Source organism: Rhizobium phaseoli (assembly GCF_003985125.1).
GTDB classification, from domain to species: Bacteria; Pseudomonadota; Alphaproteobacteria; order Rhizobiales; family Rhizobiaceae; genus Rhizobium; species Rhizobium phaseoli.
Genome location: NZ_ML133572.1, coordinates 227,075 through 270,414 on the forward strand (window position 1 = coordinate 227,075; position 43,340 = coordinate 270,414).

43 protein-coding genes (1 of these 43 cut by a window edge) are annotated in these 43,340 nt (G+C 61.2%); 12 read left to right on the forward strand and 31 right to left on the reverse strand.

The window, feature by feature from the left end; genetic code table 11:
• The 4 genes in view from EFD56_RS16295 to EFD56_RS16310 are tightly spaced (at most 8 nt apart) and all read right to left on the reverse strand, a layout consistent with a single transcriptional unit that may run on beyond the window.
• Positions 1-56, reverse strand: the 5' portion of a protein-coding gene (locus EFD56_RS16295; RefSeq protein ID WP_126905797.1) for a MaoC family dehydratase. 397 nt of this gene lie to the left of the window's left edge; only the first 56 of its 453 coding nucleotides appear in the window; it begins with the start codon at positions 54-56; its stop codon lies off the left edge, out of view.
• On the reverse strand, positions 56-1,921 hold the full coding sequence (locus EFD56_RS16300) for an acetyl/propionyl/methylcrotonyl-CoA carboxylase subunit alpha (protein WP_126905798.1): 1,866 nt from the start codon (positions 1,919-1,921) through the stop codon (positions 56-58). The genes EFD56_RS16295 and EFD56_RS16300 overlap by 1 nt, the downstream gene beginning before the upstream one ends.
• Before the next feature lie 8 nt (positions 1,922-1,929).
• Positions 1,930-3,540, reverse strand: a complete 1,611-nt coding sequence (locus tag EFD56_RS16305; RefSeq protein WP_126905799.1) for a carboxyl transferase domain-containing protein — start codon at positions 3,538-3,540, stop codon at positions 1,930-1,932.
• Positions 3,537-4,682 carry an isovaleryl-CoA dehydrogenase gene (locus tag EFD56_RS16310; protein ID WP_126905800.1) on the reverse strand — a complete coding sequence of 382 codons (1,146 nt, stop codon included), beginning with the start codon at positions 4,680-4,682 and terminating at the stop codon, positions 3,537-3,539. The genes EFD56_RS16305 and EFD56_RS16310 overlap by 4 nt, the downstream gene beginning before the upstream one ends.
• A 162-nt stretch (positions 4,683-4,844) precedes the next feature.
• Between EFD56_RS16310 and EFD56_RS16315 the strand changes: the two genes are divergently transcribed.
• A complete protein-coding gene (locus EFD56_RS16315) occupies positions 4,845-5,105 on the forward strand; it encodes a type II toxin-antitoxin system Phd/YefM family antitoxin (protein WP_126905801.1) in 261 nt (86 codons plus the stop codon).
• Positions 5,106-5,174: 69 nt separating this feature from the next.
• On the opposite strand, the gene EFD56_RS16320 is transcribed toward EFD56_RS16315, so the two are convergent.
• The 3 genes from EFD56_RS16320 to EFD56_RS16330 all read right to left on the reverse strand — a co-directional run bounded on the left by EFD56_RS16320 (position 5,175) and on the right by EFD56_RS16330 (position 7,177).
• Positions 5,175-5,471: a type II toxin-antitoxin system RelE/ParE family toxin gene (locus EFD56_RS16320; RefSeq protein ID WP_064829006.1), complete on the reverse strand. Its 297-nt coding sequence runs from the start codon at positions 5,469-5,471 to the stop codon at positions 5,175-5,177.
• Complete coding sequence (locus EFD56_RS16325; RefSeq protein WP_085743759.1) at positions 5,468-5,755, reverse strand: type II toxin-antitoxin system ParD family antitoxin; 288 nt, start codon at positions 5,753-5,755, stop codon at positions 5,468-5,470. The genes EFD56_RS16320 and EFD56_RS16325 overlap by 4 nt, the downstream gene beginning before the upstream one ends.
• 396 nt (positions 5,756-6,151) lie before the next feature.
• A complete protein-coding gene (locus tag EFD56_RS16330; RefSeq protein ID WP_126905802.1) occupies positions 6,152-7,177 on the reverse strand; it encodes an AraC family transcriptional regulator in 1,026 nt (341 codons plus the stop codon).
• A 136-nt stretch (positions 7,178-7,313) separates the two neighbouring features.
• Here EFD56_RS16330 and EFD56_RS16335 point away from each other — a divergent pair, with 136 nt between their 5' ends.
• The 7 genes from EFD56_RS16335 to lpdA all read left to right on the forward strand — a co-directional run bounded on the left by EFD56_RS16335 (position 7,314) and on the right by lpdA (position 15,386).
• Positions 7,314-8,081 carry a 3-hydroxyacyl-CoA dehydrogenase gene (locus tag EFD56_RS16335; RefSeq protein ID WP_126905803.1) on the forward strand — a complete coding sequence of 256 codons (768 nt, stop codon included), beginning with the start codon at positions 7,314-7,316 and terminating at the stop codon, positions 8,079-8,081.
• Positions 8,082-8,101: 20 nt separating this feature from the next.
• Entirely contained in the window at positions 8,102-9,289 is a 1,188-nt protein-coding gene (locus EFD56_RS16340) for an acetyl-CoA C-acyltransferase (protein ID WP_126905804.1), read from the forward strand.
• 16 nt (positions 9,290-9,305) lie between these two features.
• On the forward strand, positions 9,306-10,433 hold the full coding sequence (locus EFD56_RS16345) for an acyl-CoA dehydrogenase family protein (protein ID WP_126905805.1): 1,128 nt from the start codon (positions 9,306-9,308) through the stop codon (positions 10,431-10,433).
• A gap of 62 nt (positions 10,434-10,495) precedes the next feature.
• Positions 10,496-11,728, forward strand: coding sequence for a 3-methyl-2-oxobutanoate dehydrogenase (2-methylpropanoyl-transferring) subunit alpha (locus tag EFD56_RS16350; protein ID WP_037147361.1), 1,233 nt, complete (start codon positions 10,496-10,498; stop codon positions 11,726-11,728).
• Position 11,729: 1 nt separating this feature from the next.
• A complete protein-coding gene (locus EFD56_RS16355; protein ID WP_029532061.1) occupies positions 11,730-12,743 on the forward strand; it encodes an alpha-ketoacid dehydrogenase subunit beta in 1,014 nt (337 codons plus the stop codon).
• A 3-nt stretch (positions 12,744-12,746) separates the two neighbouring features.
• Positions 12,747-13,985: a dihydrolipoamide acetyltransferase family protein gene (locus tag EFD56_RS16360; RefSeq protein WP_126905806.1), complete on the forward strand. Its 1,239-nt coding sequence runs from the start codon at positions 12,747-12,749 to the stop codon at positions 13,983-13,985.
• A gap of 3 nt (positions 13,986-13,988) precedes the next feature.
• Positions 13,989-15,386 (forward strand): dihydrolipoyl dehydrogenase, encoded by a 1,398-nt coding sequence (gene lpdA / locus EFD56_RS16365; protein WP_126905807.1) that lies wholly within the window; start codon positions 13,989-13,991, stop codon positions 15,384-15,386.
• Between the two features lie 52 nt (positions 15,387-15,438).
• Here lpdA and EFD56_RS16370 read toward each other — a convergent pair whose 3' ends face one another.
• Together EFD56_RS16370 and EFD56_RS16375 are read right to left on the reverse strand one after the other, a co-directional pair.
• Positions 15,439-16,200, reverse strand: a complete 762-nt coding sequence (locus EFD56_RS16370; protein ID WP_037147349.1) for a slipin family protein — start codon at positions 16,198-16,200, stop codon at positions 15,439-15,441.
• 28 nt (positions 16,201-16,228) lie between these two features.
• Positions 16,229-17,632, reverse strand: coding sequence for an NfeD family protein (locus EFD56_RS16375; protein ID WP_126905808.1), 1,404 nt, complete (start codon positions 17,630-17,632; stop codon positions 16,229-16,231).
• 697 nt (positions 17,633-18,329) lie between these two features.
• Here EFD56_RS16375 and EFD56_RS16385 point away from each other — a divergent pair.
• Positions 18,330-18,851 (forward strand): tetratricopeptide repeat protein, encoded by a 522-nt coding sequence (locus EFD56_RS16385; RefSeq protein WP_004677566.1) that lies wholly within the window; start codon positions 18,330-18,332, stop codon positions 18,849-18,851.
• Positions 18,852-18,955: 104 nt separating this feature from the next.
• On the opposite strand, the gene EFD56_RS16390 is transcribed toward EFD56_RS16385, so the two are convergent.
• The 14 genes from EFD56_RS16390 to EFD56_RS16455 all read right to left on the reverse strand — a co-directional run bounded on the left by EFD56_RS16390 (position 18,956) and on the right by EFD56_RS16455 (position 31,838).
• On the reverse strand, positions 18,956-19,519 hold the full coding sequence (locus EFD56_RS16390; protein WP_126905809.1) for a hypothetical protein: 564 nt from the start codon (positions 19,517-19,519) through the stop codon (positions 18,956-18,958).
• 56 nt (positions 19,520-19,575) lie between these two features.
• Entirely contained in the window at positions 19,576-20,880 is a 1,305-nt protein-coding gene (locus EFD56_RS16395; RefSeq protein WP_126905810.1) for an ATP-binding protein, read from the reverse strand.
• A gap of 15 nt (positions 20,881-20,895) precedes the next feature.
• Entirely contained in the window at positions 20,896-21,840 is a 945-nt protein-coding gene (locus EFD56_RS16400) for a type II secretion system F family protein (protein ID WP_126905811.1), read from the reverse strand.
• A 7-nt stretch (positions 21,841-21,847) separates the two neighbouring features.
• Positions 21,848-22,801 carry a type II secretion system F family protein gene (locus EFD56_RS16405; protein WP_126905812.1) on the reverse strand — a complete coding sequence of 318 codons (954 nt, stop codon included), beginning with the start codon at positions 22,799-22,801 and terminating at the stop codon, positions 21,848-21,850.
• On the reverse strand, positions 22,798-24,246 hold the full coding sequence (locus EFD56_RS16410) for a TadA family conjugal transfer-associated ATPase (protein ID WP_126905813.1): 1,449 nt from the start codon (positions 24,244-24,246) through the stop codon (positions 22,798-22,800). Before EFD56_RS16410 ends, EFD56_RS16405 begins: the two co-directional genes overlap by 4 nt.
• A gap of 15 nt (positions 24,247-24,261) precedes the next feature.
• Complete coding sequence (locus EFD56_RS16415) at positions 24,262-24,834, reverse strand: L,D-transpeptidase (RefSeq protein WP_064829021.1); 573 nt, start codon at positions 24,832-24,834, stop codon at positions 24,262-24,264.
• Positions 24,831-25,973, reverse strand: a complete 1,143-nt coding sequence (locus EFD56_RS16420; RefSeq protein ID WP_126905814.1) for a pilus assembly protein — start codon at positions 25,971-25,973, stop codon at positions 24,831-24,833. Before EFD56_RS16420 ends, EFD56_RS16415 begins: the two co-directional genes overlap by 4 nt.
• Positions 25,974-26,001: 28 nt before the next feature.
• A complete protein-coding gene (locus EFD56_RS16425; protein WP_126905815.1) occupies positions 26,002-26,625 on the reverse strand; it encodes a TadE/TadG family type IV pilus assembly protein in 624 nt (207 codons plus the stop codon).
• Positions 26,619-27,098 carry a TadE/TadG family type IV pilus assembly protein gene (locus EFD56_RS16430; protein WP_064819587.1) on the reverse strand — a complete coding sequence of 160 codons (480 nt, stop codon included), beginning with the start codon at positions 27,096-27,098 and terminating at the stop codon, positions 26,619-26,621. The genes EFD56_RS16425 and EFD56_RS16430 overlap by 7 nt, the downstream gene beginning before the upstream one ends.
• On the reverse strand, positions 27,095-28,699 hold the full coding sequence (locus tag EFD56_RS16435; protein ID WP_126905816.1) for a TadE/TadG family type IV pilus assembly protein: 1,605 nt from the start codon (positions 28,697-28,699) through the stop codon (positions 27,095-27,097). The genes EFD56_RS16430 and EFD56_RS16435 overlap by 4 nt, the downstream gene beginning before the upstream one ends.
• Before the next feature lie 92 nt (positions 28,700-28,791).
• Positions 28,792-29,097: a hypothetical protein gene (locus tag EFD56_RS16440; RefSeq protein ID WP_064829026.1), complete on the reverse strand. Its 306-nt coding sequence runs from the start codon at positions 29,095-29,097 to the stop codon at positions 28,792-28,794.
• Positions 29,081-30,571, reverse strand: coding sequence for a type II and III secretion system protein family protein (locus EFD56_RS16445; protein ID WP_064825946.1), 1,491 nt, complete (start codon positions 30,569-30,571; stop codon positions 29,081-29,083). Before EFD56_RS16445 ends, EFD56_RS16440 begins: the two co-directional genes overlap by 17 nt.
• 55 nt (positions 30,572-30,626) lie before the next feature.
• Positions 30,627-31,544 carry a Flp pilus assembly protein CpaB gene (gene cpaB / locus EFD56_RS16450; protein WP_064819591.1) on the reverse strand — a complete coding sequence of 306 codons (918 nt, stop codon included), beginning with the start codon at positions 31,542-31,544 and terminating at the stop codon, positions 30,627-30,629.
• Positions 31,545-31,643: 99 nt separating this feature from the next.
• The gene (locus EFD56_RS16455) at positions 31,644-31,838 is read right to left on the reverse strand and encodes a Flp family type IVb pilin (RefSeq protein ID WP_064819592.1); all 195 of its coding nucleotides are present in this window, start codon (positions 31,836-31,838) and stop codon (positions 31,644-31,646) included.
• A gap of 258 nt (positions 31,839-32,096) precedes the next feature.
• On the opposite strand from EFD56_RS16455, the gene EFD56_RS16460 reads away from it, so the two are divergent.
• Positions 32,097-32,615: a prepilin peptidase gene (locus EFD56_RS16460; RefSeq protein WP_064825947.1), complete on the forward strand. Its 519-nt coding sequence runs from the start codon at positions 32,097-32,099 to the stop codon at positions 32,613-32,615.
• Between the two features lie 119 nt (positions 32,616-32,734).
• Here the strand turns inward: EFD56_RS16460 and EFD56_RS16465 are convergent, their stop codons facing one another.
• The 8 genes from EFD56_RS16465 to EFD56_RS16500 form a co-directional block, all read right to left on the reverse strand.
• Positions 32,735-34,456, reverse strand: a complete 1,722-nt coding sequence (locus EFD56_RS16465; protein ID WP_225881627.1) for a sensor domain-containing diguanylate cyclase — start codon at positions 34,454-34,456, stop codon at positions 32,735-32,737.
• 261 nt (positions 34,457-34,717) lie between these two features.
• Positions 34,718-35,575, reverse strand: a complete 858-nt coding sequence (locus EFD56_RS16470; protein WP_245440598.1) for an SMP-30/gluconolactonase/LRE family protein — start codon at positions 35,573-35,575, stop codon at positions 34,718-34,720.
• Positions 35,576-35,619: 44 nt separating this feature from the next.
• Entirely contained in the window at positions 35,620-35,976 is a 357-nt protein-coding gene (locus EFD56_RS16475) for a VOC family protein (protein ID WP_004677533.1), read from the reverse strand.
• Between the two features lie 106 nt (positions 35,977-36,082).
• Positions 36,083-37,069: an ABC transporter ATP-binding protein gene (locus EFD56_RS16480; protein ID WP_126905817.1), complete on the reverse strand. Its 987-nt coding sequence runs from the start codon at positions 37,067-37,069 to the stop codon at positions 36,083-36,085.
• Complete coding sequence (locus EFD56_RS16485; RefSeq protein WP_037147282.1) at positions 37,066-38,037, reverse strand: ABC transporter ATP-binding protein; 972 nt, start codon at positions 38,035-38,037, stop codon at positions 37,066-37,068. The genes EFD56_RS16480 and EFD56_RS16485 overlap by 4 nt, the downstream gene beginning before the upstream one ends.
• Positions 38,037-38,954: an ABC transporter permease gene (locus tag EFD56_RS16490; RefSeq protein ID WP_126905818.1), complete on the reverse strand. Its 918-nt coding sequence runs from the start codon at positions 38,952-38,954 to the stop codon at positions 38,037-38,039. Before EFD56_RS16490 ends, EFD56_RS16485 begins: the two co-directional genes overlap by 1 nt.
• Positions 38,951-39,871, reverse strand: a complete 921-nt coding sequence (locus EFD56_RS16495) for an ABC transporter permease (protein WP_126905819.1) — start codon at positions 39,869-39,871, stop codon at positions 38,951-38,953. The genes EFD56_RS16490 and EFD56_RS16495 overlap by 4 nt, the downstream gene beginning before the upstream one ends.
• A 36-nt stretch (positions 39,872-39,907) precedes the next feature.
• Positions 39,908-41,425 (reverse strand): ABC transporter substrate-binding protein, encoded by a 1,518-nt coding sequence (locus tag EFD56_RS16500; protein ID WP_126905820.1) that lies wholly within the window; start codon positions 41,423-41,425, stop codon positions 39,908-39,910.
• A gap of 167 nt (positions 41,426-41,592) precedes the next feature.
• Between EFD56_RS16500 and EFD56_RS16505 the strand changes: the two genes are divergently transcribed.
• Both EFD56_RS16505 and EFD56_RS16510 read left to right on the forward strand, forming a co-directional pair.
• On the forward strand, positions 41,593-42,378 hold the full coding sequence (locus tag EFD56_RS16505; RefSeq protein ID WP_126905821.1) for an IclR family transcriptional regulator: 786 nt from the start codon (positions 41,593-41,595) through the stop codon (positions 42,376-42,378).
• 72 nt (positions 42,379-42,450) lie between these two features.
• Complete coding sequence (locus tag EFD56_RS16510; RefSeq protein WP_126905822.1) at positions 42,451-43,173, forward strand: RraA family protein; 723 nt, start codon at positions 42,451-42,453, stop codon at positions 43,171-43,173.
• Positions 43,174-43,340 lie beyond the last annotated feature (167 nt).

The following is a 43,340-nucleotide window of genomic DNA, read 5'->3' on the forward strand; positions in this document are numbered from 1 at the left end:
ATCTCGTGGGTGATGCGGTCGCCGACCGCCCATTCGTCGAAAAAGCGGCCGGCCATCACTCCTCTCCCTTCATGACGGTGACGACCAGCTGGCTTTCTGAGACCCTGGCGCCGGGGGAAACCTGCAGTTTGCCGACGATGCCGTCGAAGGGCGCCCGCAGCGTATGCTCCATCTTCATCGCTTCGACCGTCAGCAGACGGTCCCCCTTGGCGACCGGATCGCCTTCGGCGATATCCACCGAAATGACAAGGCCCGGCATGGGTGAAAGAATGGCGCCGTCGCCCACGCCGTGATTTGCCTCGACCTCGCCCGCATGCGGCAGGCCGATCGACCAGGCATTGCCCGCATCGAAAAGCACCATCGTTTCGTCCATCCCGACGACATTCGCTTCGAGGTCGGCGCGGGCGCGTCCCCAATGGAGGTGACCGTCGATGCGCACGCGCACGCGGCCGTCGTTTGGCCCGGCGATGCGGAAGCCGGTCAGTGCGGACCAGGGATCGCCATCCATCTGCTTCGAAAGTGCCGTGGCCGCTTTGTCGATGACGGTCTCATCGGGCTCGCTCGCCACCAGGTTTTCGCCGTGCCGGTCGAGGAAGCCGGTATCGATCCGCGCGGCGCGAAAATCCGGATCATTGGCGATGCGGGCGAGGAGACCGGCATTGGATCTGACCGGCCAGACCTCGATGCCGGCACAGGCGACGGCGAGCTTCGAAAGGGCGGCCTGGCGGTTCGGCCCATGGGCGATGATCTTGGCAATCATCGGATCGTAAAAGGCAGTGATCTCATCGCCCTCAACGACGCCGCTGTCGACGCGGACCGTCGTCGGCAGTTTGAGATGGTCGAGCCGGCCGATCGAGGGCAGATATCCGGCGGCGGGGTTTTCGGCATAGAGCCGGGCCTCAAGCGCCCAGCCCTTCATGGTGATCTCATCCTGGCTTTTCGGCAGTGGCTCGCCGCTCGCGACCTTCAACTGCCAGAGGACCAGATCCTCGCCTGTAATTGCCTCGGTGACCGGATGTTCCACCTGCAGGCGCGTGTTCATCTCCATGAACCAGATACGGTCGGGATGGAGGCCTTGCGAGGCATCGGCGATGAATTCGATCGTGCCGGCGCCGACATAGGTGACCGCTCTTGCAGCCTTGACCGCCGCCTCGCAGATCGTCGTCCGGGCGGCGGCATCGAGGCTGGGGGCAGGAGCCTCTTCGATGACCTTCTGGTGACGGCGCTGCAGCGAGCAGTCGCGTTCGAAAAGGTGGACGCAATTTCCTGATTTGTCGGCAAAGACCTGAACCTCGATATGGCGCGGATTGGCGATATAGCGTTCGATCAAAACGCGGTCGTCGCCGAAGGCGGCAGCCGCTTCGCGCCGGCAGGAGGCGAGACCTTCGGCAAAATCCTGCGGCCGGTCGATGCGACGCATGCCCTTGCCGCCGCCGCCGGCGACGGCCTTGATCAGCACGGGGTAGCCGACGAGATCGGCTTCGGCCGCGAGCCTTGCTTCGCTCTGGTCCGAGCCGAGGTAGCCGGGGGTGACGGGTACACCCGCCGCCTGCATCAATTGCTTGGCGGCGTCCTTCAGCCCCATGGCGCGGATGGCGGCCGGCGGCGCGCCGACCCAGATCATGCCGGCCTTCTCGACAGCTTCGGCGAATTCGGCATTTTCCGACAGGAATCCGTAACCGGGATGGATGGCGGCAGCACCTGACTTGCGGGCAGCTTCCAGGATGCGCTCTTGTGAGAGGTAGCTCTCTCGAGCGGGCGGCGGGCCAATGGCGATCGCCTCGTCAGCTTCCCGCACGAAGGGCAGACCGGCATCGGCTTCGGAATAGACGGCGATGGTGCGGATGCCGAGCGACTTTGCCGTGCGGATGATGCGGCGGGCGATTTCGCCCCTGTTGGCGATGAGAAGACTTTCCATCATCGCGCGCCTCACATCCTGAACAGGCCGAAGCGCGGCCCTTTCGGGATCGGCGCATTCAGGCAGGCGGAAAAGGCAAGGCCCAGCACATCGCGCGTCTGGCGCGGGTCGATGATGCCGTCGTCCCAGAGGCGGGCGGTGGCAAAATAGGGATTGCCCTCCGCCTCGTAGCCGGCGCGGATCGGTGCCTTGAAGGCCTCTTCCTCGGCGGCCGGCCAATCCTCACCGCGCGCCTCCATCGCGTCGCGGCGGATGGTGGCGAGCACGGAGGCCGCCTGTTCGCCGCCCATGACGCTGATGCGGCTGTTCGGCCAGGTGAAGAGGAAGCGCGGGCGATAGGCGCGCCCGCACATGCCGTAATTGCCGGCGCCGAAGCTGCCGCCGATGATGACGGTGACTTTCGGCACGGTCGCGGTCGCCACCGCCGTCACCAGCTTCGCCCCATCCTTGGCGATGCCGCCGGCCTCGTAGCGGCCGCCGACCATGAAGCCGGAGATATTCTGCAGGAAAAGCAGCGGCACGCGGCGCTGGCAGGCAAGCTCGATGAAATGCGCGCCTTTCAGCGCGCTTTCGGAAAAGAGCACGCCGTTATTGGCGATGACGGCGACAGGCATGCCCCAGATGCGGGCGAAGCCGCAGACGAGGGTGGTGCCGTAGAGCGGCTTGAACTCATGCAGTTGCGAGCCGTCGACAATCCGGCCGATCGCTTCGCGCACATCATATGGCGAGCGCACGTCATCCGGAATGAGACCGCAGAGATCGCCAGGATCAAGCTTCGGCGGGCGTGGAGGCTGAATGTCTATATCGACCGATTTGACGCTATTGAGGCTGGCGACGATATCGCGCACCAGAAGCAGCGCATGTTCGTCGTTTTCGGCGACATGGTCGACGACGCCGGAGCGGCGCCCATGGGTCTCGGCGCCGCCGAGCTCTTCGGCCGAGATGATCTCGCCGGTCGCGGCTTTGACCAGCGGCGGGCCGGCCAAAAAGATCGTGCCCTGATTGCGCACGATCACCGTTTCGTCGGACATGGCGGGCACATAGGCGCCGCCGGCCGTGCAGCTCCCCATGACGCAGGCAATCTGCGGAATGCCTTCGGCCGACATTTGCGCCTGGTTGTAGAAGATCGCGCCGAAATGATCGCGGTCGGGAAAGACCTCGGCCTGATGCGGCAGATTGGCGCCGCCGCTATCGACCAGATAGAGGCAGGGCAGGCGGTTCTGCAGGGCGATTTCCTGTGCCCTGAGATGTTTCTTCACCGTCATCGGAAAATAGGCGCCGCCCTTTACCGTCGCGTCATTGGCAACAATCATCACCTCGCGACCGCAAACGCGGCCGATGCCCGATATGATGCCGGCACCCGGCGCCTCGCCGCCATACATGCCGTTGGCCGCCAGCGTGCCGATCTCCAGAAAGGGACTGCCGGCATCGATCAGCAGCTGGATGCGGTCGCGCGGCAGGAGCTTGCTCTTGGCCGTGTGGCGCTCACGCGCCGTTTGCGGCCCGCCCTCGCGTGCCTTCGCCGAGCGCTCATAGAGCTCGTCGATCAGGGCCTTGTTCTTGATGGCATTGGCTTCGAAGCTCTCGCTGTTGCGATCGATCGCGGTCGAAATCACCGTCATGACGCAATGAGCTCCCGGCCGATCAGATAGCGGCGGATCTCGTTGGTGCCGGCGCCGATGTCGTAGAGCTTGGCGTCGCGCAGGAAGCGCTCGACCGGCCAGTCCTTGGTATAGCCGGCGCCGCCGAGCGCCTGGATCGCCTCCAGCGACACCTTCACGGCGTTCTCGCTGGCAAAAAGGATCGCGGCGGCCGCGTCGGTGCGGGTCGCCCGCCCGGCGTCGCAGGCGCGGGCAACGGAATAGACATAGGCGCGCGCCGAATTCAGCGCGACATACATGTCGGCAATCTTGGCCTGCATTAGCTGGAAATCGCCGATCGGCTTGCCGAACTGCTTGCGATCGCGCACATAGGGCAGCACGACATCGAGGCAGGCCTGCATGATGCCGAGCGGGCCGGCGGCAAGCACGGCGCGTTCATAATCGAGGCCGGACATCAGGATCTTCACACCTTCGCCTTCCCGGCCCATCAGCGCCTCCGCCGGCACCTCGCAATCCTCAAAGACCAGCTCGGCCGTATCGCTGCCGCGCATGCCGAGCTTGGAGAGCTTCTTGGAAACGCTGAAGCCGGGCATGCCCTTCTCGATGATGAGCGCGGAAATGCCTTTCGCGCCGGCGGCGGGATCGGTCTTGGCATAGACGACCAGCACATCGGCATGCGGCGCATTGGTGATCCAGAATTTGGTGCCGTTCAGGATGTAGCGGTCGCCCTTGCGCTCGGCCCGCAACCGCATGGACACGACGTCGGACCCGGCGCCGGCCTCCGACATGGCGAGCGAGCCGACATGTTCCCCTGAGATCAGCTTCGGCAGATGACGGCGCTTCTGTTCCGGTGAGGCCCAGCGGCGGATCTGGTTGACGCAGAGATTGGAATGGGCGCCATAACTCAGGCCGACGGAGGCCGAAGCACGCGAAACCTCCTCCATGGCGACGACATGCTCGAGGTAACCGAGACCGGCGCCACCGAATTCCTCCTCGACGGTAATCCCGTGCAGGCCGAGGGCGCCCATCCGGGGCCAGAGCTGGCGCGGAAACGTGTTGCTTTCGTCGATCTCCGCGGCCAGCGGAGCAATATGATCGGCGGCAAACCGCGCCGTCGTGTCGCGGATCGCGTCCGCGGTTTCGCCAAGCGAAAAATCAAACATGGCACTCCTCCCGCTGAAATATGTAGCGCGGGTTGCGAAAGGTTCAAAGTGCCCATGATTTTGCTGCAGGTGGGGGCTTCCCATTCAAAGTCATACACGTGTCGTTTTCCTGAAAAGATGGGAAATATGGAATATATGGAAATAAAGAACGGAGATGATCCCATGCGACAATTCACGACAGGCGATCTCAACAAGCAGGTCGGCGATGTCACCGATGCTGCGAGCCGGGAGCCGGTCGTTCTCACCCGCCATAACAAGCCGCGTTTCGTGCTGATGAGCTATGAGCATTACGAGCGGATGCGCAGCGGCATGGACCCGCGTCGTGCCCATCACATCTCGAAGATGCCGGACGAACATGCCGAGTTGTTCGGCGAGGCGATCAGGCGGCTGGCGAAGGGTGAAGGCTACGACGATGAGTCATGAGTTTGGCACTGCCCGATCCTTGCAATGCGTGCCGGCCGAGAATTACGGGGCGGGTAATCGGCGGTTGCCCTATTCGTCCGGGAATAGCAATCGTTCATAGTCTACCGCGCCGTGGAGGACATGCAGCACTTCGACTGCGTCGGCAATCCGGTAAAAAATCAGATAGTCGCCGTAGGGGCGCCGGCGGATGCCGGATTCTTCCCGGCCGGGCAGAAGGGGAAAGGAGCGGGGCATATGCCCCAGTGATTCGCACCGTTCGTAAAGCTCCCTCACGAACGTCTCGGCGCGAGCCGGATTGCCGTCCTTGATCCAGCGGCCAATATGCAGCATGTTTTCCCATGCCGCATCGGTAATCCTGACCTTCATTTCCCGGCGCTTTGATCCAACAGCCCGAGTTCCTCGCGAAGCCGCTTGAATGCCGCCTCCAAGGGCATGGTGCGCCCCGCTTCAGCGTCGGCGATGCCGCGTGCCAGTGCCTCATCCAACGCCTTCAGCTTTTCGGCGCGATCGCGTTGCTGGTTATAGCGCTCGCGTACCAGGTCGCGGATATATTCGCTGCTCGATGCGAAGGCGCCGGTGCGCACCTGATCGCGGACGAATTGCTCCAGTTCGCCGGTGAGGCTCACGGTCATCTGGCCGGATGGTTTCATGGCTACGGTCTCCTTTGCATCCTTATAACATATAGTGAAAATTAGTGACTAACACTATTTTGTACTATTAGAGGTCTGCTGCGGCAGGGCGACTCCGACGCGGCTCGCGCGGCTTTGTTGTTCTCGAGGCCGAGGGCCCTTCCAACGCCGCTTAACCTGCCTTAGTTGCCAACTCGGAAAATTTCGACCGCGAAATTCCCCGTCCTTCTTTCAAATTTCTTGATTCACCGAACATCTAGATAAGAGGCGGATTACACCGTTCTCACACGCACATTTATACGACCATCGGGAATAACGCTTCAAATTTTCCTCATCAGAGCTCCTGGTTGCTTCAGCAAATCCTTCGTGACGACGATGCCACCATGTTCACGAAAGCGCGAAGCCAGTCAGTTCGCGTCAAGCGTTTCGACTGACAAAAGTTTGATTTTCCGCTTCCTCCCGCCGGAAAGCCTCCGGGCTCTTGCCCATCCATTTCCGGAAGGCCCGGAAGAAGGCGCTGGGTTCGGAATAGCCGAGTTGTACGGCGATCTCGCCGATGGTCTTCGAGGTGTTCAGCAGCAGTTCGACGGCAAGGTCACGGCGGATATCGTCCTTGATGGCGGCATAGCTTTGTCCCTCGTCGTGCAGGCGGTGGCGGAGTGTGGAGGAGGGCATGCGCATATCGGCGGCAAGTGCTGCAAAACTCGTCCAGGCAGCCGGTGTCGCCTGGTTCAAGCGCCGGCGGACGGCGGCGGCGATGCCGGCGTCGTAACGGTAGCGCACCAGAATATTGGCGGGCGCACCGCGCAGGAACTGCTTCAGCGCCTGTTCACTGCGGGAAACCGGCAGGTCGAGCATGGCGCTGTCGAAGCCGAGCCGGCTGATCGATTGCGAGAAGCGCACCGGCGCGCCGAAGAAGAGCCGGTAGTCGGCCCCTTGTTTGGGTTCGGCGCAGCGGAAATCGACGAGGCGGATCGGAATGCGCCGCCCGACCAGCCAGCAGATAATGCCGTGCAGGATGATCCAGTAGGTTCGATAGGCGAAGGCCGAACGCGGGCCGCCGGCTTCCCTAAGCTCGACTTCGGCGAGACCGTCGCGGATGACGAGCTGCCCCCGGGGATCGTCGAGCACGACGGCGAGGAAGCGCAGCGCCCGGCGTAGCGCATGACCGAGTGTCGGCGCGTGCAGCACGCAATGGCAGAGCAGCGTGAAGCTGCCGCTGCGCATCGGGCGGGCGCCCATGCCGAAGAATTCGTCGTTGAGTTCGGCAGCGATTGCCAGCCACAGGGCGCCATAAGTCTCCGCTGAAACCGGCTGGTCGATGACAGCAGGCAGCCCGACGCGGGTGAGGATCGGTGCCGTCGGCTTGCCGAGCCGCCGCAGGCTGTCCAGCGCCTCCTCCACGAAACCCGGTGCGATCATGCGTCGCTCGATCTCGGCCATGCCAATCCTCGCTATGGCAAAACTGGCCGAAATTATGGAGCAGTTCTGTCATCGCTTGCAATAGGTGGAGCGAATAGAATCGCTGCTGCCGGTTGCACCTGGAGGAGGGCGCCTACCGGCAGGGAGAACCGGATTCATGCTGATCCCAGGAGCAAGTTTCATCGTCACCGGCGGCGGCTCAGGCCTGGGCGCGGCCACGGTGCGCGCGATTGTCGAGGCCGGCGGGCGCGTGACGATTGCCGATCTCAATGCGGGAGCGGGCGAAGCGATTGCCCGGAAATTCGGCAGCGAGGTTCGCTTCGTCAGGGCCGATGTGAGCGATGGCGAGGAAGGAACGGCAGTGGTCGCCGCTGCGGTGGAAGCCTTCGGGGGCTTGCGCGGATTAGTGAATTGCGCCGGCGTCGCGCCGGCCGAAAAGGTGATCGGCCGCGACGGGCCGCACCGGCTGGAGAGTTTTGCCCGCACGATCGGCATCAATCTCATCGGCACGTTCAACATGATCCGACTTGCCGCCGCCGCCATTCAGAATGCGGAGCCGGATGCCGAAGGCGAACGTGGTGTCATCGTCAACACGGCTTCGGTTGCCGCCTTCGACGGCCAGATCGGCCAGGCTGCCTATGCCGCCTCCAAGGGCGGGGTGGCGGCGATGACCTTGCCGATCGCCCGCGAACTTGCCCGGCATGGCATCCGGGTCGTGTCGATTGCGCCCGGCATTTTCGAGACGCCGATGATGGCTGATATGCCGGCAGAGGTACAGGAAGCGCTCGGCAAGAGCGTGCCCTTTCCGCCGCGGCTCGGCCGGCCGGCGGAATTTGCCGGGCTGGTACGCCATATCTTTGAAAACAACATGCTGAACGGCGAGGTCATCCGCCTCGACGGCGCATTGCGGATGGGGGCGCGATGAGCGTCGCCAGAGGAGGAAAGATGGCATTGCAGGACCCTATCGTCGTCACCGGTGCGGCGCGCACCCCGATTGGCAGCTTTCAGGGAGAGCTGAAGGAGGCGGCCGCACCCGAGCTTGGGGCAACGGCGATCCGCGCAGCACTCGAGCGCAGCTGGGTCGAAGCGGAGGCGATCGAGGAAGTCATCTTCGGCTGCGTGCTGCCGGCAGGGCAGGGGCAGGCGCCGGCGCGTCAGGCGGCCATCCATGCCGGCCTGCCATTTTCAACCGGGGCCAGCACCGTCAACAAAATGTGCGGTTCGGGCATGAAGGCGGTGATGATGGCCCATGACCTGATCGCCGCAGGCAGCGCCTCGGTGGCCGTCGCCGGCGGCATGGAAAGCATGACCAACGCGCCCTATCTCCTTGACAGGGCCCGTGGCGGCTACAGGCTCGGCCATGGGCGTGTCGTGGATCACATGTTCCTCGACGGGCTGGAGGATGCTTATGACAAGGGGCGCTTGATGGGCAGCTTCGCGGAGGATTGCGCCGAGGCCTATCAGTTCACGCGTGACGCGCAGGACAACTACGCGATCGCCTCCCTGACGCGGGCGCAGAAGGCGATTGCCGACGGCTGTTTCGAAAGCGAGATTGTGCCGGTCACGGTCAAATCGGGCAAAGCCGAGCAGGTGGCAAGCCGCGATGAACAGCCCGGCAAGGCCAGGCTCGACAAGATCCCGACGCTGAAGCCCGCCTTCCGCGACGGCGGCACGGTGACTGCGGCCAATTCCAGCTCGATCTCCGATGGCGCGGCAGCACTTGTGCTGATGCGTCGCTCCGAGGCCGAGCGTCGCGGTCTGACGCCGCTCGCCACAATCCTCGGCCACGCCACCCATTCACAGGCGCCCAATCTGTTCGCTACCGCCCCGATCGGCGCGCTGCAGAAACTCTCCGATCGCACCGGCCTGGCGCTTTCCGACGTCGATCTCTTCGAGATCAACGAGGCTTTCGCCGTCGTCGCCATGGCGGCGATGCGCGATCTCGACTTGCCGCATGAAAAGGTGAACGTTCATGGCGGCGCCTGTGCGCTCGGCCATCCTATCGGGGCGTCTGGGGCCCGCATCCTGGTGACGTTGCTTGCGGCGCTGGAGCGCTACGACGTGAAACGCGGCATGGCAGCACTCTGCATCGGTGGCGGCGAGGCGACGGCCGTCGCCATCGAGCGGCACTAGCGGGGAGGCGAGCCACATGATCCTTTCCGATCTCCAACAGCAGATCTCCGATCTCGCTCGTGACTTTGCCCGCGACCGGCTGGCGCCGGGAGCCGCCAAGCGCGACCGGGAGCATCTTTTCCCGCGCGAGGAACTGAAGGAGATGGGCGAACTCGGTCTGCTCGGCATGCTGGTGCCGGAGGCCTATGGCGGCTCGGATACCGGCGTTGTCGCCTATGCCGCGGCACTCGAGGAGATTGCCGCCGGCGACGGACCCTGTTCGACCATCATGAGCGTGCACTCCTCCGTCGGCTGCGTGCCGATCCTGAAATTCGGCACCGAAGAGCAGCGGCAGCGCTTCCTGCCGAATCTGGCGAGCGGCGAATGGATCGGCGGTTTTGCGCTGACCGAGCCGCAGGCGGGATCCGACGCCTCGAACTTGAAGACCCGGGCGCGGCGTGACGGCGACCATTACGTGATCGACGGCGCCAAGCAGTTCATCACCTCGGGAAAGAACGGCAATGTCATCATCGTCTTTGCCGTCACCGATCCGGATGCCGGCAAGAAGGGCATCACCGCTTTCATCGTGCCGACGGAGACGCCGGGCTACGAGGTGATCCGCGTCGAGGAAAAGCTCGGGTTGCATTCCACCGATACCTGCCAGATCGCCTTCAACAGCATGCGTATCCCTGCAGAATTGAGGCTCGGGGCGGAAGGCGAAGGTTACCGAATCGCGCTCGCCAATCTCGAAGGCGGACGGATCGGCATTGCGGCGCAGGCGGTCGGCATGGCGCGGGCAGCCTTCGAGGCGGCGCGCGATTACGCCAAGGAGCGCACCGCCTTCGGCAAGCCGATTTTCGAGCATCAGGCCGTCGCCTTCCGCCTTGCCGATATGGCGGTACGGATCGAGGCGGCGCGCCAGCTCGTCTTTCATGCCGCCGCCCTTCGGGAGGCCGAATTGCCGTGCCTGTCTGAAGCCTCGATGGCAAAGCTCTTTGCCTCCGAGATGGCCGAACGCGTCTGCTCCGACGCGATCCAGATCCATGGCGGCTACGGCTACATGGCCGATTACCCGGTCGAGCGCATCTATCGCGATGTGCGCATCTGCCAGATCTATGAGGGAACGAGCGACGTGCAGCGCATGGTAATCGCCCGCAATCTGTAAGAACCATATCCGGCCCACTTCCGGGGAGAGAAGCGCGGTCGGCAAGGGAGGAAAGAAAAGACATGGTGGATTCCGCTCCTCTGAGCCTGCACGTCCCCGAACCCGCCGTCCGCCCCGGCGGCCAGCCCGATTTTTCCAACGTCAAGATCGCCAAGGCCGGTGCCGTGCCGCGGCCGGAAGTCGATGTCGCGTCGGAAGACATCCGCGACCTCGCCTATTCGATCATCCGTGTCTTGAACCGTGACGGCGAGGCGGTCGGACCCTGGGCCGGATCGCTCACCGATGAGGAGCTGCTGACCGGGCTTCGCAACATGATGAAGCTGCGTGCTTTCGATGCCCGCATGCTGATGGCGCAGCGCCAGGGCAAGACCTCTTTCTACATGCAGCATCTCGGCGAAGAGGCCGTCAGCTGCGCCTTCCGCAAGGCGCTCAATAAGGGAGACATGAATTTTCCGACCTATCGCCAGGCGGGCCTCTTGATCGCCGACGACTACCCGATGGTCGAGATGATGAACCAGATCTACTCGAACGAGAGCGACCCGCTGCACGGCCGGCAGCTGCCGATCATGTATTCCTCCAAGGAACACGGCTTCTTCACCATCTCCGGCAATCTCGCCACCCAATATGTGCAGGCCGTCGGCTGGGCGATGGCCTCGGCGATCAAGAACGACAGCCGCATTGCCGCGGCCTGGATCGGCGACGGCTCGACGGCGGAATCCGATTTCCATTCGGCGCTCGTCTTTGCCTCGACCTATAAGGCGCCCGTCATTCTCAACATCGTCAACAATCAGTGGGCGATTTCCACTTTCCAGGGCATTGCCCGCGGCGGTTCCGGCACCTTTGCCGCCCGCGGCCTTGGCTTCGGCATTCCGGCGCTGAGGGTCGATGGAAACGATTATCTCGCCGTCCATGCCGTCGCCCGCTGGGCAGCCGAGCGGGCGCGGCGCAATCTTGGCCCGACGCTGATCGAACATGTGACCTACCGCGTCGGCGCCCATTCCACCTCCGACGATCCGAGCGCCTATCGGCCGAAGACGGAATCGGAGGCCTGGCCGCTCGGCGATCCCGTGCTGCGGCTGAAGAAACATCTGATCGTCAAGGGCGCATGGTCGGAGGAGCGTCACGTGCAGGCGGAAGCCGAAATCATGGACGAGGTAATCGAGGCGCAGCGTCAGGCCGAGGCACATGGCACGCTGCATGCCGGCGGCAGGCCTTCGGTGCGCGACATTTTCGAAGGCGTCTATGCCGAGATGCCGGCGCATATCCGCCGCCAGCGGCAGAAGGCAGGATACTGACATGGCCAGGATGACGATGATCGAGGCCGTGCGCAGCGCCATGGACGTCTCGATGGCGAAGGACGACAATGTCGTGGTGTTCGGCGAGGATGTCGGCTATTTCGGCGGCGTTTTCCGCTGCACCCAGGGCCTGCAGGCAAAATACGGCAGAACACGCTGCTTCGATACGCCGATCAGCGAGTCCGGCATTGTCGGCACGGCGATCGGCATGGCCGCTTATGGGCTGAAGCCCTGCGTCGAAATCCAGTTCGCCGATTATATGTATCCTGCCTATGACCAGCTGACGCAGGAGGCAGCGCGCATCCGCTACCGCTCCAACGGCGATTTCACCTGCCCGATCGTCGTGCGTATGCCGACCGGCGGCGGCATCTTCGGCGGCCAGACGCACAGTCAGAGCCCGGAAGCACTCTTTACGCATGTCTGCGGCCTGAAGGTGATCGTGCCTTCCAACCCTTACGATGCCAAGGGCTTGCTGATCGCGGCGATCGAGGATCCCGATCCCGTCATGTTCCTGGAACCGAAGCGGCTCTATAACGGCCCCTTCGACGGCCATCACGAGCGGCCGGTGACACCCTGGTCAAAACACGACCTCGGCGAGGTGCCCGACGGCCATTACACCATACCGATCGGCAAGGCCGAAGTGCGGCGCGCCGGGTCTGCGGTGACCGTGGTTGCCTATGGCACGATGGTGCATGTGGCGCTTGCCGCGGCCGAGGATGCCGGGATCGATGCCGAGGTGATCGATTTGAGAAGCCTGCTGCCGCTCGATCTCGATACGATCGTCAAATCGGTCACCAAGACCGGGCGCTGCGTCGTCGTCCATGAGGCGACCCTCACCTCGGGCTTCGGCGCCGAAGTCGTGTCGCTGGTGCAGGAACATTGCTTCTATCATCTCGAAGCGCCTGTCGTGCGCGTCGCCGGCTGGGACACGCCCTATCCGCATGCGCAGGAGTGGGACTATTTTCCCGGTCCCGGCCGGGTCGGGCGGGCGCTTGCCGAAGTCATGGAGGCCTGAGCCGTGGGCGAATTCATCATCAAGATGCCGGATGTCGGCGAGGGGGTCGCCGAGGCCGAGCTGGTGGAATGGCACGTCAAGGCAGGAGATCCGGTTCGCGAGGACATGGTGATCGCCGCCGTCATGACCGACAAGGCGACGGTCGAAATTCCATCACCCGTCAGCGGCACCGTCATCTGGCTTGCCGGCGAGATAGGAGATCGGATCGCGGTCAAGGCGCCGCTGGTGCGGATCGAAACGGCGGGCAATGCCGGCGAGGCTCCGCCTGTACAGATCTCACAGGCGCCGGTTGCGGAACCGGTCAAGGTCGAAGCTGCACGGCCGGCTCCGGCTGCTGCGGCCCCGCCGGCTCCCGCCTCGCCTCCGGCCGAAAAGCCGCTGGCAGCCCCCTCTGTGCGGCTCTTCGCCAGGGAAAGCGGCGTCGATCTCCGGCAAGTGCAGGGCACCGGACCTGCCGGACGCATCCTGCGCGAGGATGTCGAGCAGTTTCTGTCTCAGGGAGCAGCGCCAGCAACGGCAAAGAATGGTCTCGTCAGAAAGACCGCGACCGAGGAGATCAAGCTGACCGGCCTGCGCCGCCGCATCGCCGAGAAGATGGTGCTGTCCACCTCGCGCATTCCCCACATCACCTATGTGGAGGAAGTCGACATGACCGCGCTCGAGGAATTGCGCGCCACGATGAACAGCGACCGCCGGGAAGGGCACTCGAAGCTGACAGTGCTGCCCTTCCTGATGCGGGCGCTGATCAAGGCCATTTCCCAACAGCCCGAGGTCAACGCCACCTTCGACGACGATGCCGGCATCATCACACGCCACAGTGCCGTGCATATCGGCATCGCCACGCAGACGCCCGCCGGTCTGACCGTGCCGGTGGTGCGGCACGCGGAAGCACGCGGCATCTGGGATTGCGCCGCAGAGATGGTCCGGTTGGCGGAGGCCGCGCGGTCGGGAACGGCGACGCGCGATGAGCTTTCCGGCTCGACCATCACCATCAGTTCGCTTGGGGCACTCGGCGGCATCGTCTCGACACCCGTCATCAACCATCCCGAAGTGGCGATCATCGGCGTCAACAAGATCGCCACGCGCCCGGTCTGGGATGGCACGCAGTTCGTGCCGCGCAAGATGATGAACCTCTCCTCGAGCTTCGATCATCGCATCATCGACGGCTGGGATGCGGCGACCTTCGTGCAGCGCATTCGCACGCTCCTCGAAACCCCGGCGCTCATTTTCATCGAAGGCTGATCCATGAAAGAGATTGTCTGCAAGCTCCTCGTCATCGGCGCCGGCCCGGGTGGTTATGTCTGCGCCATCCGCGCCGGGCAGCTCGGCATCGATACCGTCATCGTCGAGGCTGGCAAGCCGGGCGGCACCTGCCTGACGGTTGGCTGCATTCCCTCCAAGGCGCTGATCCATGCGGCCGAGGAGTTCGACGCCACGCAGAAGATGCTCGCCGGCAAGAATCCGATGGGCATTCGCGTCGAAGGCGCCTCGATCGATCTTGGCAGGACGATCGCCTGGAAGGACGGCATCGTCGGCCGGCTGACGGGCGGCGTCTCGGGGCTCTTGCAGAAGGCGCGGGTCAAGATCGTCCATGGCCGGGCTCATTTTCGCGATGGCAAGACGGTGGAGGTCGAGACGGAAACCGGCCAGCAGATCATCCGCGCCGAGACCGTGGTGATCGCCACCGGCTCCGATCCGGTGGAGCTTTCCAACCTGCCATTCGGCGGCCGCGTCATCTCCTCGACCGAGGCGCTGTCGCTGACCGAGCTGCCGAAAAAGCTGGTCGTGATCGGCGGCGGTTATATCGGCCTGGAGCTCGGAATGGCCTTCGCCAAGATGGGATCGGAGTTAACGGTCGTCGAGGCGACGCCGCAGGTATTGCCGCTTTATGATGCCGAACTCGTGCGGCCCGTCATGCGCAAGCTCACCGAAAGCGGCATCCGGGTGCTGACGGGTGCAAAAGCGACGGGTCTTGCCGACAACGGCGAGGCGTTGCTTGTCGAAACCTCCGATGGCCGGCGAGAAAGCCTGCCGGCCGACCGCATCCTCGTGACCGTCGGTCGCCGCCCGCGAACGGCGGGATCCGGTCTCGAAGAGCTCGACCTCGATCGCGCCGGTCCCTATCTCAGGATCGACGATCGCTGCCGCACCTCGATGCGCGGCATCTATGCGATCGGCGACGTGACCGGCGAGCCGATGCTGGCGCACCGGGCCATGGCGCAAGGTGAAATGGTGGCGGAGATCATCGCCGGCAAGAAGCGCGCCTGGGACAAGCGCTGCATTCCCGCCATCTGCTTTACCAACCCCGAGATCGTCAGCGCCGGCCTCTCGCCGGCGGAAGCGCAGGCGCAAGGCTATGAAATCCGCACCGGCCAGTTTCCGTTCAGCGCCAATGGACGGGCGATGACAATGCTCTCGGAGGAGGGTTTCGTGCGCGTCGTCGCCCGTGCCGACACCAATCTCGTTCTCGGCCTGCAGGCGGTCGGGGCAGGGGTCTCCGAACTCTCGGCGGCCTTTGCCCTGGCGATCGAGATGGGCGCGCGCCTGGAGGATATTGCAGGCACCATCCACGCCCATCCGACCCGCAGTGAAGCGGTCATGGAGGCAGCGCTGAAAGCCTTGGGGAACGCTTTGCACATCTGAGCCGAGCTGGCCAAGACGACGGGATGGCGGCCGGGCCATGCCCTTCGTTCGATCACTTCGGCTTATTGGCCATCAGATTCCCGAGCTCCATCGGGAAGGGAAACAAGATCGTCGAAGTCTTCTCGCTGGCGATGACGTTCAAAGTGCTCAAGTATCGAAGTTGCATCGCCTCAGGCTGCCTGGCCAGAATTTCGGCCGCCTCCAGCAGCTTCGCTGCAGCTTGCTGTTCGCCCTCGGCATTGATGACCTTTGCGCGGCGTTCGCGTTCGGCTTCCGCTTGGCGAGCAATCGCACGGATCATCGACTCGTTGATGTCGACATGTTTGATCTCGACGGTGGCTACTTTAATTCCCCAAGCATCCGTTTGAGAATCCAGGATTTCCTGAATATCCGAGTTGAGCCTGTCACGTTCTGCCAGCATTTCATCAAGGTCGTGCTTGCCGAGCACGGAGCGCAACGTTGTCTGAGCAAGTTGGCTTGTTGCCATCATGAAATCTTCGACCTGAATTGTCGACTTCTCGGGGTCAATAACCCTGAAATAGATCACTGCGCTGACCCGAACCGAGACATTGTCATGTGAGATGACGTCCTGGCTCGGGACATCGAGCACGCGCGTGCGCAAGTCGACCCGGATCATCTGCTGGACATAGGGGATGAGCAGAAACAAGCCGGGTCCCTTGACTCCGGTAAAGCGGCCAAGTGTGAACACGACGCCGCGTTCATATTCCCTCAGGATCTTGACGGCGGATGCGAGGATGGCGACCAAAATGACAATGGCGACCAAATAGAAGGCAAGATCTGCAAACATATCCATGACTCCTCCTCCTGCTTCCGGAGCGCCGTTACGTGTCCTTTGGACGGCTGGCGACCTCAAGCGCCAGCCCATTGCGGCCGGTCACGCTGACAAGGTCACCGGCAACAAGGGGTTCGGCGGAAACCGCCTTCCAGCGTTCGCCATGCGCAATGACGTACCCCGTGAGCCCCGTCCAACTCTCAACTCTGCCTGATATGCCGATCATCTCCTCTGCACCGGTGGCAACCTGGCGCAAGCGCGAGGTGAATGCCAGGCGAGCAATGACAAGGCTAAAGGCAAGAGTCGCAAAGGCAATTGCGCCCAGTAGGGGGCGCGAGACTTCCAGGCCGGGTATATCGGTGTCAAACAAAATGGTTGCACCGAGAATCACGGCTATCCCGCCGCCAATGCCGAAAGCGCCGAAGCTTGGCGAATGCGCCTCAGCTGCAGTCAGTCCCACGCCGAGGAAAATAAGCCCAAGGCCGGCAAAACTCACCGGCAACAATGCCAGGGCATAGAGACCAAGGAGGAGGCAGATTCCGCCGATCGTGCCGGGAAGCATTGTCCCGGGCGCGAGAAATTCGAAGATAAGGCCGTAAATACCGACCATCATCAGGATGATTGCGATGTTCGGATCGGTGATGACGGAAAGCAGGCGCGTGCGCCAGTCAGCCTCGAATTCCTGCACGGCCAAACCGGCGGTATCGAGCCGGACGTCCGTTTGGCCGACCCGCACCATATGCCCTTGTGCCTTTGCAAGAAGATCGTTGACATCAACGGCGATGAAATCGATGGCATGTTCGCGCACTGCCGCCGTCGATGAAAGGCTTGCAGCTTCGCGGACGGCCCGCTCTGCCCAGTCGGCGTTGCGATTGCGCAATTCCGCAAGCCCGCGAATGTAAGCGACTGCGTCGTTAACGGCTTTTGCTTCGTGGGCATCGCCTGGGGCTTCTGCCTGCTTGCCACCAGCTTCGCCCGGCTTCTTTTCGGGTTCCTCATCACCGCCGAAAGGCTTTACGCCGAGCGCGATGGGTGTCGCCGCACCCAGATTGGTCCCAGGCGCCATGACCGCAATGTGGCTTGCGTAGAGAATATAGGTGCCGGCGCTGGCTGCGCGTGCCCCGCTTGGTGCGACGAAGCCCGCGACAGGCACCGGCGAGGCAAGGATCGCGCGAATGATTTCCCGCATGGAGGTATCAAGGCCACCTGGTGTGTCCATTTGCAGAATGATCAAGACCGCTCCACGTTCGCCGGCACTCTGAATGCCTCGTACCACGTAGTCAGCTATCGCAGGCCCAATGGCGCCGTTCACCTTGAGAACGACAGAAGCGCGGTCGGACGCCGACGGTGCGACGAAGCCCCAAGCTGAGAGCAGCAAAAACAACAAAGTGAAGATTGGCGGTTGCCATCGCCAACAGCTTAATCCCCGCGTGAGAATCTGCGGAACATACATAATGTCTAATATATGGCGGAAATTACAAAGAAAAAGAAAGAGGAGTCTCAGGATCTACGAACAGGCAAAGAACGCCGAGCCTCTGCCGATGTTATTGGAGAGGGGCGGTCCGACTCTTTCTATCACACCGATATCGCACGCTTAGCGATTCTTAGATCGCAGCAGATGCAAGCCGCAAACATGGATATAAAAAAGGACGACGCCAAGCGGTGAGTAGGACAGCGGCAGGAACGACCAGTCGCTTTGCTGCAACTGGGGCAGCGCAACATCGAAAAGGCAGGATTGCGCCACTGCTGGCCGCCCAATGGTTAGACCGGTCGCGATCAGCGCGATATTGGCATGGATGAACCCTGACCGGAGATGTCTTTGCGGCTGCAAGGATCGACGCAATCGCGCAGGCCAGTGACGGCCCAACTCGTATCAGCGTGAAAATAGCGATCCGCAGACGACGCTCCGACCTGCCGAGCAGGGCAGGCGACGTTGATTAATTTTCTGCTCTGAGAATCATCGGACACATGATACCAACTCTGAGTGGTCGGCGTTTATCATCTTGGCGCCTTCCGCGCGAAGGCCGCAGCTGTCGCTTTTTTGTGACTGTTTGCTAAAATTCTCGAGTTGTTAGCTTTTTTTTACGATGATCTCAGGTGAACGCATCCGGATCTTTGGTAAGAATGTCTGATGGGGGATCAAATTGCCGATGTTGCAGATCAGAGCTGGGACTAAATGCATCGCGTTTTTGATAGCGGCTGGAGCGATCTTGGCTGGTTGCCAATCATCCAGCGATGGTCTCGCTGCTTATGGCGATAGTGCAAAGACCCTCGAGGATGACTCGGCCGTCGCCTTCTATAAGAACGACGAGTTGATCACCAACGGGAAGCTGCAGTTCCAGGAAAAGAACTACGGAAAATCCTACGCCATCTACAAACGCGCAGTTGACGTTTTTCCGGAAGATCCGGCCGCCTGGCTGGGCCTGGCGGCCTCCGCCGATATGGTCGCCCGCTTCGATACGTCCGACCGCGCCTATCAGCAACTCTCGCGAATGATCGGCAATACGCCGGTCTACTACAACAATATCGGATATTCTCACCTTTTGCGCGGTGACTTGCGCAATGCCAGACGATATTTCCTGAAAGCTTATGAGCTCGATCCCGGAAACGAAGTCACCGCCCGTAATCTCGAATTGATGAAGAACAGCGTCAATTACCCTCAGCGGGGATAAGCTCTGAGTGTCGTCTGCGTGAGACACCCTTGACGCATTCAAGCATCCGGCGGCCTCCTGGTAGAGTCCTGCAGTCGCTTTGGAGATTTCTCTGCGGTGGTTGTTTACCGCGCCTTCCGAAGGATGAGCTGGCCTTCCGGCGAGAGTGTTCTTTCGTAGTGCGGCAGGTCACTGACAGCAATTCCTGCGGCTTCAACGGACGCAAGACTGCTATCTTGAGTTTCTGCCGGCACGGCACGGGGTGCGAAAAATTGTGCCGGTTCCTTGCCCGGCGCGGTCAGGACCAAAGAGGAACCCATCCGTGCACCGCTTGTGGCGCTACGCATCTGTTCATTCGTCGAAAGCATTGCTTTTTGCAGGCTTTCCATCTCCTGACGGATAATTGCAAGTTCGTCGGCCTTGGCGTTGCTCGCGATCTTGTCCGACTGCTTATCGAGTTGTCCTTTCAGGCCATCAATGGACCTCTTGAGCGCAGCGATGGTCTCGCGGCTCTCGCGAACATCGGCTGAGTTCTTAGCCGTATAAATGAGAACTCCGGCATTCACCGGTAACAGCATGAGGAGCAGGCCGACGAGGAGCGGGTTTTTTGTGGCTCTCGGCTCAATTGTCCGCACATTGCTTGGTTTCGTGCCGCCGACTTCGCCGTCGATGCTCGGGATGCTGGTCATTCGTTTATTCCCCCGTAAGTCGTTCATTTGGATGGATCAGGACGCCGTGTCCGCAATCATTCCGATGTGAATACGCCTTCCCACGCGCGCTCCAGCATATCGAGTGACGCGATTCTCGCTAATCCGTTGAAATCACAGTACGAACCGACGAAATCCAAAAGATATTTCGGATGATAGCAAGAGGCTAGCACATCTCCATTGTACTTGCGATCATAGAACAGGTTCAGGTCCGCATCACCGACAGCCAATCCGGCGCCGCTGGCATAGGACTTGAATATTTTGATATATTCGTCACGCGATGGAGTGTTCACAAAGATCTTGTACTTGAGACGCCGCAAGCCCGCTTCGTCGGAAAGGTCCCTCGGCGCAATGTTCGTCGAAAACACGACCAACTCGTCAAAGGGAACCTTGAACTTCTTGCCGGTATGCAGCGTCAGGAAGTCGTATCCGCGCTCGAGCGGCACGATCCAGCGATTGATGAGCGCCTGCGGCGCCACTTGCTGGCGCCCGAAGTCGTCGATGATGAAGACGCCGCCGGACGCCTTCAAGTGGATGGGCGCCTCATAGACATTTGGCCCCGCGTTGAAGGTGAGATCGAGCTGATCGAGGGTCAATTCCCCACCCGTCTTGATCACCGGGCGGCGGCATTCGATCCATCGTTGATCGGCTTTCGGATGGGATTCCGTGTCAGCCTCCGATACGGGATGATGCACTGCTTCATCATAGAAGCTGATGACATGGCCGCCGACCTCGATGGCATAAGGCACCCAGATGGTTTGGCGAAACAGTTGCGACGTCCGCTCGGCGATGCTCGTCTTGCCGTTGCCGGGTGGCCCGTAAAGCAGGATCGAGCGACCGGAGTTCAGGGCCGGGCCGAGCTTTTCGACAAGGGCGTCTGCGAGCACCAGCCCTTCAAGGCTCTCGGTCAGCCGCTCCAGGGTGACGCGCTCATGATGGATGGACTGCAGGCCTATTTGCCGGCAGAACGCGTCCAGCGACACCGGCGCCGGGCCGACATATTGGCATTGACGCGACGCCGCGTGGGCATATTCGAACCCCTTCATTGACAGCGCATAGCGAATATCGGATCGCACATCCTCACCCGCCAAACCGCGAGCCTCGAGATAGGCGAGTTTCACGAGTTCCTTGATCAGGATATTGATGATTACTTTCGGCAATTTGATCCGGTCGGCCAGATGAGATGCCGTGATTGTATCCTGCTCGGCCGCACATTTTGCCGCCAGCCGAAGCAGGAACGACGGATCCAGTCCCGCTTGTTCTATGCTCGCCGGTGCCATCGGCATACGCGGATCGAGGGAAATGATGGCCTCGTTACGATTCTGTTCGAGCGAATACTGCATACGACCTCGCTTGGCTCAACCGCCAGGTTTCATGCCCATGAGAAGACTGACGACACGCATAACAACGGGTACAAGAACGATGAAGAGGCTTACCGGAAAAAGGAACGCGCCGAGCGGCAGCAGCATCTTGACCGGCAGGGCGTTCGCCTTTTCCTCCGCGCGAACAATGCGCAGGTCGCGCATCTCCTTGCTATAGACCCGTAGCGTCTGCGTTACGCTGGTCCCGAGCTCCTCCGATTGGCGGAACAGAACGGAAAGGGCGCGGGCCTCGTCGATCCTCAGGCGGGTGGCAAGGTTCGCGAGCGCCTCGCGCAATCGCCGGCCGCCCCGCACTTCCAGCATCATGATCGACAGATGCAGGCCGAAGTCCTGCTGCTTGTCGACGAACTCCCGGGCAACGCGATTCGCGGCCGCTTCAATGCTCATCCCGGCATCGAGGCAGACGATCAGCATATCCATGAAATCGGGAAAGAGGCGGCGGTATTCCCTCTCCTTGGCGGCGCCCCGCCGGTCGATATAGATGTTGACCAGAATGAACGTCGCGCCCGCGGCAAACATGCCAAGGAACAAGGTCGCCGCCTGCGACATGTTCGGCGAGACCCGGTTTAGGACCCAGACCGCCGCGACCAGCATGCTGATACAAATCACTGCGCGAACCACCTGGAAGGTGGTCACGGCGCCGGCAGCGAAATACCCAGCCCGAATCAGCCTGTTCTGCGTGGAATTCAAATTCGTGTCACGTAGCGTAATTTCGAAATAACGACGGATCAGGCGATTTTCCGCCTCGCCGAGATCGGCAATCGTCGTATCGCCAAGGTGGAATTCCTCGCCGGCCACCGCCGAACTCTTCGATACCCGAACCGAGACTTCGCGCTGTCGAAAAAACAATTCCGAGGCTGCTGCCGTAAAGATCAGCACCGCAAAGAAAACGACGAGGTAGATTCCATACTCACTCGACATGACCGCCTCAGTACTCGAAGTTCACCATCTTGTAGAGAATGACATTCCCGACCGCCATGACGGCCAGCAAAGCGCACACCACGGTGGTTCCGTGGCCGCTGTCCCAGACGGGATCGAAGTAGGTCGGCGACAACGCCTTGATCATCGCGTAGAGCAAAAACGGATAGACCGACATGAAGATCGCCGTGATGCGTCCTTCCGAGGAAATTGCCCTCACCTTTGCCCTGAGCATTGACCGGTCTCGCAGCGTTTTCGAAAGGTTCTGCAGGATTTCCACCAGATTTCCGCCGGTTCCTGCCTGTACGCTCAGCGATATGGCAAGCAGGTTCAGATCCTCGACGCCGACCCGGTCGGCCAAGTTGACAAGAGCATTGTCCAGCGTCACGCCGTAGGTGAGTTCATCCGTGAGGAGGCCGAACTCGGTGCCGATCGGATCAGGCATCTCGCGTGCCACCAAGGCAATCGCCGCCGGCAGCGGGTGGCCGGCGGCCAAGCTGCGATTGGCGACATCGAGCGCTTCAGGAAGCTTCAGTTCGAATGTCTTCATGCGGCGCGCCCGGGCGCGCCAGACAACGAGTGCAGGGATGAGAATGCAGATCAGGAGAAAGACCGGTACTCTAAACAGATTGTTCGGCACAAGGAACTGAACGATCAGCCACGTCAACAATGCGCCCGCGATTGTGAAGAGAGCAAATCGTCTGGCATCGAACTTGATTCCCGATTGGGCGTAGAACTGCAGCAGCCGCTGCATCACGGGATTTTGCCGCCAACTCCTGGCGACGCCGCGCTCCTTCAGCATATCACCATAGGTCTTGCGATGATCATCGCTGACCTCGAGCAATCTCAGCCGATGGTTCACGGCGCGGTGGCGTTCGGATGTTTTGAAGTAGCCGCGCATGATCGCTTCGACGGCAACAAGCGCCGCGGTGAAAACGGCCGCGTAAAGAAGAGTCAGGTTCATTGAACAGGTCCCGTTTGCAGCGGTTTACCGGGATCAAAAATCGCCACAGGGATTTCGATCCCGAGCTCGGCAAATTCCTCGACGAATCGCGGCCGGATGCCGGTGGCGCGGAATTCGCCATGGATCCGCCCGCCTTCATCGGTGCCGAGTTTCTTAAATTTCATGATCTCCTGCATCTGCACGACTTCGCCTTCCATGCCGGTTATCTCGGAAATCGAGACGACTTTGCGGCTGCCGTCGCTCAGCCGCTGGACCTGCACGATGACGGTGATGGCGGAAGAGATCTGCGAGCGGATGCTCAACTGCGACATCGGCATCCCGGCCATGCCGACCATCTGCTCAAGACGGCCAACAGCGTCGCGGGGCGTGTTGGCGTGAATCGTCGTCATCGATCCCTCGTGACCGGTATTCATCGCCTGCAGCATGTCGAACGCCTCGTCGCCGCGGACTTCGCCGACGATGATGCGGTCAGGACGCATGCGCAGGGCGTTTTTCAGAAGCTCGCGTTGCCGGATCTCGTTGCGTCCGTCGAGCGTTGGCGGTCGTGTTTCCAAACGCCCGACATGTGGCTGCTGCAGCTGAAGCTCGGCCGCATCTTCGATGGTGATCAGGCGCTCCTTTGGAGAAATCTGCGACGAGAGAGCATTGAGCAGGGTGGTCTTGCCGGAACCGGTGCCGCCTGAAATCACCATGGACACCTTGCCCTTGACTGCGGCGCTGAGAAGGATACGCATCGCATCGGCCATCGCGCCATATTGCACAAGGCGCTCCAGTGTCAGCGGCTTGCGGGTGAATTTGCGAATGGAAACGAGCGGTCCATCGACCGAGATCGGCCGGATGGCGACGTTGACACGTGAGCCATCCTTGAGTCGGGCGTCAACCATCGGCGTCGACTCGTCGACCCGGCGGCCAACGGCCGAGACGATCTTGTTGATCACCCGAAGCAGATGGTCCTCGTCTTTGAACCGCACGGGGGTGCTCTCGAGCTTGCCGCGCCGCTCGACATAGACGCTGTTATAGCCGTTGATGAGAATATCTGCGATGGTGTCGTCGGCCAGCAGCGGCTCGACCGGTCCCAGCCCGAGCATCTCGTCGGTGATATCGCGGATCAGATCGTTGATTTCCTTGGCATTCAGCGGAAAGTTGTTACTCCGGATATAGTCCTTGACCAACGGCCGGATCTCGGTGGCGATCTCCTCGTTGTCCATCGTGTCGAGGATCCCGAGGTTGATGCGATCGAGCAGGTAGCGGTGCAGATTGACCCGCTCGGAAACCATGTCCGCCCCGACCGAAGCCTCGTCGCCACTCGCCGTGGCGCTGTCAGGGACCGGCTGGGCAGGTATGTTCTGAACAGTGCCGACGAGGGACACCTCGGCCGCCTCCGGATGTTCCCGGCTTTCAGGCTCCTGCCGCTTATAGAAACGCCCCATGATGCCGTTCGCCATGCTTCCCACCCTTGACTATTTTACAATGACCGTGGAACCGACTTTCACCCGCTCGTAGAGATCGATGACGTCGGCATTGCTCATGCGAAAACAGCCCGATGACGCGAAACCGCCGACCGTCGACTGCTCGTTCGTTCCATGAATGCGGTAGAGCGTGTCGGTCCCGCCCTTGTAGAGATAGATCCCGCGAGCGCCCAATGGATTAAGCGGCCCGGCAGGCACCAGGTCCGGCAGCCCGGCTGCGCGCGCCTTCATCTCGGCAGGCGGGCGCCAGTCAGGCCACTCAGCCTTGCGTCCAACCTTGACGGTGCCGCTCCAGCGAAAGCCGTCTCGTCCGACGCCGATCTTGTAGCGAATCGCGCGTCCCTGGGAGATGACGAGATCGAGCGTGCGGTTCGCAGTAACGACGACGATTGTCCCGGGCGCGTAGTTCTTTTCGATCGCCACCATGGCGCTTGTCGTCGGACCAAGACTTCGTGGCACAAGCCCGGCTGCCGCCGCATCCCCGGTACCCGCCAGAATTGCCAAAACTAGAAGGCTGACACGGGCGGCGCAGGACCTTATGCGCCCACTGTCGATCGCCTTCATCGCACCAATGCTCCGAGTTTGCCGACCGCGGTGCAGAAGCGCGCCCGGGAATTCACTTGGAATGGCAGCACGCCGCGGTTGGCCGCTTCGCTCAGGGTGTCCCAGTCATCCGCAATGACATGCGTTGGGATATCCTTGAATATCTTTTCCGTCTGTTGCCGGCGCACGCCGAGGCCGAAAAGCTTGGCGCGGTATTTGTTGATGACGATGAATATCTGATCCGAAGTGCCTCGCAGCCGCACCAGATTGGCAAACAAATCCTTGGCTTGAGAAAGGGCGGGAACCGTCATTTCGGTGACGATGCAGATGCTGTTGACCGAAGTGAGCACATCGTATTTCCACGGCGTGTCATAATAGGGAATGTCGATGATCGTGTGGTCGCTCTCGAAGGCGGCGACGTCGAGCATACGCAGCACGAGTTCGCCGCCCTTCGGCGCCAGAAGCACGGATGGCTGCTTGAAGGACAGCAGCGAAAAGCCCCCCGAATGGCGCTTTTTCACCAGATCGATGAATTCCAGATCGACGCGCGAGGGATTGGCGATGACCGGTTTCAAGTCGTAGTCGTTGACGAGGTTGAGATAATAGCCAAGTGTCCCGGCGCAGAAATCCGTGTCGAACAGGTCAACCCGTGGCTTGGAATTCTTGGTCGGCTGGGCCAGCACATGCGCGAGCGATGAGGCGATCATGCTGGCGCCGGCGCCACCGACGGCTGAGACCACGGCATGCACGCGGCTGTCGCTGGCCCCAGTGCCTGGCGCATGGGTCGAAATCATGTCGATCAGTGCGCGGCGCTCAAGCGGCTTCTTCAGCCAGTCATTGCCGTTCAGGCGGAAGAGCAGCCGCAGCATGTCGTCCGGGAGATCTTCGGAAACGACGACGAGGGGAACATCCCGGTGGCTGGTGCGAAACGCGAAGAGCTCCGGACGCTGCAGCAATTCGCCCCTGTCGACGTCGAGAACAATCAAGTCGAACTGCGTCGGATCGAACTTGCCCTTTTCACCGAGCGCCTTCAGTGCCAGATGGCGGACATCGTAACGCGAAAGCGACCCGAACGTATCGAGCATGAAGCTCGCTGCAGCCGCGTCGTCGGAGAGGACCAGGATTTTGGTGGATGCAGCAATGTTCATGTGAGCTGTCATTTCGCTTTCCTACGCGTGATAAAAGGAGTCAGCAGGTTGAGCAGGTCTTCAGATCTTCCGTCGTGATCGTCACCGGATGGGCCGGGATGGTGACGTCGTTCAGTCCCAACAGTCCGCCGAGGATCGGCAGATCGAAGGTGATGTCGCGCACCTCCAGCCGCATCGTCAGCACGGGCCCGTCCGGCCGGCCCCAATAGCCCAGCCCCGATCGCTGGTAGGTGACCACCAGCTTATCCGGCGTGATGCGCCAATTGAGGTCGCAAATACCGGGGTGGGGATCGGTTCCGACGTTGCAAACGCCGTCGCTTCCCAGGACGATCCGGTTCAATGCCGCCGTGCAGTTGGCAAGAGCCGGTCCGCAGGTCGAGGATATTGTTGCATCGTTCGGCGCCGCTTTGCCGTTATTGAGCGGATCGGCAGCGTCGACCGGGAAAACGGCATTGAAATTGGTCGTCAACGGATCGGATACCGCAGCCAAACGGGCACCATATTGCAGGGCCTTGACCGTCTGATTCCACTGCGACATGGCATAGCCGAACTCGATGAAGGCGGCGAACACCAGCATGACGATCGGAAAGGTCAGCAGGGCTTCGACAAGGCTGACACCATCGCTCTCCTGCCAGAATGTCTTGATTGCCTTAGAGGTCACCATCCGATGTACCTCTCTTCATGGGAGGAACTTATAGTGATGGCATCGATTCCGAGAAACCCGAACACCGGCGAGCTCTTGTAGAGATGAGCAGTGGAAATGGTGATGTTGCCATCCGCATCGGGGGCCGTGATGGTGATGTCCGAAGCGTCCTTCCAGTCGGGGACGCGGGGTTCAGCGCCTGCCGCGGGTGTCTGCGTTCCGTAAAAGGCAATCGTCTTCGCCGTCGCCTGACTACAGGTCGGCACATAGGTTCCCGACAGCGGTCGGCAGCGCGAGAGGTAACGCCCGGCATCGCGCAAACCGGCATCGATCTGCATGCGCTGCCAGAAGATACTGCCAAACTCCAGTATTCCCGCCGCAAAGAGGGTCACAAAGGGGATCGCGAGCAGCGCTTCGGCAAGCACTGCGCCTTCCTCCCGCCGCCAGAAGCCCAGGCAAAGCCGATGCAAGATAAAATTGCGGAGCGCCATCATCTGACCAACTCCGCTTCTTCCCGCAGGAATTCGTCCAGCGTACCGCGACCACCCTTGCCTGTTATGTCGATCATCTCCAGGGAAAGATATCGTTCGCCGGAATCCTTTATCGCCGGCTTGGTCAGGAACATGCGGGCGAAGGCCACGGCGCGCGTCGCCTTGTGACCGTTCAGATGGCCGACCGAGGCTTCATAGCCGCAATTGACAATGGCCGAGAATATCTCGCGGCGATCACCAAATTCGGCCGCCGTATAGTTCGAAAGATCCGGGCCGGTATAGCACTGGCCACCCGTTGCCGGTGTTCCGGTCTCACCATTCGCCGAGGCATGGCTGATGAGCGACGCGGTTGCGAGCTCGTAACGATAAACATCGTAAGCCGAGGGCTGGGTCGGTGTTCCCGTCGCCTGCGGGGGATAACTGGAGTAGTTGCTGAGGACCGTGCTCACCGACGGCACAGCCGTTCCCTGCGCGACGTTCCAATAGGTCGAGTAATTCCAATTGTTGCCGCTGCTGATCTTGCCGCCGGCAAGCGAGGTCATAGCCGCTCCGTAACCCAGCGGCAAAGCCTTGGTGGCATCGCCGACAACGGATCCGACCATGACTGGATTATACGTATCGCAGGCTTTCTTTCCCTTGCCGGTGATTGTCTGTGCGGAGCGTACGTTTTGCGCAGGTCGGTAACGATAATTTCCGTTCACCTTGTTGAACGATGAGGAGTAAAAGCCGAAGCGCGTATTCACGCCGTCCTCGACAGGCCCGGCCTTTGCGCCCGTCTCCGTATCGAGGTTGTCCTGTGTATAGCAGGTGCCGGGATTGCCGGTCGCAAGAGCCTCCGCCAGCACGGACGCACCATTGCCCAAGGGCGTCCGCAGGAAGCCGAAATTGCCGGGACCGGGATTGGACGCCGACGTGCTGTGAAGCTCGATCTGTCGTCCGTAGAGATTGCCGGCCGCAAAATTGGTGTGCAAGGCCGTCGCTGCAGATTCACTGGCGCTTTCGCTCGTGTTGCCCACCGGCTCGTACGGATTGCAGATAAAGATCGGCGTCACGTCGCAGGCGCTGGCGTGGTAGACCGCCACGGCGTCGGCAGCGATGTTGATCGTATCGCGGGTGAAACCAACCGGCATCGGAAAGATCGTCTGCATCGCCTGCGGCTTGGCGATGACCCAGGCATAGGAAGCTTCGCTGGCCACTGTCGTCTCCATCGAAGACGGGATAGCCGTATCGTCATTGGCCGGGATGTTCTTCAGAAAAAGCACGGTAACAGTGCTCCCGGCATCGTTTCCGGCGTCATAGCTCACTGATATATGCGAGCCGAGCGACATGCCGGTCCCGCCCCCTGAGAAAGCCGCGCTGTTGGCGATTTTCTCGATCGCCGTCTGCGCCCTGGTAATGGCATCGTCACGGCCATCGAGTTCGCGGGCTCCGGCGAGCGCCATCGCATCGACGGCGTTCTGGAGATCGGTATGCAGGTTGCTGCTGCGGCCGACATCGATGACCAGCAGCGAAAAGCCGAGAAGCATGGGCATGGCGATGAGCGTCAAGGCGATGACATAGCCGCGATGATCGTTCCAGAACCGTCTGACAACTCTGCTCAGCATTGGCACACCCCCCATCGCGGCGCTATCGCCGCGACGACCCCTGTTTTGTGCATTCCCCTCCGGCGCACTGACGCCGGTCATGCCTTCGCCAGCTACTGGCTGACGGTCGCCCCGTTGGACGCCCCATTCGCCCCCATGGCCGGTGACGCCTGAATGACGCCCACCCCGCCGTTCTGGTACTGCGTGACCACCCTGCGGATGACCTTGCCGTCGCTTGCGATCTGGGTTCGCTGCGCTTCCGGCGGGAAGGGGTCCTGAATATGGATGGCCTTGTTTGCTTCTACGGCGTTCCCGACCCCGAAGGTGATCGAGTCGCGATTGTTCATGTAGTCGGCGCAGCCGGAAGCGAGGCCGGCGGCGGCAAGGACGAGAAGGACCCGCTTAGCGTTTTGTAACAACGACTTTGCCTCCCTGATTCAGGTCGAGACGATGGCCATAGGGGCCCGTCACACCTACGCCATTGCGAAACCGTCGAAGCATGTCCTTGTCGACTTCCATCACGCCGAGCGCGAAAAGCTCGACGTCGTTGGACGAACGCGTCTGATCGAGTGGACTATAGAGATCCTCACCAGGTCGAGCCGGTCGCACAATGTGCGGGGTGACAACGATAACGAGGTCGGATTCCTTCTTCTGGAAACTCGTCGAACGGAACAGTGCGCCGAGGACCGGTATCTGCCCGAGGCCCGGCATCTGCTGGATGTCCTTGGCATTGACCGACTGCAGCAGGCCGGCCAAGGCAAAGCTCTGACCGTCGCGCAGCGCGACCGTGGTGCTGGCAGCGCGCGAAATGAATCCCGGATTGCCGTTGACGTTGATCGATGGATCGAGCTCGGAAACCTCAGGCTCGATCTCCAGATTGATGACACCGTCGTCAAGCACCACCGGCTTGAAGGTCAGCCGCACACCGAAGGGGCGATAGTCCGTCTCGGTGGCGACCGTCGTGCCGTTGTTCGTCGTCTTCAGGATCGGCACTTCACCGCCGGCATGGAAGCTGGCGGTCGAGCCGCTCATGGCGATGAGGTTCGGCTGCGCCAGGCGACGCACCAATCCCTTCTGCTCGAGCGCGTTGATGACCACGTCGATGTGGCCGCCCGAAATTTCCAGCACCTTGGCGATCAATTGGCCGAATGGCAGCATACCTGTTGCCGCACCCTTGGGGTCAACCAGGGTCCGGACCAGGTTGCCACTATCGTCCACGGCGATACCCTGGCTGGTCGTCGCCTTGCCGATGCGGTTGTTGTTGCCGTATCCGGACCACCCGATCCCGAGGTCACGACCCGTCTGGCGCGAGGCTTCGATGATACGAACCTCCAGCATCACCTGCTGGCTGTCACTGACGCGCAATTGGTTCAGCACCGGCTGCTCGGAATAGGACTGGGCGATTTCCAGCACCCGCTGCAATTCGATGCTGTCCCGGACCACGCCTACCAGGCGAATGCGATCGTTGGAATTGAACACCCTGACTCGGGCCGTAGGCGCCGCAGAGCGAATGGCGGCGGAGACTTCGCTGAAATCGCTGGCAACGCGGATGTCGATGACGCCGAGAAGCGACTTGTCGTCGCCATAGACCGAGATATTGGTGGCGCCGGTCTTCTTGCCGCGGACGAACAGCGACTTGTCGGAAAGCGGCACCACGTCGATCATGTCGGCGCTGCCGATGACCAGATCGCCGAAGGGCTGTCCGGTATTGAGCGTCAGTGTCTCGTTTGGAGGCAACGTCACATGCTGGACCGACTTGCCGAGCGTGACGGACTTTTCCTGTGCGCTGGCGCAGCCTGCAAACCCAGGCCCTAAAATCACACAGGCTGAAAAAGTCGCCGCCAGTGCCGCAAGGCTTGTCGTCCTTGCGCTTCTTCTCTTGCCATTCGCCATGCCTGCTTTAGCCCCCTCGTTCGGCTAGCCGCATCTGCGGCACGCCGCCTAAATATCACTGGACCAGGCCGACTCGGTGCTCCTCGCGCTTCGTCGTGTTCCAGACACCCACTGTCACCCACTTTGGCTCGACCGGCAACACCGGTTCGACTTTTTGTTCCACAATCTGCACTTGTTTTTCAGGTTCTGGCAACTTATTCTTTTCCAAGTCATTGCTTAATTCCGTCGCCATCGCCCCGCCACCAAGGTCGGCGACGGTGATCGGTCGGGTTTGCTCGACAGAGGAAGAGGCAACATTGCGAAGCGCCAGCGACAGCGTGCCGATACTGGAGCCGAGCGTAAGGCGCTGCGCCTCATCGGTCGTGACCTCGAAGGTCACGGTTTTGACGACGGATGGCTCGTCCTTGCGTTCGTCTGCCGTTTGGTCCACCGCCAGCACCTTGACGCCTTGGAGAAGCACGTCGACGAAAGTCTGATCATTGCCGGCTGGCCCGCGTACCACCCGCGTCAGGAGCACATCGACGCGATCGGAGGGCCTGACGAAGCCGGCAACGCCGAGCACGTCGTTGACGCGAATGGAGACCGCCTTCATGCCCTGGTCGAGCGCCGCCGAAAGCGTGGCGCGTTCGCCGGTACCGGTGATTTTCGAGGATAGCACCGGCTCGCCAGGGTCGATCGCCGCCATGGCATAACGCGGCTGGGCATCGTTGCCGACGACCGCCTCGATGCTGACGAACGAGCCTGCGGGTGTTTCATTGGAGGGCCACGGAATGGCTTTCAAATTTTCGGAGCGGATCCGGTCGCCGAAGCGCATTGGCTTGGCGGCGACGACGAGCGTCCGTTCCTCCGGCTTCATGCCGTTCATCGCCAGCAGCCGGGCCTTTTGATCGGAGAGATACTCGCGCATGCCGAAAACTGCTGCTGCGGCGAGTACAAACGCAATGAGGAGACTGAGAATCGTTGAAGAACGCATCGCGGTTACTCGCTACACTGGACGAAGTGCATCCATTCGTTGCTTCTAATTTAGAAGAGAGGGGTTAACAAAACCCCCTCTCTTCTTCGTAGGCCAATATCAGGCCGGGACGGCGAGCGTGGCGGTGAACCAACCTGCCCATGCATTCCAAACGGTGGCCAGATTGGTGCCGGCCAGTGTTACCGCCCCGATCACGCCGCCAACCAACAGGGCAAGCAGAATAAGGTATTCCGTGAGTGCGACCCCATCTTCTTCCCGCGCGAAAGCGCGTACGCTGTTTACAAATGCTTTCATCGAGAATTTCCTCCGGATAAGTTGTGGGCCGTAAATCCCCTCGGCCACCTTGTCGTCGAGACCGCCTCTTCGACTGGGAATATTAATAGTCTGTTAATTCTAATTTAGTCAATTGTTTTATACCAGATTGAATTGAGATTTATACTTATGGTTAAGACTAAAGCCCGATGATTGGCGGTAAAAACCGGCGTATTCGCCAAAGTTGAGTGGAAATCGAAGTTACCTGATAGACAATCATAGCCCAAAAGGTTGATTCCTATGTCGCAAATGGCCGCTTTTATTAGCTCACTATCAGTATTACTTTTTCTCTACGCCGCCTGGACCGATTTCCGTACATGGAAGATTCCCAACACGGTTGTTCTCGCGCTCGTGACACTTTATGCGCTGCGCGCGGTGGCCGTGATGCTTGGATCCGAGGATGTCGGCGCGGCACTTTTTGCGTCGAGCGGAATTGGCGGCGACGTCGGGGCCGGCCTGCTGATGTTCGTGCTTGGGGTGGTTCTGTGGGCGTTCCGGCTGTTTGGCGCAGGAGACGCCAAGCTTTTCCTGCCGATCGGCCTCTTTGTCGGATGGCATGGGATGCTGCCGTTTTCGTTTTTGCTCCTCGTTCTCGGAGTCGTGACGCTCCTGGTCCTGCGGCTGCCGGTCCCGCTGCGCGTCGCACATCTCGCCTTTTTCATGCGCATTGGGGAAATCCGGGCGAGCCGGAAGATACCTTACGGCGTCCTCATGGTCTTCGCCGCGCTCCTCACGTTGGCTCTGCCGATCATCCGATAGCAGTGCAGCTACGGTGACTTGGCATCGACACCCGCCGAGCCGCAGCGCTAAAGCGCCCAGCTTTCGCAATACATGGATGGAGCCGTGGGTGAGGGGTTCGCAAATGACCCGAAGTGAAGTCAATCGTGAGCAATTACAACGGTGTTTCGGCCGCGTTCTTTCGCTCTATAGAGCGCGCGGTCCGCTTCCCGCACAAGCGCTTCGGGGCCACACGAGGAATCACCGGTCAGCCCGGTGACGCCAACGCTGATTGTGGCGATCCCGTTCGGACTGGCTTCATGTTCAATTCCAAGGTGAAGCACGGCGAGACGGATCAGCTCTGCGACAGACGCCGCTTCCGATCCGTCGGCACCCGGCAGCAGTACGGCAAATTCCTCTCCGCCGTACCGCGCGGCGACGTCACCGGCGCGGCGGATCGTGTCTTTAATTGCTCCGCCGATCCTCTTCAGGCATTCGTCGCCCGATGGGTGGCCGTAGCGGTCATTGAAGGATTTGAACCGGTCCACGTCGATCATGAGCAGTGCAAGGTTCGTCCGTTGGCTTAGAGCGTGGGCGTGCTCGCGCAGAAGCGCTTCGTCGAAGTATCTCCGGTTGGCAAGGCCTGTCAGCGCGTCCTGCTCGGCAAGCGCCTGCAGGCGACGATTTGCTTCCTGCAACTGATCCTCGATCGCCTTCCGGGCCGAAACATCCCTGAGCGTGCCGATAATTCCGGAAACCGTGCTTGTCGTAGGGTCTTTCAGTGCCTTGAGCTGCGCCTCCACCCATATCCAGTGCCCGTCCCGGTGACGAACGCGGCTGATGATCGAGTGTCGCTCCATGCGGCCCTCGAGCAGCGACTGAAAGACGAGCGCCACGCCCGGCGCATCCTCGGGGTGCGCCATGCCGATAGGCTTGGCCCCGATCAGTTCCTCGGGCTCAAAGCCGAGAATTTCTCGGCAGGCCGGCGAAACATATCGGCGCACGAGGTCGCGGTCGAGCTGCAACACCATGTCGGTGCTGTGATCAGCCAGCAGACGGTAGCGAGATTCACTTTCCTGGAGACGTCGTTCCGCCGCAACGCGATCGTCGATGTCGCGACCGACCGAGTGAATGGTCGTCACCTGACCCTTCGAGTCGAACAATGCTGTGTTGGTCCAGGCCATCCACCGGACCCGTCCATCCGGCAGGACCACCTGATTTTCGATCTCGACGCTATGGCTGACGCCGCACACCATTCGCAAATGTTCTGCGACAGCGGCCCGACTATCCTCCGGAATGAAGTCGAACAGGTTCCTGCCCACCATTTCATGCGGTTGCAGCCCGTAGTGGCGCGCATAGGCATGATTGACGAAGCTGAACACGCCTTCCGGGCTTGCGAGGGACACCAGCTCCGACTGGCTCTCGACCAGTTCCCGATAACGGGCTTCGCTCAAGATCAGTTGCTGCTCGGCAGCCTTGAACGCAGTCACATCCGTGATGACAGCAACCGAAACGCTCCCCATTTCCGGCAGGCTGTCGTCCAGCACGGCAGACAGGAGAACATCGATGATCCGGCCGTCCTTGCACACCATTTGATATTCGACATTGTCGATGCGGCCGGACAGGAAGAATGCGGGCAAGACTTCCCGAATTGCATACATCCGCGATTCCGGCGTCAGAAACTCGGAGGAGGGCCGTCCGATGACTTCCTCGCGAGCATATCCGAGCTTGGCAAGCCAGGCATCGCTGACTGAGATGAGACGCCCCTGCTTGTCGATCGAATGAAGCATCGCCGGTGTAACTTTGGTGCGGTGGTCGAGTTCCGCGCGCAATCTTGCATTGGGACGTGAGTCTATGTCGATTAAGGTGGATGACCTGGTCATCAGGAGCCGATCTGTCAAAAAGTGGCGACCGCGAGCTTCAAGGTCGTCCTGCAGGGCGGATGCGGGATTTTCACGATCGTAATTGTCGCTGAAATCTATCGCCCGCCGCTTATCAATTTATTAAATCCTCGCCGAGGCCGGTATTTGGCGATTCAACCGGCTGAATTCCGTAAACAGCAGCACCGGTCTCCGGTCGCAGGTTCAACCTGGCGCGGTGCCCGAAGTCAGTGAAGCTGGCAGACCTGGTCTGCGAGCGACAGTTCAATTGTACGGCCAGCCGGCTCCGCGAGCGTTCACTTCGACGGAGACGATCTGGCCGGTTCCGGCCATCTGATCCATCTTGTCCATGCCAAACCATCGTGCGGCGGTGATGAAGAGGGTCGACCGATTGTCGCCGCCGAGCATACAGGCGAATGCGCCCCGATCGATCTTGATCTCATCAAGCATTTCGCCGCCTTCGCGGACCCGGCGGCAACAGGCATTGGCGACGTCCGCGTACCAGATCGCTCCCTGGCTGTCGAAACAGATCCCGTCCGGGGGGCCGGGAAGCTCCGCCCAGATCCTCCTGTTGCCAAGGCGACCGTCCGGCGCCACATCGAAAGCAGTCAATAGCCTGGCCCAACTTTCGGCGCAGACGAGAGTGCAGCCATCCTGGGATAACGCCATGCCGTTCGGAAACTGAAAGCCTTCGGCCTGCGTCTCGACGCTGCCATCCGGCAGGATCAGCATAAGGGATGGGCCGTTGACATAGATTCTGCCTGCAGCGTCAATGACGATCTCGTTCCACCTGCCTGGCCCAAGCGCAGCGAACTCTTTCAGACCCTCACCATCGAAACGCATGAGCGATGAGGACGCGGACTGGACCACGAAGAGCTCGTTCTCCGGGCTGAAATCGAATGACAGCGGTGGAGCTTTCGCGGGAACGACAAGCCGCGATTGGCCTTTCTCTTCAAGAACGCGGATTTCGCCACTGGTCCAATCGGCAAACCAGAGCTCGCCCTTATGCCAACGCGGGCATTCAACCAGTCCTCTTCCCTTCAACAATATCTGTGCCGGCACGTGCGCCTCCCGGGTTATCTGCACCTCCCCAGGACGTGTGACCATCGGCCGCTCCGACATTCCGGAACAAAAAATCCGACTGTTGGCCGGCGAGGCGGTCTGGTCTAGCTATCGAAGGGTCTTGAGGGCGGCTCGGCAAGAGTGATGCGATTTCCGTCCGGGTCTGCGATTTGAGCGATGCGTCCGTAATCACCTTGCGATTCATCGGTGAGATCCACGCCCATCTCTTGAAGTGATTTTCGCGCCCGATCCATTTTCGGCACCACTATTGTCAATCTGCCGGAGCCGGCATTCTCGCTATTGTCGAAGATTTGGATGTTGGCTCCGGCAATGTTGCGCCATTGGATCAGACCAACCATGGGGCGATCATCAGGCTCTCGGCCGAAAAGTCGGGTGTAGAATCTTTCTGCCTTATCCATGCTCGCCGTGGCGAGCGCCGCGTAAATTCCCTGGATTTCCATTCGAAAGCCTCCTTTGCCCCACCGGTAATTGAGAGAAGGCGTGACTCCGTTCCAAATCTTGCTGCGCCCGTGCAACGCTGCTGAAATACGGGCTGGTCCGTCGAGGTCAGACGGCGGCCGTGGAAAGATCCGGATCGGCATGATGGCAGGCGGTCAGCAGTCCGGGCGCTGCCGTCCTGTTCTTCAAGGCCGGCTCCTGTTCCGCGCAAAGCGATGTCGCTTTCCAGCAGCGTGTTCGAAAACGGCATCCGCTCGGCGGATCGACGGGGCTTGGCAGATCGCCTTTCAGAACGATGCGTCTGCCTTGTCCGCGAAGCCGCGGATCCGGTGTCGGGACTGCCGACATCAGGGCCTGGGTATAGGGATGGGCCGGCGCGCTGAAGATCGATTGTTTCGGTCCTGTCTCAATGATCTTGCCGAGATACATGACCATCACCCGGTCGGAGACATGCCGCACCACGGCCAGATCATGGGCGACGAACAGCATTGCCAGATTGCGCTCGCGCCTCAGCTTGGCGAGCAGATTGACGACCTGCGCCTGGACCGACACGTCGAGGGCCGAGACCGGCTCGTCGCATACGAGGAGCGTCGGATCGAGCGTCAGGGCGCGCGCAATGCCAAGCCGCTGACGCTGACCTCCCGAAAATTCGGAGGGGTAGCGCTCCGCATGTTCGGCGCGCAATCCGACGGATTCGAGCAGCCTGACCGTCTCCTCCCGCCACCGGGATTTGGGCAGGACGCCGGGATGCAGCGCCCACGGTTCGGCGATCAACCGGTCGACCCGCAGGCGCGGATTGAGTGACTGGTAGGGATCCTGGAAGACGACCTGAATCTGTCGGCGCAGATCGTGCAGCTGGCGGCCGCTTGCCCTGGTGATCTCAACACCGTCGAGCAATACGCTGCCGCTCGTTGCCGGCCCGAGCTTCAGCAGCGTGCGCACCAGCGAGGTCTTGCCGCAGCCGCTTTCGCCGACGAGACCGACAGTTTCGCCCCGGCCGATCTCGAAGCTGACGTCGTCGACGGCGCGCACTGCTGTTGCGCCACTGCCGAAGTGCCGGGAGAGGTTTTGCACCTTGAGAAGAGGCTCGGTCATGCTGGCGTCACCGGGAAATGGCAGGCGGCCTGGCGGCCTGGACCCACGGTTTCAAGAGGAGGGACATGCTCGGCGCAGACACCTGCGGCGCGCGGACAGCGGGTCCTGAAGGCGCAGCCGGACGGCAGGGCGACCGGATTGGGAGCCGAGCCGGGGATCGGGATCAGTGCGTCCTCATCGGTGTCGATGCGCGGCTGCGAGGCAAGCAGGCCGACACTGTAAGGATGGCGGGCATCCTCGAAGAGTTCGAAGACGCTCGCGGTCTCGACAATGCGGCCGGCATACATGACAGCGACACGGTCTGCGAGCTCGGCCACCACGCCTAGATCATGGGTGATGAAGATCATGCCGGCATCGCTGCGTTCGCGGATCGTGCGGAGCAGGTCGACCACCTGCGCCTGGATCGTGACATCGAGCGCCGTCGTCGGCTCGTCGGCGATGATGATATCAGGTTCGAGCGCCACGGCCATGGCGATCATGATGCGTTGGCGCATGCCGCCCGAAAACTCGTGCGGATATTGTCTGGCGCGGCGTTTGGGGTCGGGAATGCCGATCGCAGTCAGCAGGTCGATCACCGCATTTTCGACGCCGCCTTCCGGATTGCGCCCGTGGATGCGGAACATCTCGGCGATCTGCCAGCCGACGGGATAAACCGGATTGAGCGAGGCCAGCGCGTCCTGGAAGATCAGGGCGATCCGGTCGCCGCAGAGATCACGTCGTTCGCTCCGCGGAAGTTGCAGCAACTCGATGCCTTCGAAGCGGATGGAGCCGCGGTCGATAGCACCGGGCGGATCGGGAACGAGGTCCATGATGGCCGAGGCGGTCACCGATTTTCCCGAGCCGCTCTCTCCCAAAAGCGCCAGAACCTCGCCGCGCTCGAGCGAAAAGGAAACGCCGTTAAGGGCGAGGATGCGGCCGGCAGCCGTGTCGAAGCTGACCTGAAGATCCTTGACGTCGAGAAGGGCCATCAGCGCCTCCGGCTCACAAGCCGCCAGTGCTGCGACGGATCGTTGACGATCCGGAACCAGTTGGCGAGAAGGTTGAAGGACATGGTGGTGAACATGACGGCAAGGCCGGGAAAGAAGCTGAGCCACCAGGCGGAGGACAGATAGCCCTGGCCCTGTGCGACCATCAGGCCCCAGCTAACCGAAGGCGGCTGGATGCCAAGTCCGAGATAGCTGAGCCCGGATTCGAACAGCATGACCATGGCAAGATTGACGGAGGCAAGCGTCAGCATCGTCGGCGCAACGCTCGGGAGAATGTGGGTGCGCAGGATCCAGACTGGTCCGCCGCCGAAGACACGCGCCGCATCGACGAACAGCCTTTCGCGGACCTCCAGCGTTTCGGCCCGTGCAACCCGGATATAGGCCGGCATGCGAGTCACGGCGAGCACGATGACGAGATTGCTGACGCTCGGGCCGAACAGATAGAGGCCGAACAAGGCGACGAGCAGCGTCGGGAAGCCGAGGATAATGTCGCAGATGCGCATGACGAGGCTGCCGACGATGCCGCCGAAATAGCCGGCGACGACGCCGAGCAGCGTCCCGCCGGCGAGGCTTGTCAGCACGGTGACGAGGGCGATGCCGATCGTCGTCGATGCCGCCTCGATCAGACGGACAAGGAGTGGTCGTCCGAGCGCATCGGCGCCCAGCCACAGGGTCCAGGATTGGCCGAATGTGAAGGGCGGCAGGTTGCGCGCCTTGAGCGAGATCCGGTTCTCGCCGACGAGCGAAAAGCTGTCAGCGGCAATGGCAAGGACGACGATCAGCAGCCAGATCGCTGCCGCCACTGCCATCGGGTCACCTGAAAGCGCCCGCATGAGCCAGAGGATGCGCCGGTCGCGGCGTGCGCGGGCGGGGAGGAGCTCGGCGGATGTGTCGGTCATTCGACCCTCACACGCGGATCGATCGAGGCATAGAGCATGTCGACCAGGATATTGATGACGAAGATGACGACGGCGACGGCAAAGATCGATGCCTGAACGATGGCGAAATCGCGTTTCAGGATGCCGTCGATCAGAAGTTTACCGATGCCTGGAAATCCGAAGACCACTTCGACGACACCGCCGCCGCCGGCGAATTGCGCGGCGAGGTCGCCGGTCACCGTGACCGCGGGAAGGAGAGCGTTGCGGAGCGCATGCACGAAGGTGACTCGCCCGCCGCGGGCACCCTTGGCGCGTGCCGTCCGGACGAATGTCGCGTTCAGTGCTTCGATCATCGAGCCGCGGACGATTTGCACCAAGGTTCCGAAAGGTCGAGCGAACAGGCAGGCGACCGGCAACACCCAGTAGACGGGACCACCAAAGCCCGACGTCGGAAGAATTCGGAAGGTGACCGCGAACAGAAGCACGCTCATCAGGCCAAGCCAGAAATCGGGTACGCTGGCTGCGGATTGCGACAGGAGATTGATGCCCCGGTCCACCCAGCCGCCGGCGTTCACCGCCGCAATCGAGCCGACGAGGATCGCGGCGGCAAAGGCGAGTGCCAAGGCGATGGCGCCGAGCGCCAATGTGTTCGGCAGTGCTTCCAGCACCACGTCCATGGCGGGGCGATGGTGCCAGAGAGACATGCCGAAATCGAGGCTGAGCATATCCCAGGCCCAATCGAAGAACTGGGCGAGGAGGGAACGATCGAGCCCAAGGCGGACGCGCATGGCTTCGCGCGCCGCATCGGAGGCGTCGACAGGCAGATAGAGGTTGACGGGATCACCCGTCAGCCGCACGAGGAAGAAAGCTGACGTCATCAGAGCCGCAAGCGCGAGCGCTGCGAAGGCGGCACGTCTCAGGAAATAGGTGAGGGACATCCGCTCTCCTCAGGCGACAGTGGTTGGGCGCATCGGTCAGCGATAGCTGATCGACTTCAGCTTGATCTCGTTGCCGGCCTGCACATCGGGGATGTAGTTCACGTCCTTTCCGACCCGGGCAATCGAGACCATATGGAAGAGCGGGGCGATATTCACCGCATCGACGGCGATGTATCGGAATGCCTCCTGGAACAGCTTCTTGCGCTCGTCGCCGGTTGCCTTCGAACCATCGGCGATCAGCTTGTCGAGCTTGGCATCTGCGATTGTCGCCTGATTGCCGTCGGTGGTGAAGCGGTTGGGCAGCGTGAACACGGCATCTCCCTCGGCATTGTCGATCTGGGTCTGCAGGATCGACGGCTGGCGATCCTTATCCCAGGGCTTCAGGAGCCGTTTCAACCATGGGCTGGTCTCGAGCATTTCGAGCCGCGCGTTGAACCCGGCATCCGCAAGCATCGCCTGTATGGCCTCCAGGCTTTCCGAGGAATTGGGATAGATGCCGATGCGACCGTAGATGACGATCTCCTTATCGACGGGCACACCATCGGCCTTGGCCGCGGCAAGCAGCGACTTCGCCTTTTCCGGATCATAGGTCCAGACGGGAATGTCGGGATTGAAACCGAACACCGAAGGCGGCACGACCTGCATTGCCTTCTGCGCGTCCTCATGGAAGATGGTCCCGACGAGACCGTCCCGGTCGATGGCGAGATTGAGCGCTTCACGCACGCGTTTGTCGTCGAGCGGCGCTACCTGGGCATCGATCCTCAACAGCGACGTTTCAGCGTTCGGAAAGGCCTGGTCCTGGTCGGTCGTGCCGTCCTGCGGCGCGATCTCGTAGGCGATCTGCGCTTCGCCTGTCTCCACCATGGCCGCACGAACTGCGGATTCGGCACGCCAGATGATCGTCGCATTTTTGATTGCCGGCTTGTCGCCCCAATAACCGTCATAGGCCGTCAGCGCGACGGACTGGCCAGGGATCCACGCGTCCAGCTTGTAGGGGCCGGTTCCGGCCGGACTGCGCGTCTTGCCGTCACTCGGGGTCGCCGGCGAGCCGATGTCGACGGCAGACATCTTGTTCGGCAGGATCGGTTCGACGACATCGGTTTTGATGAGGACGGTGGTCGGATTGACGGCCTCTGCGTTGAGCTTAATGCCTTTCAAGGTGGCCAGCCCGACTTCGCAGGCCAGGGCCGGGTCTTGAGCCCGCTTAACGGCGGCGACGACCGCGCTGGCTTCGAACGGCTTGCCGTCATGGAACGTCACGCCCTCGCGCAGCTTGAACTCCCAGGTCAGGTCATCGACCTGGCGCCAACTTGTGGCAAGGCTGGCAACGACCGATCCGTCCTTCGGGCTGAGGTTGACGAGGGATTCGGTGATATTGTTGTGCAGGATGCGGGAATTTCCCGAAAGATCGGTATCACAGGGATCCAGCGACTTCGGCTCGTCCGTCACCACAACCGTCAATTTGTCTTCGGCAGCGTCGGCGGACATTGCAACGCCCGCCGCCAGACAGATCGCAAGCCCGATCCGTAGTGGGTGAAATTTCCTGATCGTCATGAAGTCCTCCTCCCGTTCCAGCCGCGCGCCATCGCGCATGCCGCAGCCGTTCGGTTGCGCTTCCTCCAGCAACCGCGTAGTGTCAAATACGACACTTGCGGCGGACAAGATGGTTGCCAACGTTGCCGGAGTCAAGCCGATTAATTCTCTAATGGAATTGCAAGTTCATGAATGAACCGAAACATGGTTCTCCGGTGGTGGAAAAGACGGCGCATCTGCTCGAGGCGGTGGCTGATGCGAAAACGGGCATCTCGCTTGGCGCCTTGGTCGATCAGCTGCGCGTGCCCCGGTCGACGGTCTACCGCATTCTGAACTCGCTCACCGCCCACGGCCTGGTCGCGCGGGTCAATGGCGGAGCCTCCTATGAGCTGGGGCCGAAATTCGTCGAGCTTGCCCGGCGGATCTCGCCCGGTGCCGATCGCGTGACGCTGATCGAGGCGGCAAGGCCAATTCTGGCGGCAGCGGCGGAGCGGATAACGGAATCCTTCAAGCTGGCCGTGCCCGAGGGGCAGGAGATGATGACGATATTCGCCGCCGCGAGTCCTGGCGATTATGCGTTGTTTATCAAAGTGGGAGGACGTTCGCGCAAACATGTTGGGGCAGCCGGCAAGCTGGCCTTGGCCTATTCGGACTACGGTGAGGTCGAGGCCTACTGCGCCGGCGGGCTGGAGGCCAAGACCCCTTATACGATCACGGATCCGGAGGCGCTGAAAGAGGCGCTCGCAGAAATTCGCCGCGATGGCTACGCTGAGGACAATCAGGAATCCAACCTCGGCTTGCGCGCTTTCGCTGCGCCGGTGTTCGATGACCGAGGCAGTCTGATCGCCACTCTCAGCGTGCCTTTTATCGGGGAGGCGACGCCGGATCGGGCTCGATCGATCAAGCGCGAAGTCCTGGAGGCGGCCGGAACGCTGACAAGAACCATCAATGGGCGGCATCAATTGTCCAAATAAGAAAAACTAAGTTCTCTATTGAACCAAAGATTTGTTGTGGTAGATCTTCCGCCTGACAAAGGGAGAGATCTCATGACCGCCTTAGACCCATTGATTTATGCAAAGCTTTTGCGGACGAATTCGGCGAGTCTCAGCAGTTTGCTGCTGAAGCGGGGACTGAGGAATACGGCTGTTCGCGGCGTGCGGCCGCTCGCGGCGGCCGAAAAGCCGATGGTCGGTCCGGCCGTCACCGTCCGTTATATTCCGGCGCGTGAGGATATCGACGGCTCGAGCTACAGTTCCGATCCGTCCAACCAGCAGCGCAAGGCGATCGATACGATCCCGGAGGACCACGTCCTCGTGTTCGACTGCCGCTCGATCGCCGAGATCGCAGGCATTGGCGCGGTGCTGGCTCGTCGCCTTGTCTATCGCGGCTGCGCCGGTCTTGTACTCGACGGAGGGGTTCGCGACACCGCCGATATGGCCCAGCTCGGGCTCCCCACCTATTGCCTCGGTCCCGCGGCGCCCGCCAATTTGGTCGCCCATCACGCATCGGACATGAACCAGCCGATTGCCTGCGGCGGCGTTGCGGTTTACCCCGACGACATCGTTTTTGGAGATGCCGAAGCCGTCATCATCATTCCTCGCCAATATGTCAGCGAAATCGCCGACGAGGCCGTCGCGATGGAGGAGCAGGAGGAGTTCCTCAAGCTGGAGATCGAATCCGGCAAGCCGACACTCGGCGTCTACCCACCCAATCAGGAGACCCTCGAACGCTACGAGGCGTGGCGCAAGGCTCGTGTTGAAATCGTCTGAGGCGCTTGCAAAGGCAAGTTTAGAGAACCTAATCCAAGCGATGTGGCGGTGAAGTTGAAATGTCCGGATGTTTGCAAAGTAGAAATGTCACTTTGGTCTGCATCCGGCAGGCGATCAGCCCCGATCTGAGCGGCTGGTCCGGGTTGCAAGATCAGATCGGGGCGGGT

Coding starts and splice junctions, on each gene's coding strand:
- EFD56_RS16300 (WP_126905798.1), bottom strand. CDS start 1,921: ATGATGGAAAGTCTTCTCATCGCCAACAGGGGCGAAATCGCCCGCCGC.
- EFD56_RS16305 (WP_126905799.1), bottom strand. CDS start 3,540: ATGACGGTGATTTCGACCGCGATCGATCGCAACAGCGAGAGCTTCGAA.
- EFD56_RS16310 (WP_126905800.1), bottom strand. CDS start 4,682: ATGTTTGATTTTTCGCTTGGCGAAACCGCGGACGCGATCCGCGACACG.
- EFD56_RS16315 (WP_126905801.1), top strand. CDS start 4,845: ATGCGACAATTCACGACAGGCGATCTCAACAAGCAGGTCGGCGATGTC.
- EFD56_RS16320 (WP_064829006.1), bottom strand. CDS start 5,471: ATGAAGGTCAGGATTACCGATGCGGCATGGGAAAACATGCTGCATATT.
- EFD56_RS16325 (WP_085743759.1), bottom strand. CDS start 5,755: ATGAAACCATCCGGCCAGATGACCGTGAGCCTCACCGGCGAACTGGAG.
- EFD56_RS16330 (WP_126905802.1), bottom strand. CDS start 7,177: ATGGCCGAGATCGAGCGACGCATGATCGCACCGGGTTTCGTGGAGGAG.
- EFD56_RS16335 (WP_126905803.1), top strand. CDS start 7,314: ATGCTGATCCCAGGAGCAAGTTTCATCGTCACCGGCGGCGGCTCAGGC.
- EFD56_RS16340 (WP_126905804.1), top strand. CDS start 8,102: ATGGCATTGCAGGACCCTATCGTCGTCACCGGTGCGGCGCGCACCCCG.
- EFD56_RS16345 (WP_126905805.1), top strand. CDS start 9,306: ATGATCCTTTCCGATCTCCAACAGCAGATCTCCGATCTCGCTCGTGAC.
- EFD56_RS16350 (WP_037147361.1), top strand. CDS start 10,496: ATGGTGGATTCCGCTCCTCTGAGCCTGCACGTCCCCGAACCCGCCGTC.
- EFD56_RS16355 (WP_029532061.1), top strand. CDS start 11,730: ATGGCCAGGATGACGATGATCGAGGCCGTGCGCAGCGCCATGGACGTC.
- lpdA (WP_126905807.1), top strand. CDS start 13,989: ATGAAAGAGATTGTCTGCAAGCTCCTCGTCATCGGCGCCGGCCCGGGT.
- EFD56_RS16370 (WP_037147349.1), bottom strand. CDS start 16,200: ATGGATATGTTTGCAGATCTTGCCTTCTATTTGGTCGCCATTGTCATT.
- EFD56_RS16375 (WP_126905808.1), bottom strand. CDS start 17,632: ATGTATGTTCCGCAGATTCTCACGCGGGGATTAAGCTGTTGGCGATGG.
- EFD56_RS16385 (WP_004677566.1), top strand. CDS start 18,330: ATGTTGCAGATCAGAGCTGGGACTAAATGCATCGCGTTTTTGATAGCG.
- EFD56_RS16390 (WP_126905809.1), bottom strand. CDS start 19,519: ATGACCAGCATCCCGAGCATCGACGGCGAAGTCGGCGGCACGAAACCA.
- EFD56_RS16395 (WP_126905810.1), bottom strand. CDS start 20,880: ATGCAGTATTCGCTCGAACAGAATCGTAACGAGGCCATCATTTCCCTC.
- EFD56_RS16400 (WP_126905811.1), bottom strand. CDS start 21,840: ATGTCGAGTGAGTATGGAATCTACCTCGTCGTTTTCTTTGCGGTGCTG.
- EFD56_RS16405 (WP_126905812.1), bottom strand. CDS start 22,801: ATGAACCTGACTCTTCTTTACGCGGCCGTTTTCACCGCGGCGCTTGTT.
- EFD56_RS16410 (WP_126905813.1), bottom strand. CDS start 24,246: ATGGCGAACGGCATCATGGGGCGTTTCTATAAGCGGCAGGAGCCTGAA.
- EFD56_RS16415 (WP_064829021.1), bottom strand. CDS start 24,834: ATGAAGGCGATCGACAGTGGGCGCATAAGGTCCTGCGCCGCCCGTGTC.
- EFD56_RS16420 (WP_126905814.1), bottom strand. CDS start 25,973: ATGACAGCTCACATGAACATTGCTGCATCCACCAAAATCCTGGTCCTC.
- EFD56_RS16425 (WP_126905815.1), bottom strand. CDS start 26,625: ATGGTGACCTCTAAGGCAATCAAGACATTCTGGCAGGAGAGCGATGGT.
- EFD56_RS16430 (WP_064819587.1), bottom strand. CDS start 27,098: ATGATGGCGCTCCGCAATTTTATCTTGCATCGGCTTTGCCTGGGCTTC.
- EFD56_RS16435 (WP_126905816.1), bottom strand. CDS start 28,699: ATGCTGAGCAGAGTTGTCAGACGGTTCTGGAACGATCATCGCGGCTAT.
- EFD56_RS16445 (WP_064825946.1), bottom strand. CDS start 30,571: ATGGCGAATGGCAAGAGAAGAAGCGCAAGGACGACAAGCCTTGCGGCA.
- cpaB (WP_064819591.1), bottom strand. CDS start 31,544: ATGCGTTCTTCAACGATTCTCAGTCTCCTCATTGCGTTTGTACTCGCC.
- EFD56_RS16455 (WP_064819592.1), bottom strand. CDS start 31,838: ATGAAAGCATTTGTAAACAGCGTACGCGCTTTCGCGCGGGAAGAAGAT.
- EFD56_RS16460 (WP_064825947.1), top strand. CDS start 32,097: ATGTCGCAAATGGCCGCTTTTATTAGCTCACTATCAGTATTACTTTTT.
- EFD56_RS16465 (WP_225881627.1), bottom strand. CDS start 34,456: ATGACCAGGTCATCCACCTTAATCGACATAGACTCACGTCCCAATGCA.
- EFD56_RS16470 (WP_245440598.1), bottom strand. CDS start 35,575: ATGTCGGAGCGGCCGATGGTCACACGTCCTGGGGAGGTGCAGATAACC.
- EFD56_RS16475 (WP_004677533.1), bottom strand. CDS start 35,976: ATGGAAATCCAGGGAATTTACGCGGCGCTCGCCACGGCGAGCATGGAT.
- EFD56_RS16480 (WP_126905817.1), bottom strand. CDS start 37,069: ATGACCGAGCCTCTTCTCAAGGTGCAAAACCTCTCCCGGCACTTCGGC.
- EFD56_RS16485 (WP_037147282.1), bottom strand. CDS start 38,037: ATGGCCCTTCTCGACGTCAAGGATCTTCAGGTCAGCTTCGACACGGCT.
- EFD56_RS16490 (WP_126905818.1), bottom strand. CDS start 38,954: ATGACCGACACATCCGCCGAGCTCCTCCCCGCCCGCGCACGCCGCGAC.
- EFD56_RS16495 (WP_126905819.1), bottom strand. CDS start 39,871: ATGTCCCTCACCTATTTCCTGAGACGTGCCGCCTTCGCAGCGCTCGCG.
- EFD56_RS16500 (WP_126905820.1), bottom strand. CDS start 41,425: ATGACGATCAGGAAATTTCACCCACTACGGATCGGGCTTGCGATCTGT.
- EFD56_RS16505 (WP_126905821.1), top strand. CDS start 41,593: ATGAATGAACCGAAACATGGTTCTCCGGTGGTGGAAAAGACGGCGCAT.
- EFD56_RS16510 (WP_126905822.1), top strand. CDS start 42,451: ATGACCGCCTTAGACCCATTGATTTATGCAAAGCTTTTGCGGACGAAT.